The organism is Mesorhizobium sp. M1A.F.Ca.ET.072.01.1.1 (genome assembly GCF_004023325.1).
Lineage (GTDB): Bacteria > Pseudomonadota > Alphaproteobacteria > Rhizobiales > Rhizobiaceae > Mesorhizobium.
Map to the genome: position 1 here is coordinate 1 of NZ_RZSF01000015.1, position 47,595 is coordinate 47,595.

At 58.2% G+C, this 47,595-nt stretch carries 34 protein-coding genes and 5 pseudogenes; 4 read left to right on the plus strand and 35 right to left on the minus strand.

All coding sequences use genetic code 11. The features are described from left to right. Positions 1 to 132, plus strand: a pseudogene (locus EOA32_RS04105) (IS481 family transposase); the annotation flags it as partial. 175 nt (positions 133 to 307) lie between these two features. On the opposite strand, the gene EOA32_RS04110 reads toward EOA32_RS04105, so the two are convergent. From EOA32_RS04110 to EOA32_RS04170, 14 genes are all read right to left on the minus strand, one after another. Next, positions 308 to 1,045: a LuxR family transcriptional regulator gene (locus EOA32_RS04110; protein WP_082826574.1), complete on the minus strand. Its 738-nt coding sequence runs from the start codon at positions 1,043 to 1,045 to the stop codon at positions 308 to 310. 870 nt (positions 1,046 to 1,915) lie between these two features. Continuing rightward, complete coding sequence (locus tag EOA32_RS04115; protein ID WP_063169303.1) at positions 1,916 to 3,322, minus strand: aminotransferase; 1,407 nt, start codon at positions 3,320 to 3,322, stop codon at positions 1,916 to 1,918. 239 nt (positions 3,323 to 3,561) lie between these two features. Beyond that, positions 3,562 to 3,738 (minus strand): hypothetical protein, encoded by a 177-nt coding sequence (locus EOA32_RS38375; protein WP_164781893.1) that lies wholly within the window; start codon positions 3,736 to 3,738, stop codon positions 3,562 to 3,564. 676 nt (positions 3,739 to 4,414) lie between these two features. Then, positions 4,415 to 4,921: a TIR domain-containing protein gene (locus tag EOA32_RS04120; RefSeq protein WP_126080675.1), complete on the minus strand. Its 507-nt coding sequence runs from the start codon at positions 4,919 to 4,921 to the stop codon at positions 4,415 to 4,417. 9 nt (positions 4,922 to 4,930) lie between these two features. Further along, complete coding sequence (locus EOA32_RS04125) at positions 4,931 to 5,791, minus strand: DUF4231 domain-containing protein (protein WP_126087045.1); 861 nt, start codon at positions 5,789 to 5,791, stop codon at positions 4,931 to 4,933. 17 nt (positions 5,792 to 5,808) lie between these two features. Further along, positions 5,809 to 6,396, minus strand: coding sequence for a toll-Interleukin receptor (locus EOA32_RS04130; protein ID WP_167508689.1), 588 nt, complete (start codon positions 6,394 to 6,396; stop codon positions 5,809 to 5,811). Positions 6,397 to 7,204: 808 nt separating this feature from the next. Beyond that, positions 7,205 to 7,702 carry an Lrp/AsnC family transcriptional regulator gene (locus EOA32_RS04135; RefSeq protein ID WP_126080672.1) on the minus strand — a complete coding sequence of 166 codons (498 nt, stop codon included), beginning with the start codon at positions 7,700 to 7,702 and terminating at the stop codon, positions 7,205 to 7,207. A gap of 502 nt (positions 7,703 to 8,204) precedes the next feature. After that, positions 8,205 to 9,749 carry a fumarate hydratase gene (locus EOA32_RS04140; protein WP_126080671.1) on the minus strand — a complete coding sequence of 515 codons (1,545 nt, stop codon included), beginning with the start codon at positions 9,747 to 9,749 and terminating at the stop codon, positions 8,205 to 8,207. 6 nt (positions 9,750 to 9,755) lie between these two features. After that, positions 9,756 to 11,189: an NAD-dependent succinate-semialdehyde dehydrogenase gene (locus EOA32_RS04145; RefSeq protein WP_126087044.1), complete on the minus strand. Its 1,434-nt coding sequence runs from the start codon at positions 11,187 to 11,189 to the stop codon at positions 9,756 to 9,758. Positions 11,190 to 11,384: 195 nt separating this feature from the next. Next, positions 11,385 to 12,311 carry a LysR family transcriptional regulator gene (locus tag EOA32_RS04150; RefSeq protein ID WP_126080670.1) on the minus strand — a complete coding sequence of 309 codons (927 nt, stop codon included), beginning with the start codon at positions 12,309 to 12,311 and terminating at the stop codon, positions 11,385 to 11,387. A 133-nt stretch (positions 12,312 to 12,444) separates the two neighbouring features. Continuing rightward, complete coding sequence (locus tag EOA32_RS04155; RefSeq protein WP_128370966.1) at positions 12,445 to 13,356, minus strand: CoA ester lyase; 912 nt, start codon at positions 13,354 to 13,356, stop codon at positions 12,445 to 12,447. Between the two features lie 136 nt (positions 13,357 to 13,492). Beyond that, entirely contained in the window at positions 13,493 to 14,644 is a 1,152-nt protein-coding gene (locus EOA32_RS04160) for a CaiB/BaiF CoA-transferase family protein (protein WP_126080668.1), read from the minus strand. A gap of 15 nt (positions 14,645 to 14,659) precedes the next feature. Further along, positions 14,660 to 15,913 (minus strand): methylaspartate ammonia-lyase, encoded by a 1,254-nt coding sequence (locus tag EOA32_RS04165; RefSeq protein WP_126080667.1) that lies wholly within the window; start codon positions 15,911 to 15,913, stop codon positions 14,660 to 14,662. 223 nt (positions 15,914 to 16,136) lie between these two features. Continuing rightward, the gene (locus EOA32_RS04170) at positions 16,137 to 16,553 is read right to left on the minus strand and encodes a GNAT family N-acetyltransferase (protein ID WP_126080666.1); all 417 of its coding nucleotides are present in this window, start codon (positions 16,551 to 16,553) and stop codon (positions 16,137 to 16,139) included. A gap of 377 nt (positions 16,554 to 16,930) precedes the next feature. Here EOA32_RS04170 and alr point away from each other — a divergent pair, with 377 nt between their 5' ends. After that, complete coding sequence (gene alr / locus EOA32_RS04175; protein WP_126080665.1) at positions 16,931 to 18,100, plus strand: alanine racemase; 1,170 nt, start codon at positions 16,931 to 16,933, stop codon at positions 18,098 to 18,100. A 102-nt stretch (positions 18,101 to 18,202) separates the two neighbouring features. On the opposite strand, the pseudogene EOA32_RS04180 reads toward alr, so the two are convergent. The 8 genes and pseudogenes from EOA32_RS04180 to EOA32_RS04210 form a co-directional block, all read right to left on the minus strand. Further along, a pseudogene (locus tag EOA32_RS04180) lies at positions 18,203 to 18,939 on the minus strand (IS5 family transposase). A gap of 99 nt (positions 18,940 to 19,038) precedes the next feature. Then, complete coding sequence (locus EOA32_RS04185) at positions 19,039 to 21,135, minus strand: S9 family peptidase (RefSeq protein ID WP_126080664.1); 2,097 nt, start codon at positions 21,133 to 21,135, stop codon at positions 19,039 to 19,041. Positions 21,136 to 21,322: 187 nt separating this feature from the next. After that, complete coding sequence (locus EOA32_RS04190) at positions 21,323 to 22,384, minus strand: ABC transporter ATP-binding protein (RefSeq protein WP_126080663.1); 1,062 nt, start codon at positions 22,382 to 22,384, stop codon at positions 21,323 to 21,325. Continuing rightward, a complete protein-coding gene (locus EOA32_RS39625) occupies positions 22,377 to 22,535 on the minus strand; it encodes a hypothetical protein (protein WP_245499154.1) in 159 nt (52 codons plus the stop codon). The genes EOA32_RS04190 and EOA32_RS39625 overlap by 8 nt, the downstream gene beginning before the upstream one ends. Positions 22,536 to 22,567: 32 nt before the next feature. Further along, positions 22,568 to 23,383 carry an ABC transporter ATP-binding protein gene (locus EOA32_RS04195; protein ID WP_281013027.1) on the minus strand — a complete coding sequence of 272 codons (816 nt, stop codon included), beginning with the start codon at positions 23,381 to 23,383 and terminating at the stop codon, positions 22,568 to 22,570. Continuing rightward, entirely contained in the window at positions 23,380 to 24,312 is a 933-nt protein-coding gene (locus EOA32_RS04200) for an ABC transporter permease (RefSeq protein ID WP_126080661.1), read from the minus strand. Before EOA32_RS04200 ends, EOA32_RS04195 begins: the two co-directional genes overlap by 4 nt. Continuing rightward, the gene (locus EOA32_RS04205; protein ID WP_281013029.1) at positions 24,309 to 25,307 is read right to left on the minus strand and encodes an ABC transporter permease; all 999 of its coding nucleotides are present in this window, start codon (positions 25,305 to 25,307) and stop codon (positions 24,309 to 24,311) included. Before EOA32_RS04205 ends, EOA32_RS04200 begins: the two co-directional genes overlap by 4 nt. Before the next feature lies 1 nt (position 25,308). Then, the gene (locus EOA32_RS04210) at positions 25,309 to 26,973 is read right to left on the minus strand and encodes an ABC transporter substrate-binding protein (RefSeq protein ID WP_245467327.1); all 1,665 of its coding nucleotides are present in this window, start codon (positions 26,971 to 26,973) and stop codon (positions 25,309 to 25,311) included. 379 nt (positions 26,974 to 27,352) lie between these two features. Between EOA32_RS04210 and EOA32_RS39185 the strand changes: the two are divergent. Continuing rightward, positions 27,353 to 27,473 (plus strand): annotated as a pseudogene (locus tag EOA32_RS39185) (IS256 family transposase); the annotation flags it as partial. Between the two features lie 402 nt (positions 27,474 to 27,875). On the opposite strand, the gene EOA32_RS04215 reads toward EOA32_RS39185, so the two are convergent. Further along, positions 27,876 to 28,349, minus strand: coding sequence for a hypothetical protein (locus EOA32_RS04215; protein WP_126080660.1), 474 nt, complete (start codon positions 28,347 to 28,349; stop codon positions 27,876 to 27,878). A 252-nt stretch (positions 28,350 to 28,601) separates the two neighbouring features. Here EOA32_RS04215 and EOA32_RS04220 point away from each other — a divergent pair, with 252 nt between their 5' ends. Then, positions 28,602 to 29,609 (plus strand): hypothetical protein, encoded by a 1,008-nt coding sequence (locus EOA32_RS04220; RefSeq protein ID WP_126080659.1) that lies wholly within the window; start codon positions 28,602 to 28,604, stop codon positions 29,607 to 29,609. A 780-nt stretch (positions 29,610 to 30,389) separates the two neighbouring features. On the opposite strand, the gene EOA32_RS04225 is transcribed toward EOA32_RS04220, so the two are convergent. The 12 genes and pseudogenes from EOA32_RS04225 to EOA32_RS04285 form a co-directional block, all read right to left on the minus strand. After that, on the minus strand, positions 30,390 to 31,289 hold the full coding sequence (locus EOA32_RS04225; protein ID WP_245466449.1) for a hypothetical protein: 900 nt from the start codon (positions 31,287 to 31,289) through the stop codon (positions 30,390 to 30,392). Positions 31,290 to 31,854: 565 nt separating this feature from the next. Then, positions 31,855 to 33,296, minus strand: a pseudogene (locus tag EOA32_RS04230) (NAD-dependent succinate-semialdehyde dehydrogenase); the annotation flags it as partial. Positions 33,297 to 33,360: 64 nt separating this feature from the next. Then, the gene (locus EOA32_RS04235; RefSeq protein ID WP_126080658.1) at positions 33,361 to 34,146 is read right to left on the minus strand and encodes an SDR family NAD(P)-dependent oxidoreductase; all 786 of its coding nucleotides are present in this window, start codon (positions 34,144 to 34,146) and stop codon (positions 33,361 to 33,363) included. Positions 34,147 to 34,158: 12 nt separating this feature from the next. Further along, positions 34,159 to 35,175, minus strand: a complete 1,017-nt coding sequence (locus tag EOA32_RS04240) for a cyclase family protein (RefSeq protein WP_126080657.1) — start codon at positions 35,173 to 35,175, stop codon at positions 34,159 to 34,161. 15 nt (positions 35,176 to 35,190) lie between these two features. Continuing rightward, positions 35,191 to 36,897, minus strand: a complete 1,707-nt coding sequence (locus EOA32_RS04245) for an acetolactate synthase catalytic subunit (protein WP_126080656.1) — start codon at positions 36,895 to 36,897, stop codon at positions 35,191 to 35,193. Between the two features lie 122 nt (positions 36,898 to 37,019). Beyond that, the gene (locus tag EOA32_RS04250) at positions 37,020 to 38,792 is read right to left on the minus strand and encodes an ABC transporter permease subunit (protein ID WP_126080655.1); all 1,773 of its coding nucleotides are present in this window, start codon (positions 38,790 to 38,792) and stop codon (positions 37,020 to 37,022) included. A 17-nt stretch (positions 38,793 to 38,809) separates the two neighbouring features. Continuing rightward, on the minus strand, positions 38,810 to 39,907 hold the full coding sequence (locus tag EOA32_RS04255) for an ABC transporter ATP-binding protein (RefSeq protein WP_126080654.1): 1,098 nt from the start codon (positions 39,905 to 39,907) through the stop codon (positions 38,810 to 38,812). Positions 39,908 to 39,992: 85 nt separating this feature from the next. Beyond that, entirely contained in the window at positions 39,993 to 41,108 is a 1,116-nt protein-coding gene (locus tag EOA32_RS04260) for an ABC transporter substrate-binding protein (RefSeq protein WP_126080653.1), read from the minus strand. A 190-nt stretch (positions 41,109 to 41,298) separates the two neighbouring features. Then, complete coding sequence (locus EOA32_RS04265; protein ID WP_126080652.1) at positions 41,299 to 42,462, minus strand: M20 aminoacylase family protein; 1,164 nt, start codon at positions 42,460 to 42,462, stop codon at positions 41,299 to 41,301. 1,197 nt (positions 42,463 to 43,659) lie between these two features. Next, positions 43,660 to 44,029, minus strand: a pseudogene (locus EOA32_RS39630) (transposase); the annotation flags it as partial. Between the two features lie 513 nt (positions 44,030 to 44,542). Next, positions 44,543 to 45,712, minus strand: coding sequence for a Xaa-Pro peptidase family protein (locus EOA32_RS04280; RefSeq protein ID WP_126080651.1), 1,170 nt, complete (start codon positions 45,710 to 45,712; stop codon positions 44,543 to 44,545). Between the two features lie 493 nt (positions 45,713 to 46,205). Further along, positions 46,206 to 47,444 (minus strand): acetyl-CoA carboxylase biotin carboxylase subunit family protein, encoded by a 1,239-nt coding sequence (locus EOA32_RS04285; protein WP_126080650.1) that lies wholly within the window; start codon positions 47,442 to 47,444, stop codon positions 46,206 to 46,208. Positions 47,445 to 47,595: the final 151 nt, after the last annotated feature.

Below are 47,595 nucleotides of genomic sequence, written 5' to 3' on the forward strand. Positions count from 1 at the left end.
CACCGCGCCGCAGAGTTGCCGGTCTGGCTGCACAGATACAATTGGCACCGTCCCCACGGGAGCCTAAAGTCCAAAACACCTATCAGTCGCCTCGCTCTAACCGAGGACAACCTGTTGAGGCTCCACAACTAGCTCGTCAGCGACGACACACCCGCTCGAGCACCCATAGACTATGATCACCGGCGCGGACTGGAAGAATACGGCTGCATCGCCCGAGCCGGCGGAACAGAAGATCTCGGCATCCAGTCAACGCTCGATACAAAGCGCGCGATCGAATGGCCCGAGCACAAGGGGATCAAAAAGCTTCTCAGACAATTGAGGACCCTTCGGACCCCAAAAGGGCTATAGCCTGATTTTGGGTTCGCACGCCTAGCTTCTTCTTGGCATTGTCCAAATGAAAAGCGATCGTGCGTGGCTTGATACCCAAGATGCGGCCGGTCACCCAGGCTGAATTACCCCGCGCTGCCCACCTCAGGCACTCATATTCGCGGGATGTCAGCGAAACCCCATCCACTGTTCGATCGCTCGGCAATTTGCGGCGAACGCAACGATGAAAGCAGGCCGCCATCAGTTGAAGAGCTTGTTCGTACCGCTCAGCGACCCGAAGAAATACTGGACGAGGCTCATCGGCGGCAAAAGTAACCGCAGCGATGCGGCCGCGGAGATCGACAATTGGGATCGTCAAACCGCAGCAGATGCTGAATTGAGCCGCCTCATCGAATAGCTGCTGTTGAGCCGGCGACATTTTATCGCCTCCCAAATTCGATCCCCAGTGAAACGGGCAGCCGCCATTTCGAGCACGCAAGACCACAGGATCGAGTTTCTCATACTGATTTTCCAGATACTGTCTGGTCCAGCGGGGTGGATAGTTTGAAATTAACCTCGGTTTGCCGGAAGGCCGTGCTGGCAAGGAGAGGTAGGCAAAGAAGATTAGGTCAAGTCGTCCGGCCGCCTCAGCCATGGCATCCCGGAAATCTGCCTCATCGATACTCTGTGACAGTCTTTCAAGGAATGTCTCGAAAACAAGTGGCATGTGCCTCGTCATCGTCGCGCTCGATTCTTCCTCTTTCTGCACGCCTTCCGGCTGCGTCGTGTATGTCCCGACAAACGTGATTGAATTCGCGGGCGTCGCTGGGCTGACCGGGCTCCAGAATGCTGCCACACTTTCGATCTTCGTCGGTCATCCCAATCATGCTGGGCTCACCCGATGGGCGTCTGGCAGACGCCTCATGATCTCAACAGCTCAATCAGAGAATCTCCATGCATTAAATCATGACCGCCCCTGCACCGACCAAATCAGGAGAAATCATCCTGCGCTGACCAAAAGCCATCATTGACCCCAGCTTTTGCAGGAATTTGGGTCGGCATTAGCATAACAATTCGGATAGCCGCTCATCCCCCACCCGGGGCGCCGTGATCCGCAAAGAAGTGTTGCGATGCTTTCTTTTCTTTGATAGGCAAATCGTCTCAACAATATTAAAATGCCTTTCCTTGTGAACGGGGTGGCGTGTGAGTATCGTCCTTCTATATACCTGACGTGATAAAATTCACCGCAATGATTATGGCCCGCTGCAATGATGTAAAGGGCACGTCTAAGCTCAATCTGCATCGGAACGTGCAGATGACCTTTACCAGACCCTCGATCCCGCACGGGCCATAATGATACTGATTACGTGGGTCAAAAAGGGCGCCCTGCCGGCGGGGAGGTACACCCGCAGGGCGCGCCGCACAGAGGTCCTGGTCGTTGGGCAACAGGACAGCGGCGGCAGAACTGATTCGGTTACAAATCGTGACTGAAATAGCCCGGAGCATGCTCAAGATCAGATATCTGGAATTCAACAGTTTTGGGTCTGCTCGGCGCAGTAGCGCGCAGGGACATGCCTGCCTCCGGACTCGCTCCTTCGCGATCGCAAAATCATACGGCACCCTCGGCCTTCAGCGCGCGATAGGTGGTATCGACCGACTTTACCGTCGCGTCGACAATGATGTCGATCTCTTTTCGGGTAATGATCAGGGGGGGGGCATAACCGAGGATGTCGCCATGCGGCATGGCCCGTCCGATGACGCCATTCTCAAACAGAGCAGCTGCAGTGCGCACCCCGACCTGAAGGTCGGGTTCGAATGGTATCCTTTGTTTTGGGTCCCGCATCATCTCCACGGCCGACAGGATACCCACTCCGCGAACTTCACCAACGATGGGATGTCCCGCCAGCTCGGCCTTCATCCGGTCTTGCCAATACGGTCCAACATCGCGGACATGCTCCAGAATATTTTTTTCTTTAAGCAGTCGAATATTGGCGAGCGCGGCTGCGGCACAAAGCGTGTGCCCCGAATATGTCCAGCCGTGGCCGAGTGCGCCGTGCTTCTCAGTTCCTTGTTCCAAAACCGACCAGACACGGTCGCCAATGATTGACCCGGAGATGGGGAGGTAGGCGGAACTCAAACCCTTTGCGATGGTCACGAAATCCGGACGCATGTTATACAGGTGGGAACCGAACTTCTCGCCGGTTCGCGCGAAGCCACAGACCACTTCATCCGCGATTAGAAGGATATCGTATTTGTCGAGCACCGCTTGAATGGACGTCCAGTACCCTTTGGGGGGCGGCACAATACCTCCTGTCCCAAGTACCGGCTCTCCGATAAAAGCTGCAACCGTTTCCGGTCCTTCGGCCAGGATCAAGGCTTCAAGCTCATCGGCACAGCGCCGGGAGAACGCTTCCTCGCTCTCCTCGACACGCGCCTGGCGGTAATAGTGCGGCGTGGTTGTATGGCGCACCAAATCCAGAGGCAGGTCGAAGAAATTGTGAAAGAAGGGAAGGCCAGTTAGGCTACCCGTGACCAATCCAGACCCGTGATAGCCGCGATTTCGCGAGATGATCTTTTTCTTTTCGGGCCGGCCAAGAATGTTATTATAGTACCAGACCAGCTTGATGTTGGTTTCGTTGGCATCGGAACCGGAGAGGCCGAAATAGACCCTTCGCATGTTCTGACCGAAATACTCGACCACGGCCTCTGCCAACAGGGCGACCGGCTCCGTACCTTGGCTGGCATAGACGTGTGCGAACGGCAATTCGTGTGCTTGCCTGGCAATGGCCTCGGCGATCTCCGTGCATCCATATCCCATGTTGACGCAGTAGAGTCCTCCGAAACCGTCGAGGCTCCTTCGGCCTTCGGTGTCCCAGATATAGACGCCTTCCGCACCGGCCATAATCCTATTTGGCGTTTCGCCTCGGCTGTGCTTGGCCAAATGCGTAGAAGGATGGAAGACGAAGCTTCTATCCTTCTCCCGGAGTTGCTCGGTTCCCAGATTGCTCAAGCGCATGTCCCTCTCCTCGCGATAAATTGGCGGAGGGCACTCGGCCAGCCACCTGTTTAGCAAATAGCATACCGGAAACGTCCCTTGAGTTTCTCGGGAATGCAGGTTATTCGCCGTGAAATTCGCGGGATCGGCCCGAATTGCCGTGAAAACTAAGGCGTCACGTTCGCCTTAGCCGAGGGTCGGGGGCGCGTCATGCAAACACGAACAGCTTACGACGCGCATGCGCCCAGCATAGTGCCCGATTAGCGGGCGATATTGACGGATGAATAGCGCTCGGGACGCTGTTCCCGCCGGCCGCGCGAGGCACGATAGAGCGCCGGCGGCCATGTTCCGCCGAACTGCCGGTCATCCCTTACATTCTGACGGTCCGGATCGGTCTTGCCGTTCCCAAGGGTGGTAATGCAGGTGATCAGGGGCAAAGCACATTCGCCTCGATCAGCAGGCAGCGGGTTCCGTGCCGCGGCACAGGCTCCAACCTGGTTGGCCAGCGCTGAGAGGCTGAGGTCGTGCCCTCGCGCATATTGATCGCTTTGGCGGTGCGGCGGCTGGTGCTCGGCAGACTTCTCGAAGGAGCATAGCCAGAAGGTTCGGCCCGGCAAAGACGCGCGGCGAGAGCTCCTTGCCATTGACATCTTGATTCGCAGCCGACCAGCGCCGCCAAGTTCTATCGTGAGCGTGTTGCCTTTCTTGCGATCGCAAATTCGTGGTTGCTGCGCAGGGCGAGCCGAGCTGCGGCTCGCAGGAGGGGGCGAGCCGACAGAATTGCGCGGCCTGAAAAGCTGCCTCCATCAATGCTGGCCGCTCGTGCAGTCTCGAAACGCTGGATCAAGCCTCAAACATCGAACAGCCGCTCCTTTTCCTCGCGAAACCAGCGCCCTCGCGCGACATGATCTTGTCTGACGATCCGACGCTTCGAGCGGGGCTCCTCTAATAGGTTGCACATGACCTGCAGCTTTCAGCCAAACTCAGCAAATCGGACGTCTCTTCTTATCATCGCTCGGCAAGCTCGGAACACGCTGGGGGACGTTGCTAAGGCTAGTCGCCGCCAGCGGATGGCGAGGATGTTTTGGCGGCTAAGTGCTTTTAGGTGGGCGATTATAAGCCGAGATCGCGATAGGTGCTTTCGCCATAGCTCCTGGCGCCATCGCCACGCTGAGCGTTTGAAAGCCGATGAAATTCGCTGGGCCAATTGGCTAGCGCGTGCTTGATGGCCTTCATCTTGAACGGCACGTGCACAACACATTTGTCCCTGATGATAGGCGGACAGCTCGCATCTTGTTGCCGCGAGCCGTTAAGGTTTGCTGCGATTATCGGCAGACCTAGATCAAGGGCCAATTCCATTTCCCAGCGCACGAAGCGAAAAAGGTTTTTCGTTTTCTCACCGATCAGGACAAGTACCTGGCTCGATCCATTCATTCTGTTGCGAAGATTGCGTTTAACATAATCTTCGTCCTGTGCTCGGCTCGTCATATTGTCCAGATCGTGAGCGTTCGCGAATTCAAAACTCACATTCTCGCTGGCATTCCACCCTTTCATAAAGCGGTATGCCCAAGCGTCTTCATCGCCGTCAAATATTACATAGGTCGGATCGCTGTATGCCATTGTTGTCTCTTAGTTGTTTTGACGAGCAACCCACTGGGTGTGCTCCCGTGAGAAAGCCAGTTCGGCTTCGTTCACCGCGGCGGAGAATGCCTCATCCGAGTTGGCGTCCGTAATAAGGTCGGCAGTCAAGCCGATCTCGTGAGCTGTCAACGTGTAAGCCGATGCCAATTCGTTAAATTTCTTGATCTGGGTCCACCCGATAAGCGAGGCGGCGATGACAATTAGCGGCTCGGTCGGCCAGCCAGGCATCGCGGGGTCAGCGATGCGTACTACGATGAACGAGAATCCCAGAGCGTATGCAAAAATACCAAGGCCCATCCAGACTTTCGCGGACCTCTTGTTCGAGCGCGCCTTCTTCTCGTACCACTTCCGCTGGTCGCAGATTCGTCTCTGCAGATATATGTCTTTTCTTTCTTTTAGCGGGGAGTCCCTTATCGACATCATCTGGTCGGTTGTTTGGGGGGATGCTGAATCGGTGCCGCTCAACGCGCTACCAAGGTGACGATTGCTATCAAGGATACCTTCCATGAGCTTTCGAAAATCAGCTCTGGCGTCAGCGGCGCGCGCGTCATCGAACGGCTGTGCTCGCATCGCGAAGCGCCAAGTCAATGTCTTCACCGACTCTGCAAGAGCTCGAGCCTGATACCAGACCTGCTCGGGCTTTGTGACCGACCGGAAAATGAGGACTCCCATTGAGCAAAGAAATACCGCAGCATAGACACCGAAATAGGCTTTTGATGGCGACAAGTCCAAAGAGAGCACCGACGCTAAAAAAAGAAGAACGTACTCTGCCCGGATCAGGCGGAGAAACGTCGCCTGCTGCTCGTTGGATGCCACGTCGGCGCTATTATAGAGTCCAGGATATTTCATTTTTGAAGCACACCAGTCTATTTTGTGGCGGTAAATTCTTTAAGCCAGGATTTGGCAAACGTGAGGTTAGCAGTCGAGCTTACAGAGCCTATTCTTGAGCGAGGCGCGGTCCCTCTGTTCATAAACAGGAATGCAGGTCCTGTCCCATCAATGTAAGGGTATAGGCCCAAAAATTCTTGCCCGGAGAATGTTTCCGAAGAATTTTTTGCCACGGGCAGAACCGCTACCGCGGTCCGAAACCCATCGAAAAAGCCAAGCTCCCAAGGCATCCATCTGGATTCTGGAGAATTGTTTGAATGCACATAGATTAGCGTCTTTGACTGCCTCATACGGGTCCGCAGCAACTCGGCGGTGGCCGAGGAGACCTTTGTGCGGTCCAGTTGTGAATCTTCGACCCAATCTACGTAAGCAGTGAACCCAAGCTCCTCGAAAATTCGCTTCACACCGAGAATGATCTCTGCGTCCTTGAAAGAATGTGACAGAAAAACGTCGAATGAAGATCTGGCTGTAGCTGCGGCCGTCTCTTCCTTTAGAACGATCGATGCGGCTCTATGTCCTCGACTGGCATTCGCAACTCTTTTCAGCTCTGCCTCGGTCAGTAGCACTATTCAAATCCCCCATGATCTGTTCGCAATCTATGAACTTGACGCCCATTCGATTAAGCGACCCTTGTCTTGTGAAAACTGGCACCATGCTCTCCAGCCGGTAGCGCAACCTCCACCTTCTCAAAGACCACGTCGGCTGGCAGGAGTGACCGGCCTTGTCACCCACCTACGCGACCCCGGCACAGCCATGCTCCTCGCTTAGAAGGCTGCGAGACCAGCGATGTCAAACAGGACAGACGATCTCCTAATCTCGATCAGCAACGAACTTACGACGTAAAAACGCGATGGAGCGATCTCCGAATGTCCGCAGGCGTCGAGGGCCGGGTTGGTCGCCAGGGCCGAGCGGGCCAGCTTGCACTCCCGCTACCCGTCGGCTTGCCAAACCCTCGCTGTAGATTTCGCCCCCCCCACACGGATGCGCTGACCGCGACTAAGCTCAATCGCCACTGATCGCCAATCCAGGGCGAAAGTTCCCCCCTTGAAGTAGCGGTAGAGGCATTTTTTCGGCACTTCGCATCTTAGATATGGACGCCTCCTCAACCAGGCACGATCCGGTTTGGCTTCTCGCCGTAACCGTGCTGGCCAAGTGCGTCCGATGGCTGCTTCGATCCGTCTCCTGGAATGATCGGTTCCAGATTGCTCAAGCGCATCGTCCTTCCTCGCCATCAACTGGCGGATAGCGCTCGGCCACCTTTTTCCAGCAATTAGTATACCGCAAATGTCCCTTGAGTTTCGTCGGAATGGGCGCCTTTTGCCGACGAATCTACGGGATCCGTGCCAAACGCCGTTGAAACTTAAACTTTCGCTTTCACCGTTGCCTCAGGGCGGACAAAGGTATCGGTGAATTGGACTTCACTGGTTTCGTGACGACAAGGCTATAGTATTGATCAATCCCCAAGCCTGCCTGCAGCAGTCCCTCCATGAAATCCTGATAGGCGGCCATAGAACGAGATGCGACCCGCATCAAATAATCCACGCGCCCCCCAATTGCCCAGCAGTCCAGGATTTCCGGAATCTCTTGGATTGCAGTTTCGAAGACTCGTTGGTCCTCAAGACGATGGCGATCCAGCACGACTTCTACCATCACAAAGATCATGCCGCCGACGAGTGCAGGACTCAGTCGCGCATAAAATCCCTCAATAATTCCTGCGGCCTTGAGTGCTCGGAGCCGCTCCGAACAGGCCGACGCCGAAAGATGAACTCGTTTTGCAAGCTCACTTTTTGAAATCCGACCGTCTGCCTGAATCTCGGAGAGAATCCGGACGTCCCAACTGTCGAGTTGCACGGGATCGGGTTTCGACTTCATAACCTGTTGCTCTCAAGCAGCGATCGACAGCGCGCCGTGTGCCGATCAATTCTATTATCATTGAAACGACCGAATGTAGCAGTGGAAGGCATCCGTTCCAGGCCCGAGATGTGCTAGAATGGGTATGAAAATCAGCTAAGGAGAGCGATCCGCTGAGAAAAGCTGCAGAAGTAATTTGGCTATCGCCCCAGCGCCTAACGGGCAATGGTGCAGCTGGAGAGGAAGTCGGCGGCGGCAGAGACCTTCTGATAAATAAAATAGATAACCCATTTTCTTGAATCCCCGCTACCGTACTTGATAGACGCGCGACTGCATTCGAGCCTCGATCGCGTGGACGGCATACTCAATGCAGTATTCAGTGGCACATTCAGCTATTGGGGTGAATTGAAGGCCTTGCTCGTCCGGCTCGCCGAGGCGCAAGGCACCGCAAATGCCGCTCGTCGTACGGCGTGCCCAACAATTTGACGCTGGTGTCTGGCCGAAATCGCCTAACTGGGAAGATTCAAACGCCGATGTTGCGTGCGATGCTGTCGGCCGCCATACGCCTACGCCACTCGAGAGGCCCGGAATTGTGAATGGAGTTTCCCTCAACATCGACGGCCATGATAACAGGCATGTCCTGCACATCGAATTCATAGATGGCTTCCATGCCCAGGTCTTCAAAGGCAACGATCCGCGCCTTCTTAATCGATTTTGAAATCAGGTACGCAGCGCCACCCACTGCAGCAAGATAGGGCGTTTTGTGTCTTATAATCGACTCGATGGCCGCCGGTCCCCTTTCCGCTTTGCCGATCATCGCAAAAAGGCCGGTTTCGGCGAGCACCTTGTCCGTAAAATCGTCCAAGCGGCTGGAGGTTGTTGGACCGGCGGGTCCAACGACCTCATTCCTCACTGCCCGGACGGGACCGACATAGTAGATCACGCGTCCCGTCAGATCGACCGGAAGCGGCTTGCCGGCATCGATCAGCTCGACCATTCGTTTGTGGGCAGCGTCACGGCCCGTCAGCATCTTTCCAGACAGCAGGAGCGTTTCACCGCAGCGCCACGATGCCGTCTCTTCCTTCGTCAGCGTATCTAAATTGACCCGCCGGACGCCGGCTGGGTTCAATTCGTCGGCTCCGATGTCGGGCCATTCGCGCAAATCGGGCGGCTGGAGCCTGATGGGTCCAGAGCCGTCCAAAGTAAACTTCAGGTGCCGGTTGGCGGCGCATTGCGGGATGAGCGCCACAGGCTTGGACGCCGCATGAGTAGGATAGGTCGCAACCTTGACGTCAACGACTGTCGTCAGACCACCAAGCCCTTGGGCGCCGATGCCAAGCGCGTTGATCCGCTCATAAAGCTCAATCCGCAGTCCCTCTTCCGGGCTTGACGCCCCCCTTGCGATTAGTTCCGCCATATCGATGGGCTCGTTCATGGCTTCCTTGGCCAGCAGCATCGCCTTTTCAGCGCTACCACCGATACCAACAGAGATCAGCCCAGGCGGACACCATCCGCTGCCCAGGGTCGAAACGGTATTGACCACCCAGTCGGAAACGGAGGCGCTGGGATTAAGGGTGGTAAAACGTGCCTTGTTCTCGGACCCGCCGCCTTTTGCGGCGATAGTGATCTCAATCTGGTCACCTTGCACCAAGTTGACATGGACAACTGCCGGCGTGTTGTCGCGGGTGTTGACCCGTCTAGCGAGGGGATCCGCAACGATCGATGCCCGAAGGGGATTGTCCGGATCGAGATAGGCTTGACGTACGCCCTCATTCACAAGATCAGCGAAACTGGCTGTTGACTTAATGCGGGCATCCATGCCGACCTTTGCGAAGACAACCACAAGTCCGGTGTCCTGACAGATCGGGCGCCGCCCAAAGGCCGCCATGCGGGAGTTCAGCAGAATCTGACCTATGGCATTCTTCGCCGACGGGCTCTGTTCTCGCGTGTATGCGTGAGAAAGAGACCGGATATAATCTGGAGGATGATAGTACGAGATGTACTGAAGGGCGTCGGCGACGCTCCTTGTGATGTCGCGACCTGCGATGGTCCGTGTTCTGTTTCCCACCGGATTTTATCCAAACGAACCGAGGCCATTGACCATTTTCAAAATCTGGAAGCTTCGCACCCCCTGCTCGCCGCCTTCATATCCATAGCCGCTTTGCTTGACGCCCCCATAAGGCGCATCCGCGGAAACCCCTTTCAGGTAATTCACACTAACTGCGCCCGCAGAGAGACCATTGATAAGCTTCTGTTGCGTATCGGCCGCGCCAGTAAACAAGTAGGCGGCCAGACCGTACTCGGTGGCGTTGGCTTCCTCGATCGCCTCTTCGATCGTATCGAAAGGCGCCACGGTGAGAATCGGTCCGAACGGCTCTTCATGAAGCACTCTCGCTTGCTTCGGTACGCCCGTCAGGATGGTTGGCGGCCAGTAAAACCCCGGTCGGTCAAGGGGGATGCCACCGGTCTCGATGCGGGCGCCGCCTTCTACCGCATCCTTGGTCAGGCGCTGCATGGCCTCTATTCGCCGCGCGTTTGCCATTGGCCCCATTTGCGTTGCAGGGTCATCCGGTGGTCCGATCCTGATTCTTCGGACCGCCTCCGTCATCCGGAACAGGAGTTCCTCATAGCGGGACCGGGCGACAAGAATCCTGCTGGGCGCATTACAGCTCTGGCCCGCGCACTCGAATTTGTATTCCGAAATAGCCGGTATCGCCCTTGCCAGATCCGCATCTTCGCACACAATAACCGGGGAATGTCCACCGAGCTCAAGGATGCAACGCTGCAGATTATTCGCGGCCAGCGTGGCTAGCTGTTTTCCAACAGCCGTCGACCCCGTGAACGTCAAGACTTTCACAATTGGCGAACTGAGCAGATGCCGCGATATATGCACAGGAACACCGAACACCAGGTTGACCACGCCTTCTGGTATCCCTGCTTGACGCAAAGATTCCACGATATGGACAGCCACACTTGGCGTCTCCTCGGCCCCTTTGAGGATCACCGGGCAGCCTGCCGCCAGCGCGGGGGCGAGCTTGCGGGCGATAAGAACGGCCGGATAGTTCCATGGCGTAAATGCAGCGACGACACCGAGCGGCTCGGGGGCTATCATCCTGTTCGAGCCCAACGGAATCGGGGCCGACAACTCATCGGCATGCCGGCCATTCCATTCCAGCGTTTCGACTGCGCGCGCGTATTCTCCTGTCGCTTCGGCAATCGTCTTTCCCTGTTCGGACGACAGGTCCCTGGCTGCGGCGCCAGCTTTCTCTGCCAGAATGCTGGCGGCAGAGACGAGGATCTCGCCACGCTCTTTGGCGGGTCGTGAGGACCACGCCTTGCGGCTGCGTTCTGCCGAGGCAAGAGCTTCATCCAAGTCTGAAACCGTAGCCGAGGCCACTGAGGCAAATACCTTCTCCGTCGCCGGGTTGATCACCGGCAAAGTGGCTCGGCTACCACCGGCTCGCCATTTGCCATTAATGAAGAGCTCGTAGCTCTTGGCGTCGGACATCACGGGCTCCACTTGACTGAATTCTTGCATACGAGCGCAGTTTCGATATCGAAACTGCTGAACTCGCTTGAGCCAGTTTCATCGCGATGGTCGCGGCGGGTCAAATATCGAATATTGCCGAAATCCATCTGGAATCCAGATCGGGCTGGTCCTTATGGCCGCAAAAGATCATGCCCAGCTTTACAGGTTAGTTTGTCAGGTCGCCTCAGGCGCCACCGCCGCCCAGTCCCGGATTTCAATCAATTTTCTGGCGACCTTCGGAATGAGCTTGCAGACCGCAGAAACGGCCGCAGAACGCTCATCTTTGGGATTTACAGCGAGCACCACGGACCGAGTAATCACCGGATCGACGATCTTGACAGTCCGGACCAGCCCTTGGGAGGCTTCTTTCTGAACCGCAGACGGGGCGAGAATAGAATGCGCTTTTCCCTCTACGACCATGTTGATGATCGTTGAGAGGGAGTCCACTTCAAACCTGACGTCCAGCGCGCAACCGTGTTGTGCGACGACATCAGCCACCGAACGCCTGACATTGTTGTTGCGCATGGGAACCGCCAGGGGGAATTCATGCAGGTCGACCAGCGATATCGCATCTTCAAACGGTGGCTCGCCGGACGGAACCACCAGACAAAGGTCTTCGCGCGCTAGCACCGTCATTCGCCCCACACTGTCTGCTGTGCGGTACAGAACCGCCAGATTGAAGCGTCCAGCCGCCATCCATTCCTCTAGCGGTCCCGTCATACCCTCGACCATCTTGAGGGACACCTTGGGCAGTTCGTGTCTCACCGCCTCAAGCAGCGGACCGCTCAGGACGCGAGCAGCTCCAGACGGAATCCCAATAGTCACCTCCCCGGCAGGGGAAGCGGCTGTGTTGGTCAATTCCACCTCGGTAAGTCGAATTTCTTTGAGAATTGCCCGCGCCCGCTCGAGCAGTTTGGCTCCTGACGCCGTCACGCTCACGCCGGTTCTGTCGCGTATCAGCAGCTGAGTGCCGAAGCCTTCCTCCAATTGGCGTACATGCAGACTCAGCGCACTCTGGGCGACATTCAGAAAGCCAGCGGCCTTCGTGAAACTGCCTGCTTCGACCACGCCGACGAAGTATCTTAACTGCCTGATTTCCACGGGTACTCTTCCGAGGGCGGACTGCAATTGACGCAATCTATCTTAAAATGTGATGGCACGACAGCAATAATTGTGCCGAGCTGCTGACGCTTGCTGTCGTCGTCCCAGTCTTGTTGATCAACCCGCTGAGGACTCAAACGGCCAACTCGGCGCCCGGATCCGTCGCGATGATTTCTCGGGCCCTTCGAATAACCGGTGGATCGACCATCTTTCCGTCCAATGCGAACGCGCCTCTGCCTTGCGCCGTCGCATCTTTTTCCGCCGCGAGGACACGACGGGCCCACTCGAGTTCCTGTGGGCTTGGTGAGAAAGCCTCATTGAATATGACAACCTGATTTGGATGGATCGCCAAAGCCCCGGTAAAGCCAAGCCGCCGCGCATGGGCCGCGGCCTCACGAAGTCTATCATTGTCTGAGAACTCGCTGATACTTCCTATGAAACCAAGCGGTAGCAAGCCAGCGGCGCGAGCGGCAAACAGAACAGAAAGGTTCGGTGTCAAAAGAAGGTCGAGTTCCGGGGCACCGCCAACGGAGGCACTGAAGTCTTCAGGACCCAGCGCCATTGCAACCATCCTGGGATGGGCCGACGCAATGGCTGAGAGACTTTGTAATGCTGCCGGGGTCTCGATCAAGGCAAGGAACCGGATTCGACCCACCGCAAGATTTCTTTCTCGTTCAAGTTCCGATACCGCATTTGCGATCTCTATTACCCACGCTGCCGAATCCGTCTTCGGAAGGACAAGTGCATCAACACCCGCTACTACGGCTGCATCGAGATCGGCCGCCAAGGCACGCAAACCGCGATTCACGCGAACTAAAACATAAGCGCCCCTGCGGCCCACCTTTGCCACGGATGCAGAAAGCTGGCGCCGTGACTCACCTTTTTGATCCTGGGGAACGGAGTCCTCAAGGTCGAGTATGACGCCATCTGCCCCGCGCTCATGAGCCGCCTCCACAAAGCGCGGAACATGAGCGGGAACAAAGAGCAGAGATCTCCAGCGGGGAACAGACATCGGGCTTTCAACGGCCTGAACGGCGTCATTCATGAAGTCGCCTCTGCGGTCGATTCTAGCGTGGGCGCTGTCAGTGAGTTTGCTGGGCGGCCGTGGCACCCAGAGGGGCCAGGACTAGGCATGCACTCTGTGAATCGCGATCGCGCTTCCTTCCCGACAACAGGCACGCTCATGCTGACGCGGCTCTTGCGCGCAAACCTGCTCGAACCTCCTCGCGGACAGCCTCCGTATGCGCACCAAGGCCCGGAACTGGGCGCAGCGAGGGGCGCTCAGAGTTGAAGATCGCCGCCGGGGCGATCGTCTCTACTGTTCCTTCAGGTGTGCCAATCTCAACCCTGCGAACGTGTGGATGCTTTGAAATGTCCGCCACTTCGTTCAGTCGCCCATATGCCAAACCGGCCGCCTCAAGCTCCTGCATCGCTTCGTGGCAGGACAGCTCGGAAAACCGCAGCTCAATTATCTCATCAAGTTGAGGACGGTGGCCGAGGCGCTCCATGTTGTCGGCGAAACCAAGTGCACGCGTGAGCTCAGGCCGCTTCAGGAATTTCTCGCAGAAATTCACCCATTCCCGGTCATTCTGCACGGAAAAGATGACGTCCTTGCCATCGGCGCAGCGATAGGCGCCATAAGGCGCCAGCGAGGGGTGTTTCACGCCCGCGCGTACCGTGTGGTAGCTGCTGTAGTCGTGTTGCAGGACCGGCACGTTCATCCAATCGGCGACGGCATCGAACAGGGACACCTGAATGCTAGCCCCTTCGCCAGTGACCTCGCGATGATACAGCGCCTGAAGTATGGCGCTATGTGCCGTCATGCCTGCCGAGATGTCGCAAACCGACACACCCACACGGGCGGGTCCCTGTTGCGTCCCGGTGATCGCACACAGACCGGTTTCGGCTTGGACGATGAGATCATAGGCCTTGAGGTGAGAAAATGGCCCCCCCTCCCCAAATCCCGAAATGTCGCAGGTGATTAGCCGCGGAAAACGGCGACGCAGATCCGCAGATCCGAAGCCGAGTTTTTCGATGCTGCCTGGCTTCAGATTCTGGATAAAGACGTCAGCAGCAGCAACAAGCGTGTCCAGCACAGCACGGTCCGCCTCCAACCTCAAATCCAAGCATACTGACTCCTTACCCCGGTTGAGCCAAACGAAATAGGCGCTTTGCCCCCGCACCAACTTATCGTATTTCCGGGCAAAGTCTCCCTCAGGCCTCTCAACCTTGATCACCCGGGCGCCTGCATCGGCAAGACGAGACGATGCATACGGTGCAGCAACGGCCTGCTCCACAGCTACGACAGTGATCCCCTCAAGAGAGTTCTGCATGCAACACCGCGCTCTTCATCCAACATTTTCGTTTTGAGCCCGACGACGATTCAGCATCGCAAGCAACCGATTCTGTTCATTGCCCACGATCGAGAATGCCTCGTCGACTCCCATTCCAGGCTTCGCAAGCATCATGTCTGCCTGGGTCGCCATCGATATGTGGACGGAAGCCTGGGCAGAGAGATCTGTCTCGGTACAGCTTCCTCCAACGTACGCGCCTACCTTGTTCTCCTTACACAGGAGCACTGCACGTGCCGTGTCAGCCAATGAGCCGACATCAGGCGTCTTGATTTGAATGAGATGCGCGGCCTTCGCTTCGGCAAAGAGCCGAATATCCTCGAGCGTGTTGCACCTTTCGTCCACGACAATGCGAGCGGTGGAACCCCGGTTGTCCAAAATTGATACGATCTTGGCGTAGTTCTCAATTTGAGCTTGCGTCGAACCAAAATCCGCCGGGGACTCGACATTGAGGGTGAAACCCGGAACAGCGTCGGCGACCCTGCAGATAAAGTCGGCGATGAGTTGCGGCTCCAGGCTGATTTCCTGGCCGATCCAGCCATACACATCGAAATGCAGCACCGGATGATACCCCGGGCGGCCAATTTCGCGCGTCCGCGCCGCAACCCACTTCACGAACTCCATGAAGGCCTGGCCCTCGACGCCGAATTTCTGCCGTGAGTTGATCAGGCCGTGGGGAAGTATATCTACCGCTTTCAAGATCATTTTGTCGACGTTGATTTCGCGAGCATCGCCGCTTTGGCAGTAGATCGGAACCCTGCGAATTGGCAGCGGCAGGTTAAATTCACTGCAAACGACTTCCGCCATCGTGGTACTTTGAAGATGGGCCGAGGCGCGAAGGAGCGCCTGGCTAACGCCATACTCAATCGCGAGAGGTAACCGCTGGTGCTGGAGAGGCTCAAAAACCTTTGCACAGGCATCGAGATAACGAGATACGTCGACATTGAGAAGCCGGGGCACGACTATACGCGAGGTTAACTCCGAGATTTGAGCACTCTCAAACAAAGGATCTCGTCCTCCAGCACCAGAATATTGAACGCTCATCATGTCACCCCAAACCACGGCCCCGTCGGTGAGAGCAAGCCCGATGCTGAGCGAAGATGCCGGAACGCGGATGGACGTGAACCCAATCGCTGTCGCCTCGCCGCTATAGACGAAACCGTCCTGGGGCGCGCCGGCCCTGATGGCACCCTGATCGTCATAGAAAAAAGCGCCATTGCCAGGCGCAAGGAGGACGTCTTTGATCTGCATTTCACTTCGCTCGATTTTCGGACATCGTTGATGGCAGTTGGATTTGCTGCGCCGACTATGCACCACTTGATCTTGAGTTCGCCAACATAATGTCCCGGACGGTCCCATCGCGTTTTCAGATGGCCGGCGTCAGACACATGCACCCCGTATTCCGGCAAGCATTCGACGAACGTCGAATTATTGTATAGGTGGACATTGCAACGTCGTACTCACCTCATTTGGGTTAGCATTCGCGCATTAACCAGAATGCGTCTGAAATGCGCGTCAATCCAATCCCTTCATAGAAGCCGACAGAGTTGGGTGTAGAGATCAAAGCTATGGCCACAGCAGGCCCGAGTTGCCGGCGGGCTTCATACAGGAGGCCCTTGCCGATGCCGAGGCCTTGCGCCGACGCCGATACGGCAAGCTCGGAGACGTAGCAGATCCAGGAAAAGTCAGTAACGCATCGAAGTACTCCGACCAGCTTCCGCCCCGGCCGATGGAGCCGGGCCGTCAGCACCAAGTCGGCTTGGCGGAGCATCGCATGCAGCCGAAGCTCGCCATGGGTCGCCCCGAAGCCGGATTCGGCCAACACGCGGCAGAATTCGGCCGGGTCAAGGTTCGGCTCACTAACGTAAAGGATCTCAGATTGTTCGCTCATGCCAACCCCTTAACAAAAATTGATTGATCTAAGCTTACGCAATACCTTGTATTCGCAGCCGGTGCCGAGATTTTCGCCCTGACTGCGTGAAACCAGCAGTAGCTTGTGGCGGATTTTGGCACGAAGAGCTGCGCAGCAACTGCCCTATCCAGAACACAGCTTACTAGTCAGTTGAACGACTATGCTTTGTCATCTGCGTGCAAGTGCCCTGCCGAAGCGACTGCTTGCGTCTCAGTCCGCTTTAACCAGTGTCTAATCCGTGCTTCGACGGCGCCCCTTTTTAAACGGCAATCTCAGCTCGCGCGCCTACCTAGGATAGTAGGCTGCATCGCGGGGCGGCGAGGTTTATAAAAAACGGGACTGTTGGAGAGCAAAAGATGTTGCCGTTAGTTCGCCCCAGAAATGCTATATTTGAAATCAATCTTGGGGCTATTCAGGCGAACTTCCGGGCCATCACGGCCCTCGTTGGGTTAGGCGTAAGGGTCGCCGCTGTCGTCAAGAGCGACGCCTATGGACTTGGTGTTGTAGAGATTGCAAGGGCGCTTATTCATGTCGGCTGCGATCTGCTCTTCGTCGGCAATCTTGAGGAAGCGCTGCTTCTAAGATCGTCCCATGTAGACGAGGCAATCGCGGTTTTTTGCGATGATTTCGCGAAATTTGGTAGATTCTACCAATCCAATAACCTCATACCGGTTGTGAACAATTGCGCCGAATTGGAAGCCGTTATTGCAACAGGAACGAAGACATATTTTCTTAACGTGGAAACGGGATTTTCCCGCTTTGGGCTCGCCATTGCGGACGTGCGTCGCGCGTATTTTTCTGGTACGTTCGACATGTATCCCCCTTCGGTCGTACTCAGCCATCTAGCGTGCAGCGAAACCGTTGCGGACCCAACTAATGTGTTGCAACGGAACCGCTTCCGGGCGATCTACGATCTGATTAAGCCCACCTGCGGCAGTCTCGCAGCGTCCGCCGGTATCTGGCTAGGTAAATCCTATCATTTCGACATGGTACGGGTGGGCTCAGCCCTGTACGGGCTCAACGATGCTGGCATTCGACCAAATCCGCTGCAAGCGGTTGCAAGGCTCCGAGCGAAAATACTCGACGTGCGCAATGTCGCTAGGCGGGAGGCTGTTGGCTACGGTGCGACATTTCGTACGGGTCGAGCTACCCGCGTAGCGACCGTCGGGATCGGCTACACACATGGCCTTCCATGGGCCTGCGCGAACAAGATATCAGCTCGGTTCGCAGGTTATTCGGCCCCTCTAATCGGAACAATATGCATGGAGAACATGACAATTGATATAACAGATGTTCCAGAAGCGCTTTGTGGGCCAGGTAACTTTGTGGAATTACTGGGAAATGATTTTACCTTAGATGACCTTGCAGAAGCTGTGGGCCTCAGCCCACACGAAGTCTTAACCCGCCTAGGTGCTGGTTGCACAAGACGGTATCTGAATTCTTCCTTGTTACCTACGACCCCTAGGAATAAGGCGTTAGACTTTGATGGCAGCAGCGAGATGAATGATGGCAAGGCACGCCTTTGATTTCGTTATGGCGCTCCCATGGAGAACTTGGTCCATAGGGCATCCTTTGATTCGAAAGATAAGGATGCCCCATCAAAGCCCCGGATCAAACATGTAGCTAGGTCAGGACTCATTGATCCAGAAGATGAAGGCTGCAGCGAAGGCGATAGCCGACAGGAAGGTGTGAGCACATCGGTCGTATCTGGTGTGGATGCGTCGCCAGTCTTTGAGGCGTGCGAACATGTTCTCGATCCTGTGACGTTGCCGGTATCGGACAGGATCATAGCTGTGCTGAACACGATGCTTGGCATGGGGTGGGATGCATGGCCTGATACCGCGCTCGACGAGCGCCTGGCGGAAGGCCGCTGAACTGTAGGCCCGATCGGCCAGCAGGGCGTTGGCGGCGGGCAAATCCTCGATCACGGCCGCAGCAGTCTTGTGATCATTGGTCTGCCCTTCGCTCAGATGCAGCAGCCGCGGACGTCCCTTGGTGGTCAGTCCGCCTCGGCTGCGTCCGATACATCGGGATAGAGTTTTTTAAGGAGGCTGGCGGCAGTGCGGTGCGCTTTGAGATGGGTGGCATCGATCATCAGATTGTCCGTTTCGCCGCCCTGCGCGGCCAGTTCCGCTAGGATGCGGTTGAACACACCCAGCCGACTCCAGCGGATGAAGCGGTTGTAGATGGTCTTGTACGGACCGTAGTCGGAAGGGACATCTCGCCAGCGAAGGCCATTTCGGATCACGAACAGGATGCCGCTCAGCACCCGGCGGTCATCCACACGCGGAACACCATGCGACAAAGGAAAATAGGACTCGATCCGGCGCATCTGCTCCGGCGTCAACATCAGCAAATCACTCAAGGCAGCACCTCCTGCCACCCTGAATCACCAAACAGATATCAACTCAATAGATTATGGGTCCTGACCCTAGCTTTGATTCCGATTGTAACATAGAAATGCCTAATTGCCCGAGCATCGGACCTGGTCTAGAATCCAAGCCATACGAAGTGCTGCTTCTTCGGCTACACTAGGCCCATGTGAAGCGCCGCCGTGGCCACCGACCATACGCATGTGGAAAACAAGACCTGGGTCTCGACCGGCCGTAAAGGAACGTCGCTGGGCAACGTACCGAGCAGGCTGGTAGTAGAGCACCTGGCTGTCGTCGAGCGCGGCGTCGACGTAAGTTGGCGGGCGCGGGCGATCGGCACTGAGGTTGTAGTAAGGATCGTAGCTGCGCAGGTGCCGATATTCGTCGGCTATGTGGGGATCGCCGTACTCCGCTATTTCCGGCAGCGCGTACGGCATCGTGAAGTCCAGCTCGGTATCTATGATGTCGGCGAGCGGAACCTCGGCGAGTACGGCGCGGAACAAGTCGGGCCGCAAGTCGGCCGTGGCAAGCACGGTACCCCCGCCAGCGCTCGCTCCCTCAATGACGATGCCGTCGCCGGTGGCGACCCCCTGCCTAACAAGCGCCTCGACAGCGACGATCAGATCTGTGTGGGTGATACGTTTTCGATCGCGGGTAGCCGCCTCGTGCCACGGACGTCCAAGCTCCCCGCCTCCCCGTACGTGCACGATGCCGAAAGCAACTCCGCGATCGAGCAGGCTCAAACGTTTGGTCATGGATGAGGGCCAAGTGAAAAACGAGGGCCATCTCGGTTTTCCATAACAGCCGTAGACATTCAATAACACCGGCCCTGGGGTGGTTCGATCGCGCCGCGCGACGAGCGAAATTGGTATATCCACCCCGTCTTCCGCCTGCGCCATGACGACCGTCGCCACGTATTGAGCCGGGTCATATCCGGGAACGCGGGCCTGGTACAGGACTGCCGATCGGTCGTCGGCGAGATCATGCTCTACAAACGTGTCGGGCGTCACGAATGAGCTAACCGAGTAGACCAACTTCGAGCTTCGGAACGGATGCCGTGCGACCGAATAGCTACCCCCTGCAGACAAGCCGACCTTAAGAGTGCAGCTCGGCTCGTCGGGAACGATCGTGGCGGCGACCCCCCCGCTTCGGTTATGCGAGACGAGGCGAGGACGAAGGCCCTCTCGTTCCAGGACAACCAGGTGCTGGTCGAGCACGTGGACCTCCTCAAGCGTCACGCCCGCTCGATGCGGGATGACCTCCTCCCAGCACGATGGTGACGGGTCACCTATCGGCGCACACACGAGCCGCCAGTAGGGTCCAGCGTCGTTTACCCGAAACAAGAACCTGTCGCCCCAGTGCTCGGCAAAGACATGGTGGCCAAGATCACGCGCCACAATCCGGCGCCACCCAACGCCCGGCTGGTCGGCAGGAAGGCACCACACCTCCACCGCCCCGGCGTTGTCCATAACGTCCAAAAGCAGCCAGGCGCCGCTATCAGAGCGCCAAATCCGCAAGTTCAGTCGCTCGTCCGCCTCCTCGAACACTACCTCAGAGTGCGAATCGTTGACGTCCAGGCGTATAAGCTCATGGCGTTGCCGCCGCCGGTCCGCCCGCTCCCGCGTGAAAAAGAGCGTGTTGCCGTCCGCGGTCCAAGTAACCATCCCAGCCCGCCTCGAGCCCGTCCAGACGTCATGGCCGGTCTCTATGTCCCGCACCCTAAGCTCGAAGTTCTCGTCCCCGATGACATCGAAGCTGAACGCCACGTAACGCCCGTCGTCACTCGGCTCGAAGACACCGAGCGAATAGAAGATCTCGGCCCCCGGGATCGCGTTCGGGTCGAGAACAAGCTCGGCCGAGCCTCCGGTCACCGGCCGGCGCCACCACGCAGGATGAGACAGGCCCCGCCCGTGTCTTTCGAAGTACTCGAAAGGCCCAACCTGGAAGGTTGGTGGGGCGCCCTCGCAGGTGTGACGCCCTTCGATCTCGGCGATAAGTTCCGCCTTGAGCCCTTCCAGGTGGGCTGTCGCTTGCTGCGCGTAGCTGTTCTCGGCTTCAAGATACGCGCGGACGTCGGGATTCTCCCAGTCCCTGAGCCAGCCATACGAGTCTATCGTGACGTCGCCATGAAGGACCCGGATCCGTGCCTCGGAACGAGGAAGCGGTGGCTGCAGGTGCTTGTCTACCATCACAAGGCCCTCAGGAAAAAAGAGCAAGGAATTGGCGCGGCAGTCCGCGAGCAGACAGTTTGTGCATCAATGTTGCTCCTAGGCGATATAGTGTAAACCGTTTAACGAGCCACGGTGCGTTATTACCAACATCCGTTAATTCCGTTCTGGCAGAATAGCGCTTCGAGTGCCCTATTATTACTTACTGTCAGACGGAACCATGGTCGGCACTTTTCAGGTTGGGTGTCGACAATTCTGCTTTCGCACCTGACGTCGGCAGCCAGCATGCGGACATATGCTGCGGCCCGACTTCGATGGCCGGCGGCTCCTCCTCCTTGCACCGGTCGAAAGCAAGCGGGCAGCGAGGATGGAAACGACAGCCCTTCGGCACGCGTGCGGCGCTTGGAACCTCTCCTTGCAACGCCGGCAGCTCGAAGCGACTTGCGTCGCTGCGAATCTGCGGCGTGGCGTTGCGCAACGCGACCGTATAGGGATGCCGGGGGTTGAATGTGATGTCATCGGCGCTGCCGATCTCGACCAATCTCCCAAGATATAAGACTGCAATCCGGTCGGCGATCAGCCAGGCGAGCGGCAGGTCGTGGGTGATGAACAGTAGCGCCATGTTGTGCTTGGCGCGCAGGTCAACCAGGACCTGAAGAATTTGTGCGCGTATCGATACATCGAGCATCGACACGGGCTCGTCGGCAACGATGAGCTCCGGCTTCACGGCAAGCGCTCCGGCAATCACGACGCGCTGGCGCTGGCCGCCGGAGAGTTCGTGTGGGAAGCGGGCGAAGAAATCACCGGGAGGATTGAGCCCGGCCGCCGAAAGCGCTTCGCTGACCCTTTCTGTGAGTTGAGCATGGTTCTTGACCAGCCGCAGGGAGCGCAACGGCTCTGCCACACTGTCGAACACGGTGTGTCGCGGGTTGAGCGCCTGATAAGCATCCTGAAAGATCATTTGCACGCGTCGCCGGTAGGGACGCAGAGCCGAGAAGCCCTTTGCAGACGTCATATCGCGGCCCTCAAACAGCAACCTGCCTCCTGTGGGCTGGGCTAGCTTGGTGATGACGCGGCCCACTGTCGTCTTGCCGCTTCCGGATTCTCCAACCAGGGCGACGATTTCACCTCGTCCAATGTTGAGGTCGACTCCATCCGCCGCACGCACCGCCCCGGCAGATCGCCCCAGGACCCGGTCGAACAGTCCGCCCTGGATAGGAAAATGGACCTTCAGGCTCTCGAGACTCAGGATGTCGGAGGTGTCAGGCATGAACTGCAACCCTGCCTTCTTGCGAGGAACGGTGAAGGTGACAGGCGACGCGTCCCCACCCGAACTTTTCGAGGCTGGGAACTTCGGTCGTGCAGACCCCCGTTGCTGACGGGCAACGTGGATGGAAGGCGCAGCCTGACGGTCGATTCATTAAGTTGGGAGGATCACCGGGGATAGGGCGAATTATCCGTATGCCGCTCGCCGGGTTGGGATCGATTCGATCAGCAGGCGAGTGTAGGGATGTTTGGGCTTAGCGAAGATCTCCGCGACGGTTCCATCCTCGACTATCCGGCCGGCGTACATGATCATCACGCGATCACACGACTCAGCGACGACAGACAGGTCGTGGGTGATTAAAATGAGCGCTAGGTTAAGCTGCGATCGCAACTTCCCCAACAGCTTGAGGATCTGAGCCTGTGTGATGACGTCGAGCGCCGTGGTCGGCTCGTCACCGATGATGATCGAGGGGCGACATGCGAGCGCCATGGCAATCATCACTCTTTGACGCATACCGCCCGACAACTCGTGGGGATAGGCAGTGCCGCGATCCGTCGGAATGCCGACGAGTTCTAGAACCTCCCGTGCCCGCGCGGTCGCCTCGGCACGCGACATGCCGAGCTTCAGGATGCATGGCTCGGCGATTTGCTTGATAATGCGGTGAACGGGATTGAGCGCATTCATCGCGCCCTGGAAAACGACGGACGTCTCGGTCCAGCGATGTGGCCGCATCGCCGCATCATTGTCGATCGACAGCAGGTTACCACGATAGCGCACTTGGCCGCCGCTGACCCGTGCATTGGGCGATAGTAGACCAGCGATCGCCATGGCGGTGGTAGTCTTGCCACTGCCCGATTCACCGACGAGGCCAACGGCCTCTCCAGCCTGGAGCGCGAAGCTCACGCGGTCGATCGCTCGCAATGAAACGCCCTTGAGCCGATACTCAACAGAAAGCCCGTCGACTTCCAAAAGCGATGCCTTGTCTTGGGAGAGGTTTGTCATGGGATCACCCTCTGCCGTGGATTGAACGTGTCGTCGAGGGCATTGCCGACCAGGACGAAGCTAAGGGAAACCGCGAGGGCGCACAGCCCGGGGGCGCCGAGGTACCACCAAGCTCCGGTACTGGCCGCACCGGCGCGCTGAGCGAGCGAAAGCAAAGTGCCCCATGAAGGCTGCAATGGGTCGCCAAGCCCGAGGAACGAGAGCGACGTCTCGACATAGATTGCGCCAGCGACGACCAGCGCACCATTCGCTGCGATTTGCGGAACGAGATTGGGGAGGATATGCCGCACCATGATGCTCAAATTGCTGCTGCCCACAACTCGTGCGCGATCAATGAATGTTCGCTCCTTAAGCGATAGTGTCTGACTGCGAACGATACGGGCGACAAACGCCCAGCTTGTTATGCCGATGACGACAAGGATCACGAAGAGGGAAGGACGGAAGCCGAGGATTTCTCTGCCCCGCCCCATTACTTCGAGCACCACGGGTGTGATGACCAGCGCAAGGACGAAGGACGGCATGACGAAAAAGAAATCCGTCAGCCGCATCAGCCAGACGTCAACTCTGCCACCGTAGTAGCCAGCAATGATACCAACCGTAGTGCCGACGACGAGGCTGATGACGGTCGCCAGCAGCGCGATCGTGAGCGATATCCGGGCACCATGGACGACCAGATTGAGCACGTCACGCCCCACCTCATCGGTCCCCAGCAGATGCTGGCTTGATGGTGGAACGAGGAAATCACCAGTTGCGGTGGCTACGGTCTCAAGTGGACCTACGAGGATATTGGGCACAGCAGAGAGGACAAGGAAAAACACCAGACACAACAGGCCGAGCTGAGCCCCGGCGTGACCAAGAAGATTGGATAGAAAGCTCTTGATCGCTCTCGCCCGGCTACGCGAGGAATATCGCACGATACTTTCACTCATTGCCGGATTCGCGGATCAAGAATGCCGTAGGCAAGATCGGCTAGGAGGTTCGCGACAACGATCGATACACCAAGCAACAGGAATATCCCTTGAAGAACTGGGTAGTCCCGCGCGTTGAGCGCTTCGACCGTGAGACCACCAATTCCCGGCCAGGCGAAGACGGCTTCGACGGTGATCGCACCAGCGACCACGTAGCCAAGATTGAGAGTAATCAAGGTCACGAGCGGCAGCATTGCGTTACGAAATGCATGGCGCATCAGCATCTGACCGTTGGTAAGTCCCTTGGCGCGTGCGGTCACCATGTAGTCCTCAGTAACGACGTCACTCATCGCTGCACGCGCGACCACAACGTATTGCCCGATCAGCCCAAGGGCTACCGCGGCGACCGGAAGTGCGAGATGTCGCAAGTAGTCTAGGATCTTATCAGTTGAACCTATGCTAGCGCCGGGTGAATAGATGCCATAACCCGGAAACCACCCCAATGCCGTGCTAAAAATGACTACTAGTACCATAGCAAGCCAGAAAGACGGCGTAGAATAGAGCGCTAGAGATGCTCCCATGGCGATACGGTCGACAGCTCCTCCTCTGCGCCAACCCGCATAGAGCCCAAGCATGACACCGCATAGCATGGCGATTAATTGGGCCAAGCCAACCAGGGCGATGGTGGCCGGCAAGCGCTCCCAAATAAGGTCAGAGACAAGTCTACCCCTGAACTTGAAGCTGTAGCCGAGATCGCCATGTAGAGTTGCCGACAGGTAGTCAAGTATCTGGTCCGGGAAAAGCGGCCGGTCGAGTCCCCAGTTCTGGCGCTGCGCCTCGATCCGTTCAGCGGACACGCTCATCCGAGCACCGCCAAGCAGAAGCGCTGCAGGGTCACCGGGAATGACCCTGAACAGGACGAAGTTCAGTGTGGCCACCATCGAAAGAGTTATGGCCGCCCTGATCAGGACATTCCCAATGCGGCTTGTTCGCCCTTCCTGTGCGTTGCCAGCCACGTTAGATCGGCCTCAACCGATCGAACGGGAAATAGCTCCAATCCGATATCGCGTCCTCCGGTCCCCAGCCCTGGAAGCAGTCCTTACGATAGGCACCGAGCGTTAAGGGGTGACTCAGAATGATATACGGCGCCTCAGCATAGATGAGGCGCGCTGCCTGATCGACCAGCTCCTGGCTCCTCTTCAGGTCGACGGTACGGTCGACCTCAGTCAGGAGCGCGTCGAACTTCTCATTTGTCCAGTACGATCTGTTAGTGAGGCCGATGGACTTGCTACTGCCCAAGACGAGCAGGTCGTGAGGCGAGGAAGACAGCCAGTTGCTGGCGATTAGCAGATCCCAGCTTCCGCCGCCGTCCGTCGGCGCTGTCGTGCGGGCTGTGAGCGCACCGGAATCGAGCTGGGTCACCGACACGGGAATGCCAATTTGTCCCAGCCAGCCCGCAACAAGCTGCACGGCTGCAATCGGAATCTCGCTCACACCCGAAGCCTTTCCTGTGATTAGCTCAAGCTGTAAGCTCTTTCCCTCCTTGTCCTCCCGGACACCATCGCCGTTCGTGTCCCGATATCCGGCCGCGTCTAGCCGACGACCCGCCTCGGCTAGATCGAAGCGGCGCCTGATGTCGCTTAGGTCTGAGTAATAGTCGGCGGCTACCGGCATCACAATTCCGACACCAGGGTCTGCGTGCCCGCGGTAGGCGCGATCCACGATCGCTTTCTGATCGATCGCATAGCCGATCGCGTCGCGAAACGCTGGATCCTGCAGGGCCTTGGTGCTGCCCGCCCCCTTCCCGGAGGCCGTATTAAATGCCAGATAGTCCCGCTGCTCCACGCGAGATTCATAGACCCCGATATCGCTCTCCTTCGAGAAGGCAGCCCACTGTGCGGTTGTCACGCCCCCACAATCGAAGCTCCCACTCTTCAGACCCTGGGCAATTGGATCCTGCGTGGTGAAGAAGTGGATAATCATCCCGGCCGTCTTCGGCTGCTCAGTGCGAAAATACGCGTTTGGCGTAAGGCGCACAAATTGGCCTTGCTGAAACTCCGCAACGATCATAGGCCCAGTTCCCACCAGCGGCGGGTCGTTGCGAAAAGTGCTGCGCGCATCCGCGTAGCCGATGTCCTTCCAAACGTGCTCAGGGACCATTAGAACGAAGTTGTCAATTGGCCAGCGCGTAGGAGCCTTGGTCACGATCCGCAGAGTTTCGTCATCAATGGCCGTAACGGATGCGACTTGTTCCATGCCGTCTGTGCTGTTTTGGCCAATATTCAGCTCGTCTGGCTTGCCCACGGAGCCAAGCAGATAATTATAGGTGAACGCGGCGTCTCTGGCGGTGGCGGGTTGGCCGTCCGACCACTTCATGCCGGGCCATACCTTGATTGTCCAAGTGAGCCCGTCATCAGCAACGGCCCACGCCTTCGCAAACCCCCTCCGGTCAGGGTGTCGCTGGGCGTCAACGCCGACCAGCGAATCGTAGGACAAGACAAGCGGCCAGAACGAACTCCAGGTGGCGAATGGATTCATGGAATCGGGAGCACCCATCGAGCCGACACGCACAATATGGTCGCTACAAGACGAAGCGAACGCCCTTGAGTTAATGACCCACGGGGCAACCGATCCCACCAGCATTGCTTTGACGACCGCACGGCGATTCATAGACCACATCATTCTGGTCCTCCTTTAAGCCTCGCCACGCCGCATTCCCGCACCTCGTCGCGCCCATTTGGAACTGATGGCCAGCGCGTGCACAAGGTAATTGGTGTGGCGGTTCCCCTTTATAGTCTTAAGTTAGATTTCTTCGACAGCTGCTGAATTGGCAAATAGAGACTCGATATAATCGCCATCTAATAAGTAGATGGCTAACGACTCTCCCCGCCCAGATGGACGCTTTCTGTCGACGGTGCAGCTCTGAAAATCGCACCTGTTGATTCCCCGGTAATCGACCAGCGCTGCCGCCAAAGACATTCTGCTTCCAGCCCCGCAGGTCCGCACGAAGTGATCCGTGCGGATGCAGGAGGTGCTCGAGGCCGAGATGGACGAGGGCGGCCTCAACGAGGAAATCCGCCGGCGCACCTGTGTCGTGCTCATCTTTCCAAAACATAGAGATGCCGCCCCCGTCAGGACATTGGCTGTCGAAACCAACGAAAACGGATGGCGCCAACCGCTAGATCAACATGGACGATCTGCGTGAGCACAAGAAACATGCTCTGCGCCAAGCCGCGCGACCAGCACCATGGCTGTCCCATTTTACTGATGGGGTGGATGCCAGCCTTCTCCGACGGCATCGCAATGTGCCAAGTTGGTGGTGTTAGCGCCACGCAAAGGAGAGGCAGGCATCGATGGAAAAGTTACTATCATTGGGGTCGATCTGGGAAAGAACGGCATTCAGCTGCAGGGGGCGGCAGCTGATGGATCGGTTGTATTCCGCAAGAAGCTGTCGCGCCTGCAGTTTTGCAAGTTCATGGCGAGTCAACCGGCATGTGTCGTGGCAATGGAAGCGTGCGGCAGCTCCCACTACAGACCTGTCAGATGGCTCGGCTTGGCCATGAGCCAAGACTGATTGTCCCGGCCTATGTCCCAAACCGTCCGTCAAGCGGCAGAAGAACGACGTCGCCGAAGCGGAGGCGATCGTCGAAGCAGCGCAACGACCGACAACGCGCTTTGTCGAACCGAAGACCAAGGAGTAGCAGTCCCGGGCTATCGTGTTTCGCACCAGAGAGCAGTTCGTGAATCAGAGAACCGAATGGGTGAATGCGTTGCGCGCGCACCTCTAGGAGTTCGGTTATGTTGTTCCGCAAGGCATCGGCCACCTGCCACGTCTGGCAGAGATCGTCGAGGACGAGAGTGCAGACCTGCCGGATCTGGTCCGCGACATCTGCAGCGCTCTTGACCAAATCAAACAGTTGAGCAGCCGTTTCGCGGCATTGAAGAAGACGATCGACATGCTGTCCAAGCAAGCTGCAACATCTCGGCGCTTGCAAACCATGCCCGGTGTCGGCCCTATTGCTGCCCTTGGCATTTTCGCCACCGATGGAACCCTTCAAGTGCGGTCGCGATTTCGCCGCCTGGCTCGGGCTGGGTCCCTCGGCAGAAGTCAAGCGGCGGCATAGGCACAAGTGTCCCGCGCGGGCGCGCCGCGAGACACATAGCGCTTGCCCCTTTATTCGCACCGTCTCTTGGTGGCACGCGGATTGCATAGGACTCCGTGAAGGCGAGCGCGGATAAAGCGGGCTGTTCCCTCGAGAAAACAAATCCGAGCGAATGAAGTGCAGAACCGAACCATCAAGGAGTACGTCATGCGAGTAGCCGTCGTCCGGAATCGTGATTTTACAGGCGTGATCAACCGATTCGGTCAGCCTTATCCACAGCCCCCGCAGCCTTGGCCGCCCGGCGAGACAGTCGAAAGGGCGGTGGCGGCACTGCAAGATGGCGGCCATGAAACGCTTTTGTGTGAAGGCGACAAAGGACTGCTCAATACGCTCGAGCGCTTCATGCCACCCGATCCGCAAGCCCGCCCTTCAGGATTTGTTTTCAACCTGGCGGAGGGGATTCAAGGAGATTACCGTTTCACGCACGTTCCGGGCATGCTTGAGATGGCCGGCGTTCCATACACCGGATCGAGCCCACTCGGGCATGGACTGACGGACGACAAAGTTATCAGCAAGACGCTCATGCGCAGTTGCGGCGTGCCGACGCCGAACTTTCGCATCATGCGCTGCGGCACCGACAGCACCGGCGATTTGCGATTCCCACTTGTGGTGAAGCCGCGCCGTGAAGACAACAGCTTCGGTTTGCAACTCGTGCATGAGCCCTCTCAGCTGGCGCAAGCCGTCGAAATGATCATTGGGCAATATGGGCAGGATGCGCTAGTGGAAGAATACATCGATGGGCGGGAAATCCATGTCGCGCTGCTGGGAAACGGAAAACCCGAGGTGTTGCCCTTCGCAGAGATCGACTTCGGCGAACGCGAAATTGGCCTTTTGACTTGGGAAGCGAAGTACCTGCCTGCCGAGCAGGCGTCGACGATTTGCCCGGCGCGAGTCGGGAGCAGTCTTGCGACTTTGCTGCGGGATATTTCGATTGCAACCTTCCGTGCCTGCGAGTGCCGGGACTATGCACGCCTCGACGTCCGGATCGACCGCTCCGGCCAACCCTTTGTGCTGGAGATCAACACGATGCCTGGGCTCAGTATGCAATCCGAATATGTCCTAGCCGCAATCGCCGCTGGGCACAGCTATTCGAGCTTGATCAATCGCATCCTTGATGTGGCCCACAAGCGGTATTTCGGGATCGGCATCCCGTAGCCGGTCACGCGTCGAGTCGGCGCCCACTCGGTGCCCCATCAGCGTGGCAGCCGAGACGTCGCCAACCGATTTCGGTGCTGCGCCGAGTGCGAGGCGGCGGTGATGACGGCGGTCGACATGAGATGTTGGTCGCAATGCTCGACTGCAGAAACTGACCGCGATCTGGAGTGCGCTCTAGGGTTACACCGATCGGGCTGCGGTTTTGCTCGTCTGCCGGATGTGTTAATCCTCGATCGTTGCGGGCCGGGAGCCGCTGGACGCGGCCTGGCGGCGGCTTTCTGCGCTCGATTGCGGCGCAACGGCGACCGTCGGGGGGCATCGATCGCGCGGGCGATGGCGTAGCCGACGATCATGCGCGACCAGACGTCGAGAATGACGGCGACGTAGACGAAGCGGGCCGGTAGCGCGGCATAGGTGATATCGCCGACCTAGAGTTGGTTGGCAGGTCGGGACAATGTCCTTTTGCCAGATTGGAGTAGATCGGACTGCTATGAATGCTGTCGGTCGCGGCGACGAACCGGCGTCTGACCTTCGGTTGCAGGCCGTGATCGCCCTAGAAATTCCAGCTCCTGAGCCTGCTTGCCGATCAGCTGCGGCGATTCGCGCCTCATTTCCGTGATCAGAGCGGCCGAAGCCGTATGTTCATCGAACCACTCCACCTGCCTCTGCCAATCCAGACAAGGATCAGGGTGCGGGTGATGTCATGCCGTTCCCCCAAATGTGCAGCGTCTCGCCCGACAGATTTTCCTGCACGGCCAACGCTTAAAGGTGACGCTATAACTACGATGTCTTGCCATCGCTCATGGTCGACGTCGACTGACAGGCGTCGCTTGAGGGAGCTGGCGACCCGGCCGCTGGTGCCCATCGCGACGCCGTGAAGACTTTCACTCGCCTATCCAGATAAGCGCCTTCATCCCGGTCCTTCACTATTTCTGCGAGGGTCCGCTGATTGGTTTCGAATGATTCGGTCCACGCCGCGCTGGTGAATAACATTCGGCTCAGCATCACCGTGTCGAAAACAGGCAGCCCAGTCAACCGGCGTATGATCGGGGACACCAGAGGGAATGCGGTACATTCACACAGAAAAGCCGCGATGTGCGGATATCTCCTTCTCAGTCGCGTGACGCACGCCGTGACATCGTCCTCGATTTCAGACACTAGCGTGCGCCGCGGCGGGCGCTGCATTTCGTTATCCAGGAGCTTTCCACCTTCGATACCGCCGACCACTATCCGCGCACGCTCGGCCGGGTCGTCGATCCCGAATAGGCCTTCGCTGCAATGCGTGGAATCGGCAGTCAGTACCGCGAGCTTGGCGCCGGGTGGAAGCTGACGTAGCAGGGTCGGTATAAGCAGGAGACTTGACAGCGCCACGGGTACGTTCACCGACGCGGCCACCGCTGCCTGATGTCGGATGGCGAACCCACAGTTGGCGATCACGGCAACGGCGCCCCGTTCGACCAAGCGTTGCGCTGACGTGACGTAGGCCGGTTCAAGCGACGGATCGCCTCGGATGACGCGATCCGCCCAAGCACCCTCCACTGTCTCGATGATGATCGGAAAGTCGTAAGTATCTGGATTGAGCAGGGAACCGGGATACGTTTGCGGAGGTTTCTCGCCCGGCGCGAGCCCGCGCTCAAGCTCGAGAAAGCCTAAGGAGGCAGGAGGTCTATGTGATGTCACGCGGGGAACCTCGAGCAGTATTCTATATCATCATCATCGGAGGCAGCGCCGCCCTTGCGGGTGGTCACGTGCCCATGTGATCGCACTTGTGCCGGCCGGTCAAATATCGAATGCAGGCGGCACCATCGTGAGGCCAGATGGCTTTCCCGGCGACGTCGCGGCTGTCTCCCCGCAGCAAACCAGCCGCATATCTGCATAGCGACCGTTTCCCGGCATCTGCGGAGCGTCATGCGCGTTGGCGGCATCCGGCCGAAATAACGTCTGTATGTCCGGACGTGAGCTCTTACGGAATCGATTCTGTAATTCTGTGATTCAATCCGGACATGCAGATCGGCTACGCGCACGTTTCGACGGCCAGAACTTGGACCTGCAATGCTCTGATGCTCTGATGCGCGCCGGCTGCGAGTAGATCTTCGAGGAGACGCAATCCGGCCGGACCGGCAACAAGCGTCCCGCGCTCGAGGTCGACAGCTTGGGATCATCCAGACCGCTCATGACCTGCAGCAACGCGGTCCCTACCCGGCTTAGTGCAGGAGATAACTCTCTGCCCGGGATCCTGGAGGGACAGGCATAGATACTTCAACTCGGTGTAGTCCTCGAGGCCGTACTCGAACCTTCGCGGCCGATGCCGGACTGCTTGATGCCACCGAACGGCGCAACCTCGGTGGAGATGAGCCCCGTGTTGATGACGACCATGCCCTATTCCAGCGCCTCGGAGACACGGAAGATCCGGGATGCATCGCGGGTGTAGATGTAGGACGCGAGACCGAACTCGGTAGCGTTTGCGCGCTTGATGACCTCTTCTTCCGTATCAAATCGGAAGAGAGGCGCGACCGGCCCAAATGTCTCTTCGCGCGCGACCTTCATCTCCTGCGTTACATCGGTCAGGATCGTCGGCGTGAAGAACAGCCCACCTCTTTCGTGCGGTTCGCCGCCGGCGACGACTTGAGCACCCATTGCACATGCGTCGGCAATGTGCTCCTTCACTTGGCGGCGGCCTTCTCCTCGATGAGCGGTCCGATCGCCACGCCTTTCTCGAAGCCGTCGCCGACCTTGAGGCTCCTGACGCGCTTCGTCAACGCCGCCGCGGCGGCATCATTGATCCCGGACTGCACGTAGAGGCGGTTGGCGCACACACAGGTCTGCCCGGCATTGCGGAGTTTCGACAGGATCGCGCCTTCGACGGCAGCATCCAGGTCCGCGTCGTTGAAGACGATGAAAGGGGCGTTGCCGCCGAGTTCGAGGCCAAGGTTCTTGATCCGGCCGGAAGCCTGCCGCATCAGCGTGCGGCCAACCTGCATAGAGCCTGTGAACGTGATCTTGCGAACCTTGGTGTTCTCGCAGAACGCCTTGCCCACCATGACCGCGTCCTTCGAAGTGATCACCGAGAACAGTCCGCCCGGCAGTCCCGCGCGCTCGGCGAGCAGCGCCAGTGCCAGCGCCGAGAGCGGTGTCTGGGCGGCGGGCTTGGAGACGATGGCGCAGCCGCAGCAAGCGCTGGCGCCACCTTCCTCGCTAGCATCTCATCCGGGGAGTTCCACGGGGTGATCGCACCGACCACGCCGACCGGCTGGCGTATTACCATAATGCGCTTGTCGTCCTGATGTCCGGGAATGACGTCGCCGTAGGACGCTTGCTTCCTCGGCGAACCACTCGACGTAGGACGCGCCGTACAGGATCTCGCTGCGCGCTTCGGCGAACGGTTTGCCCATCTCGGCGGTGAGGACGGCCGCGAGATCGTTGGCATTCGCGACCATGAGGTCATGGAGGGCGCGCAGGACCCCAGCTCTCTCCTTGCCTGTGCGTCGGGTCCATTCCCGTTACGCGCGGTGCGCGGGGTCGATGGCCTGCTCCACCGTATCCCTTCCGACATCGGGGACCGACGAAACGACCGCGCCGGTCGAGGGGATTGGTCATGTCAAAGCGACGTCCGCCCGAAATCCATTCGCCGGCGACATAGGCGCGTTCGATCAGAAGAGAAGGAACGGCCAGTCCCTCCGGCATCATGGTAAGTACACCCATACCCAGAGCTCCACTTTCAAGTCTTGTAAGTATTCAGCCGCCAGGCGGATCAGATCATGAATGAGCCGCCGTTAACGTCGAGCGTGACACCCGTGAGGAAGGCAGCGTCTTCAGATGCCAGGTAGGCGACCGCAGCGGCGATGTCGTCACCGGTGCCCAGTCGGCCGACAGGAATGCTGGCGACGTAGGCCTGGTTAAGTTCGGCACCAGCCGCGGCAGCCATCGGAGTTTCGATGCGACCCGGCGCAATGGAATTCACCGTGATGTTCGCTGAGCCGACTTCAACCGCAAGGGTGCGGGCAAGGGCCATCATGCCGGCCTTTGACGCGGCATAGTGTGCTCCTGCAATCTCGGTTTTCGTTCGGCCGGCCACCGATGCGATGTTGATGATCCGGCCCCATTTCGCCGCCCGCATGTGGGGAAGACAAGCCCGGCAGCAGAGGAAGGCGCCTGTCAGATTTACTTCGAGAACCTGACGCCACTCCACGGCGAGCATCTCCTCAACCGTTGCCTTCCGTCCGCCGTGTTTCGGAGAGATTCCCGCGTTGTTGACCAGGATGTCGACCCGCCCGAATCGAGCCGATGTAGCCTGGACCATTCGCGTGACATCAGCGTCTGTGGACACATCAACGCGCACCGCCAAGGCCCGCCCAGTACAGTCCGAAGACAGGGTCGAAATGCTGGCGTTCAGGTCACTCTCGGAGAGGTCCGCCAGCACAACATTGGCGCCGGCGTTGAGAAACCGGGTGGCGATCGAAAGTCCGATGCCCCGCGCGGCGCCTGTCACCAGAGCCACCTTGCCGGCGAATGCGGTCGCGTGCGAAACCTGGTCCACGACCTACTTCTCCTACACTGTGGCGACGGGTGTCAGCGGCAAGCCGAACGAGCCGGGCAGGCGCAGAGGCGGAGCGGTAAGGAAAAACCGGCTAAGGTTATGATCTCTTAGCCACGCAGCCAAGTCCGATAGATACCAGAGCTCGTCAAGGCCAAGCTTGAATAGACAATGCTGGTGCAGCGGCAGGCCGGCGCAGTGGTCGCAGCCGTCCGGTACGCGATTCGGATACGCCTCCACCGCGAAGTTGTCGGCAACCAGCGCGGCGATACCGCAGTCGTCGATCCACCGGAGCAGCCTGTCGTCCCGCCCCTCTAGTACGGCGCAGGCATTGTGCAGAACACGCGGATCCGGGCTGCCGTCCATGTCGACAACAAGTTTGGCGAATCCGGTGTGAACGCACAGTATGTCGCCCGCCTCGACTTTAACGGACTGAGTCTGCATAGCACGCACTAGGGCATCGTAGCCGACCAGGGTTCGGTCCCGTCCATAGATCCTGCCTAGGTCAAGCAGCACGCCCCAACCTTGGACGCAGGTCTCGGCGAACTTGTCGATGCCTAATCGGCGCGCGCGAGCTCCGCCTTCGGCATCGGGTCCAAGAACATCCGTGCCGCCCCTGAAGCCATTATAATAGACGATCTCAGCGGTGCCGTCATCGTCGGTGTTGAAATGCTGCCCGATGTGGCTAAGGGCGTCCCACTGCGTCGAATATTGTGTGAATAGTGTCACGCTGTCATCGCAGGACGCGTCAATGTAATGAGTGTTCTCCAGATATAGGGGATAGTTCACCGCCGGCAGTCCCTGCTTGCGTATCGCCACATGACGACGCGGCGGCTTGCGGTTCGGATTGAGCGCAGTCCCGCCGGGGAGATCCAGTGGCAAGCTGAGGCAGAAAGCCCGGCCGGTCCTGATCTCGGCGGCCGCTTTCAGTCGGATGTCATCCGTGATCAGGTTGAGGCGCCCGACTTCGTCGTCGGCGCCGAACAGGCCCCGGTTTGCGCCTTCCGGCTTATTGTTCCATCGGTTGCCCACGTAACGCCATTCCGCTCAGTGATCCAGGGTCCCGGCAAACAGCGAAATCGGAGGATGCGCATCGGGATCCGTCATCACCTCGATGAGTGTCGGCCGCTCGGCGACGAGGGCTCGCTTGAGGACCTCCGGCAGAGCCGCAGCGTCCTCGACTCTTATCCCTTCGCAGCCACAGGCGCGCGCAATCGCCGCGTGATCAACCGCTGCAAAATGGCAGGCTGTGGTATAGGCCCCAAACTTCACGGTTTCTGCGTCCTTCTGGAAGCCGAGGATGCCGTTGTTCAGGACGACGACCGTCACCGGAATTCCCATGCGGACCATCGTCTCCAATTCGGCCCAGGAATGGGCAAAGCCGCCGTCCCCGACAAGCGCCACAACAGGTGCCGAAGGCCGCGCGACTTTTGCTCCAATGGCGAGCGGAAGGCCCCATCCGAGCCCGGCGAGCCCACGGGGTGTGAGGAAGCGCGTCCCTTCCCGTGGCGCTCGCAGATGACCGACGACCCACATCGATGAGTAGCTTGCATCAGCAGTGATGATCATCTCTGGCTGGAGCAGATTCTGCAGTTCCGCCATCACGCGTTCTGGCCTGATCCCTGCGGTTGCCTGCTTTAGAAGGGGTGCCCTGACCGTCTCGAACTGGCGCCAGGCATCGGCAATCCGCTCGGCCAGACCGGGGCGCGCCTGTGACCTTGCCTTGAGATCTTGGGTCTTGAGGGCCTGCGTGAGTGCTTTGAGGGTTTCTGCTGCATCCCCGACGAGGCGGACTGCCTCGTAGTTGCGCCCGATCTCCTGCGGGTCAAGGTCGATCTGGATGATCCTTGTACCCGGACGAATGAGGCGCCAGCTGTCGGTGCCGTTCTGGTTGTTTCGTGTTCCAACTTGCAGGATCAGGTCGGCATCCTCGACCAAGCTCCGCGTGAAGCGGCCAAGCGATGTTGGCCCTACGAGGGATCCGAGCACGCCGAATGAAAGGGGGTGGAATTCATTGACGGCACCCTTCCCCATGTTCGTCGTGAATACAGGGAGCGAGGCAAATTCCTGAAGGTTCGCCAGAGCCGATGGCGCGCCGGTGGAAAGGGCGCCCCCACCCGCCATGACCACCGGGCAATGGGCTTTCGCGATTAGGAAAGCCGCTTCGGCAATGCTGGCATCCGACGGCCGGGTCCGGTCGAGGGGCCAGGCGCTGAGGCATGCCTCGCGCTTGTGGGCGCTGGGCTGGGCTGTCTCGCGGAGCAGGTCAGCCGGCAGTAAAAGGACGGCAGGCCCCGGCCGGCCACTCGCCGCAGCCACGAACGCGGCGTCCACGTAGTCGTCAACCCGATCCGCGGTGCCAATACGGCGCGTCCACTTGGCGCAGGATGCGAAAAGCGCCAGGTGATCGAGTTCCTGAAAGGCATTCTTATCCACCTGCAGTCGCTCTACCTCCTGAATGAGAGCCACCACGGGGATGCTGGCCTTCAGGGCCTCGGCCAGCGGTGCAACGAGCAGTGCCGCTGCTGGACCGTTCTGGGCGGTGACCACCGCGACCTGTCCCGAGGCCCTCGCGAAACCATCGGCCATCGCACCACCCATATTCTCCTGGCGGTAGGCGATTTGACGGATTCCGATTTCCTCCGCAGCGAGGATCACGGCGGAAGGAAGGCTCTGACCGAATATGAACTTCACGCCGTGGCGCGACAACGCACGAGCGATTGTTACGGCAACGGTAGGTTCGATTTCTGTCATCGTGTTTCTTCCTATAGAGTTCTGAATGGTCAGGCGCAGAGTGACCGCGGCCCCAAGGCGCGTAACATGCCGTGCGGTTGACACGCTGGCACTGCCCGGGAGCCCTAACGAGTAGTGCGGATTCAGACCGCGGCGAGCATGCGGGCTGAGGCAGCTTGCATTCTGGATCTTGACCGCCACCAGATGAAGTACATGGCGACGAGCCAGAGCACGGGCAGAAGCATCAGCAGCGACGCCACCGCGGCGACGGTGGGGTCGATTTCATGCCGGATGTTTTCCCACATCTTTAAGGGAAGCGTGCGTATGGATAGACCGCTGACGAGCAAGGATATGACCACTTCGTCGAACGAATGGAGGAACGCAAAAACCGCCCCGCCGAGGATGCCTGGCCGGATCAAAGGCAGAGTCACCCTCATGAATGTCCGGAACGGCCCGGCCCGCATGCTCTTAGCGGCTTGCTCAAGACTAATGTCAAAGTTGGCCAGCGTTGCCGCGACGACAACTACGACATAGCTCATAGCGCCAATGCTGTGCGCCAAGACGATGCCTGTCTTCGATCCGACTAGGCCGAAGGATACCAGACCAAGGTAGGCTGCGATGCCGACCACGATCACCGGAAAGGTGATCGGTGCTAGGAGGACCAACGTGAGCACGTTGCGCAGCATTGGCGCGCTGCGACTGAGTCCATAGGCGGCCAGCGTGCCGAGTATGGTCGAGATTATGGTTACCGAGATTGCAATTTCGAAACTGCTCAGCGCGGCCCCGTTCCACGACGGATCGGCAAAAAACGAACGATACCATTGCACGGAAAAGCCGGATGGAGGGAATTCCAACTGCGTTCCGGCGCTAAAAGACACGATGATCACCACCACGCCCGGGAAGAGGAGAAAGAGTAGGGTGAATATGACTACCGTGATCCCTATGAACCTCCACACATGGGTGGCGTCGCCAGCGCGGTAAAGATGCATGTTCCAGCGACGCGCCCGCCGAAGCGTGCCGAGCTCAGTGAGATGTCGCACCAAGGCCCCCGCTGCGGGAAAACGGTTTCGCCGATCCGACGCAGCATTGCCTTTGGGGCCGGCCGGATTGAGTCTGAGGACGGCGAGCACCGTCATCGCGATCGCGAGGAGAATAAATGACGCTGCCCCTATCCGGCCGAGATTGAATGAGCTTTGCACCTCAGCCGCGATGAAAGTCGAGAGCATGGCATCGCGCAGGCCACCAAGGGCTGCGGGCGTGATGTAGAATCCGAGGCTCAGGATGAAGACGAGCAACGCACCACTGCGTAAGCCGGGCAGACTGAGCGGTAAGAACACGCGCCAGAAGGCCGAGAACGGACGCGCGCCCATGCTGCGCGCGGCTGCCACTTGCGACTTATCGATGCCGAGCATCACGCTCACTAGCGGCAGGATCATGATCGGCAACATGATGTGGACCATGCCGATATACATGGCCATACGGTTGTAAATCAGAGGCAGAGGACTGGTGATGACGCGCAGATCGAGCAGCAGGTTATTGATAAGGCCGCGGTCACCTAGGATCATGACCCAGGCGTAGGTTCGGGCCAGCGAACTCGTGAGATACGGGATCAGGACGAGGATGACCAAGACAGACCGGACCTGCTTCGAAGCAGCCGTGATCAGGTAGGCCGTCGGGTAGCCGATGATAGCGCAGATGACCGTGGCTACGATGCTTACCTCGATGGTCTGGATGAGGACGCGAACGTTCGCAGGATGCACGAAGAACGTCACGTAATTGACGAGGGAGAGCGCGGGGGCGTTGATGCTGTTTAAGAAGAGCTGGACGATCGGTATGGCAAAGACGAGTAGCAGGAGGCAGAGCGCCGGAAAGGTCAGCACAACAGAGGCCCGCGTAAGCTTTTGTAAAGTCAACATCTGCGAGTCCCCTGAGATCACGTCGTGACGAAGCGGATGTCCGATCTCAACCAGTCGAGCTGAATGGTGTCCCCGATCTGGAAGATCTGACGCCCCGCGGCGACGTGTTCGCGTATGACCACGTCGTTATCGCCGACAGCCACATGGTATCTTCGCAGCGGGCCGGCATAGATCATATCGGTCACGGTGCCGGCGACATGCTGGCGCTGATCGGCGTCGGCACTCTTCGTGGCGCCAGGGGCGGAGATCCGTATACGTTCCGGCCGGATCATCGCGACGGTGCCGTCCGGTTGCGGCGTATCCGACTCAACAGCGAATGACGGATCATCGAGGATGTTGGCGTCCCCAAGGAAATTCGCGACAAACCGGGAGACAGGACGGTCATATAGCGCCTCAGGCGTGTCAGTTTGCTCAATTCGTCCAGCGTTCATCACCACGATCCGATCGGAAAGCGTGAGCGCCTCCTCCTGGTCGTGTGTGACACACACCGTAGTGATTCCGAACTCTTTGTGAAGCCCCTTGATCTCACCCTGCATTTGCTCACGCAAGTTACGGTCTAGTGCTCCCAACGGCTCGTCTAGCAACAAGATTGGAGGGTCGGCTATGAGGGCCCGGGCGAGCGCCACGCGCTGCTGCTGCCCACCGCTGAGCTGTGATGGCATGCGGTCACCCAAGCCGTCCAAATGGACACGTGACAGGATGCGTTCGGCTCTCGCGGCCCGCTCAGCCGACCTGATGCCGCGCATCTCGAGCGGAAATTCAAGGTTGCGGCGAACGGTGAGGTGCGGGAAGAGCGCATAGCTTTGGAAGACGACGCCCTGATCGCGCCGATAGGAAGGTACCGAGGCGACGGACTTCCCAGCGATGCGGATATCACCTTCGGTAGGCGCCTCGAACCCCGCCAGCAGCATGAGTGTCGTCGTCTTGCCAGAACCGCTCGGACCAAGGATCGTGAGGAACTCGCCGCGCCCAACGGTCAACGACAGGCTCCTGACCGCAATGACCTGACCGTATAATTTGGTGACGTTCCGAAATTCGATTTGCTCGGAAAGAGCGAGTTTCTCCAATGGTCTATCCTTAGCTAGCGGATGCAGCGTTCTGACTGGTGCATTCATGTTCGTCACTCCAAGCCGAACGATGACGTGCTGGTTCGGTGCGGCACGTCATCGGTAAATGCCGTCGCAAAAGGCCGACAGGGGCTTAAAGCAGGATCCACTCGTTCCAGCGCTGGACCAGCTTTTCGGTGTTCGTGAGCCCGTCCGATCCCTTCTCGGCGTACCATTTCGAGTCGATTAGCACACTTGACCTCAGGTAGTCGGGGTGGCTGGCCAGCGAGCGCCCAATATCTTCCGGTAGAACCTTGAACGCGTTGAGGTTGCTCGGGCCGAACGGCATGAGTTGTGAAAATGCTGCCTGACGGTCGGCGCGCGCGGTAAATGCGACAAACTGTTGCGCAGCGTGCGCGTTAGGAGACCCCTTCACAATCTGCCAGTAGTCCCAAGTTATTTTCGCCTGGTTACGATTAATTTCAAGCGGTGCTCCCTGCTTGATCAACGTGCCGGCCCTACCATCATAGGCATTTACAAGATCTACTGCCTTGTCATGCATCATCTGCTGGATTTCGGACCCTGTTCCCCACCATTTGCGAATATCGGGCTTTATTCTGTCCAAACTTTTGAAAACACGATCTAGGTCCATAGGATATATATCCTTTGGATTTACGCCATCGGCGAGAAGGGCTTCCTCCCAAGGGCCTTCTGAACCATATTGGCCGCTGACAAGACTGCGGACACCCGGGAAACTGTTCACGTCCCAGAATTCCGCCCATGTGGTCGGCCGCAGCTTACCCGCTGGGAATTTTTCGGTATTGTAGACCATGACGAACGCATAAACTACGTTAGCTACGCCAAACGGCTGCTTTGCGAAGTCGGCGAGCCCGTCTAGGTCTTCATTCCTGTAAATAGAATAATCGATCGGCTCAAAAAGACCCTTTTGGGACAACTCGAACGAAGATCCCTGGTTAGCGGTGACAACATCGACGGTGACGTTATTCTGCGCAACCATCATCTCGATCGATGCCCGGTCGCCCTGATCGGTAATCGGGGTCATCTTAATGCCTGTTTCGGCTTCAAATGGTTTTACATAGGCCTCAATCATCGCCTTTCCGGTATCGCCACCGTAGACAAGGACGCGCAGTTCGCCAGGAGTCTGCGCCGATGCCTTGTTACTGGCAATGGAAGGAAGTGCGCCGGCAGCCAAGGCGGTTGATGCTGCCTGCAGGAAACGCCTGCGGTTAATGATAATAGAGAAGCTCATGGCCATTCCCCTTTTTTAATGTTGAGCATAATTGAATATGCAATTTTCGCCGACCCAGCGGACGGCCGCAATCGAGACTTCGCGAAGTGATCTACGTGGCGGTGCCGACGCGGTCCTGTCCTGCGCGTTTCACGGTCAACTGAAGCATCTCTCGCCGTTCAGCCCGGTTCACGAGCCGTAACCCGACAAGTCAGGCCGCCAGAATCTTCTCGACGAGGGTTACCCAATAGCCCACGCCATACGGGATCGCCTCGTCGTCGAAATCGTAAGCGGGATTGTGCAAGCCCGGCGTCGAGCCGTTCCCCAAGAGGATGATCGCGCCCGGCCGCGCTTCCAGCATGTAGGCAAAGTCTTCGGATCCCATCGAAGGCTTGACGTTGTCGTTTACGGCGTCATGGCCCACGAGGCCGCGGGCTGCGGTGATCGCGAAATGTGTTCCGGCCGTGTGATTGAATGTAAGGGGTTCGAGCCGCCGATGCCTGAACTCAATTTCCGCGCCCATCCCGTGGGCCACGCCCTCGGCGCATAACCTGATCTGCCGCTGCGCCAGATCGCGCACGGCGGAGGTCAGACTCCTGACAGTCCCACCCATTTCGACCTGGTCCGCGATGACGTTGTAGGCTTGGCTCGCCGTGAACTTCGTGACAGAAACGACGAGGGCGTCAGTGGGGTCGGTGTTGCGGGACACCACGGTCTGGAGGGCAACGATGATTTGTGCGGCGGTGACCACAGGGTCGACAGTCCTGTGGGGCGAAGCTGCATGCCCGCCCCTCCCCTTGACGATGATGTCAAACTCGTCAAGCGCCGCCATCATACCGCCCTCCCGGATGGCGAACTGGCCAATGTCAGTGCCGGGTGAGTTGTGCAGGCCGTAGACCTGGGAGATGTTGAAGCGCTCCATGATTCCTTCCTGGACCATCTTCAAAGCACCTCGTCCATCTTCCTCGGCGGGCTGGAAGATCAAAGCCGCTGAGCCTTTGAAGTTGCGCGTCGCGGCGAGGTGTTTTGCAGCCGCCAATAGCATCGCGGTGTGGCCGTCATGGCCGCACGCGTGCATCTTGCCGGGTATCCGCGAGGACCAGGCCTTGTTCGACGCTTCCAGGATCGGCAGGGCATCCATATCGGCGCGCAGTCCGATCGTCGGCCCCTCCCCGCCCTCACCCTGGATCAGGGCAACCACGCCGGTCTCGGCGATGCCCGTCTCGATGTGATTGATACCGAAGGAGGCCAGCTTCTCAGCAACGAACTTCGCCGTATTGTGCACCTCGTATCCCAGTTCCGGATTCTGGTGCAGGTAGCGGCGCCATTGCGTGGCTTCTTCCTGGAGATGTCGGAAAGTGTCGACGCTGTACATCTATTAGTTCCCAGCTTTTTCTGTCCTAGTGCCTTATTTAAGCGAGCATCATTCCGCAGCACGATTTCGTCAAATGCCTTTTGTGTATCATCGACATCTAGTAACGAGATGGACCCGAGGCTCGCTTTTCAGCACAGAGGTCGGTCCCGGCCAGCACATGCTAGGTCGCCGTGGGGCAAGTCGGTTACGGAACTGACCCTTGGATGTCTGCGTCCTCGCGCGTCGGCCCGGCCCACCGAATTAAGATCGTGAGGCCCTCTCTGACCAGATCATCCATGACAGCGTGGACCGCGGCCTCGGCGATGGCACTAGTCACGGGGCGGCGGAAGCTAGGATTTCCCTCCGACATCGAGCATAATCAGGCTGCGATCGAAAAAGGGTCCGGGAAGCAGCGTCATTGTCGCAAATCACAGCATCGATGATCGCCGTCAGGTGGCTAGGGCAATTGTTTGGTCGTGATCGATCTTGTTTCGTAGGCGACCGGGGTTGTCCCTCCGGAGATAATGAAGTCGGCCATGACCGGGTAATTTCAGCAGGGAGAAAGGGAGCGCGTTGAATGCATGTCCCCCTGCGGGCCTAGGCATGAAGAGGTCGTTGCCTTCGAGGCCGCCCAGTCCCGCTGACGCGTTGGCAAATTGGTCGTGGTTTAAGGCCGGGGCGAAGAACGTCGCCAATCGGCGAGGGACGCAAAAAGCCATTGTCGCGCTTGCCAGAAGACTGGCGGTGATCATGCCTCGCACGTGGCTGGACGCCACCGAACTTCGCTGGAAACGGCAAGACACCATGCTTGCGGCCACCTGACCCAATTGTATGGACCGGCTGCTGATCGCAAGTGAGGCGTGGAGGATAGCGGAAGTCGCTCATATGTATCCGGCCCTTTTGGTCGGCTCGCGTGTCATGGCCTTGATGGGGAATTCGCACGCACCGTTAATCTCATTAGCGGATAGGTTGCCAGGCAACCATTTGGGTCAAACAGATTCCGGGTGCGTTCATATTCGCTCCATGCTTCTCGCGCACTGGGGGGTGGCGGTTTAGATGGCCGTCACCTCGTTTCGGTGCTGCCGAATGTCCAGCCATTGCGCAGCACGGTATTGCCGTGCTGCCCGGCGCGAGAGCACTTCGCAACTCGCAGTTCGCAATCCTGGAGAACCGTGCCGACGAGATATCGCCGCGCATGAGCGATCCGATCGTTGGACTCTACGAGGACTGGCTGTGGCTCGACGAGCTCATCGAAACGGTCAGCCAGGAGATCGAGGAGATCAGCCAGAACGAGGCGAACTGCCGTCGCCTGATGAGCGTGCCGGCGTCGCGCCGATGATCTCCTGGTCGCGGCGATCGGCACAGCGAAGCCTTCGATCGCTGTCGGGACTTTGGCGCTTCAGCGATAGCCAGTGCCGTGGCGAGCTTGCTGCGATGAAGCCGCGGCGCGGCATTCTGCAGCCATGCGCCGAAGCTGGCCGCCTGGATTAACAGAATTCGCAGATAAGCGGCTTCCTGGTTTTGAGATGCGGCGGACAGTCGGCTTCCCTCCGGTACTGTATTGCCGTGGCACGAGGCCAAGCCATGCGCCTGTTCGATGAGGAAGGCACGGATCTGGAAATCGTCGCGGTGCGCCGCGAGACCAGCCGCGATCGCAGCCATCGGGCTCGTAGCTCCATCAAAGCCACGTCGCGCACGCGATGACCTGCCGGCCAACACGACCGGCCAGTCCCCCGCGGCACAGCCGAAGCCAAGTCAGGACGAGGAGATGGTCGCCAACCGATCGAACAATCGAATAGGACATGAAGCACTAACAAGCTTGACCGCAATCGCTCCAGAAGCCATCGCAACTAGTGTCACCTCAAATCCGCCAACTGGCGGACAGAAGTCCTTCGGAGGGAGTTCGCTACGGTCCACGTGCTGATCGCATCATTGAATCAGACGCCGAACAGATCTTTCCGCCATTCTTCTAATCCCAAGAGCCAATCCGGAGAGAAGCAAGACCCTCCGGAGGACATCAAAACGCCGGCGATTCGGACAACTTAGAAGCGCCTGACATCAACACGATCGAATAGATAGGCGACCGGACACGATTGCCCGTTCAGATTTCGAAGATCTTCCGCGGCGTGTTTGTGATTACCTCAGCGCCGGTGCCGGCGACCCGGAATGTCTCGCTGATCACGTAACCGAAGTCGTCCTCAATCCAGTTGCCCAGCATCAAATGAAAGGTCATGTTCGGCTTCAGCTCAGTCGTGTCGCCATCCCGGAGGCTTGCAGTCGGTTCGAGCCAGCCAATGCCGTGCGCGTAGCCGCAGCGCGTTTCCTTTTCGAAACCGTGTTTGCGGAGCGTCTTGTAGAACGCGTTGGCCACTTCGCTGCACGTTGATCCCGGCCGGACTGCGGCGAGTGCCGCCTCAAGGCCTTCGACCTGGGCCTCATGAATGCGGCGCAGGCGTTCGGACGGGGCGCCGATCGAGAAAGTACGCATGAGGCCCGCGGAATATCCATGGCGAGTGCCGCCGAGTTCGAGATTGATCTGGGACCCGTCGCGGAACACGTCCCCCGTCCACGGAATGTGACAGGTACCTATCCGAGGCGAGGCGCAGAGATAGAAGGCCTTCAGCGCCGTTCCCGGCTTTCCATTCGCTCCCCGGATTAACGCCGCCGCGATCTCTGCCGCCGCGTCGGCTTCCGCTACACCGGCACGTATGACTTCGCTGGCGCGCTTCATCGCGGCGTCGGAAATGGCGGCGGCTTCCCGCATGACTTCTATTTCGAGATCGGATTTGACTAGGCGGAGCCAGCTGACAAGCTTGGTGCAGTCTACAACGCGAGCCTCAGGCAGCCGTGACTTGAACTTTTCCGATGTCGCTGCAGGCAGGCTCGACATCTCGATACCCAGCCCCCGTTTCGCGAGACCAGCTTCATTCAGGAAGTCGATGACGGCATCGTATCCGTCGTTGGCTAGATTGCCAATGAGCGCTTCCGGGTAGCCGATGATCTTATCCTGTTCCATGAAACATTCGTACATGGCCGCCGGCGCATCGCAACGACGAAGGATGAATGTCGGCTCCTCAGCCACCCCGTCAATCACAAGCGCCTGAGGAACATATCCGGACGGCGTGGTATAGCCTGAAAGATAAGTGATATTGGAAGCGTCCAAAACGAGCAGTACGTCCACGTCGCGTCCCTCCATTTCAGCCTTCACGGCGGACAGCCGGCGCAGGTATTCAGTGCGTGGAAATGCCTGTACACCCTTTGGGATCGTCATGAGTCTACTCCATTGATTTTTGAGGTTTGCATTCGCGCAACAATGACACAGCCTCCGCTAAGACTGGCCAGCACAATCCGGTCGCTGAGGCTTGATCGTCCTGTGCTTGTTGTTCAACTCGCGGCTAGAGAAGTCAGACGATTGAACGCCCAGCGGCCATGGTCAAATGCAGTTTCCATATCGACGTCATCTGGCTGCAAGATGTCTCCGAGAGACTTGTTCAGCAGGTGGCGGCCGCCTGATCAAGCGAAGCCTAGCTCGCGCAAAGCCCCTTTGGAGCGCAGGTAATCAGTCGCCACTCACGATCGTGTCGCGGAAAGCAAAGCACGAGGCTTCTGTGAATCAGCAAAAATCAACCGATCGCGATTCGCCACGGATCGCAAAGTATAGCTATGGCTCCGCATCTCTTTCGTGCTCTCAATCGCACCAATGTTCGGCAACGATCACTCTTTGGCTGGGACATCTGCGCTGGTGCGGAGAGACGAGGAACCGATTATTGTTCCTGTTCAGTCGGAAATGGTGTGATCGACCAGTCGATTAGGTCGATGGCTTGCTGGAGTATCGACTTTGTCCGAGAACGGTTGGATGAAACGGCGATAATGTACCCCATGGAGTCTCGGTAATCGCCCTTCCTGATGATCGGCGTCTTGGGCTCAACATAAAATTTGACTTCGGCGACACCCGGTACAGCAGCAGCCTGACTGCCGCCATGGATCCAATCGAGGATGCCATCGCGATCAGGAAACAATGAGCGCCAGGCCGCGATATGTGAATGGCTTTTGCGCAGGTTACATTCGCGACCGATGACAAGCTTGATGTGTTCGGTGACGAGGTCGACTCCGTAAGCCAGATGAACCGGTTGAGGACCACCACCAAGCCGCGGGTTGACTTCAATAACGACTGGACCACGTGTCGTCCATCGGAATTGGATACTGGTTGGCCCCCAGCCAAGGCCGAGAGATCGCAAGCAACTCAGCGAAACATCGGCCATAAGTTTGTACTCGTCATCAATGAGCGGGGCTGGGAAGGTTCCTTCACTACAGACGAAATGCGGCTGGCCGCCATATACAGCAGCCTCTATCCCAACGATTTCATTTCCCATTGCGTAAGCGCCGTAGTCTGGACCATTCGCGTATTCTTCAACAAGTATCCTCGGTGAAGATCGCCAAATATGCTTCCCACCCAATAGGTAGGTGGTATGTTCGGCTAACTCATCGACGGTGCTGCATAATCGCACACCGATGCTGCCGCTGCCTATGACTGGCTTCAGAATCACCGGCAGGCCGATCTCGGCGGCAGAGATTTCAACCTCCGCTGCATTCGCTGCTAAGCGATAAGCAGGTATTGGAATGCCGGCCTCCGCGAGGAGCTGACGTTGAGTAAATTTGTCGCAGCATTGTTCAATCGATGCGGGGTTCGGTCCCGGTAGATCGAAATGCAGGCAGAGCTTGCCAACTGTCGCGTAGATCGACTCGTCGTCGCCCGCAAAGCCAGTAATGCCAGCAATGTCATACGTCGCACGTAGCCGCGAACATTCGTGAATCAGCGCATCGAGATTGTCTGTATCGACACGGATTGTCTCGACACTTTCCGCCGCAAGGTAGTCATACCGAGCAGGATCAGCCGACAGGGTAATTGGATGGTAACCAAGACTCTGGGCCGCTTGGACGTATCGCAGACCAATTCCCCTATGACCTTCAACTAGGATAAGCGCTCTCGTTGCTCTTGGCATCCATTTCTCCATTGCGAGCTGCGGCGGTCCGGGCGTAAACAGGGTATTAGCCTCTTTCAGCGCGCCTGACCTCAGATTTAAGATGAACCTATAACCTTCAGGGACTTGCGCTCGCAAAGATTCTATAAATTTATTTGAAGCATTTGTTGCA

Excerpts from the sequence above, each read along its gene's own strand:
- EOA32_RS04285 (WP_126080650.1), bottom strand. The coding sequence starts at position 47,444 with ATGCCAAGAGCAACGAGAGCGCTTATCCTAGTTGAAGGTCATAGGGGA.
- EOA32_RS04190 (WP_126080663.1), bottom strand. The coding sequence starts at position 22,384 with ATGCCTGACACCTCCGACATCCTGAGTCTCGAGAGCCTGAAGGTCCAT.
- EOA32_RS04110 (WP_082826574.1), bottom strand. The coding sequence starts at position 1,045 with ATGACGAGGCACATGCCACTTGTTTTCGAGACATTCCTTGAAAGACTG.
- EOA32_RS04185 (WP_126080664.1), bottom strand. The coding sequence starts at position 21,135 with ATGGTAGACAAGCACCTGCAGCCACCGCTTCCTCGTTCCGAGGCACGG.
- EOA32_RS04280 (WP_126080651.1), bottom strand. The coding sequence starts at position 45,712 with ATGACGATCCCAAAGGGTGTACAGGCATTTCCACGCACTGAATACCTG.
- EOA32_RS04120 (WP_126080675.1), bottom strand. The coding sequence starts at position 4,921 with ATGGCATACAGCGATCCGACCTATGTAATATTTGACGGCGATGAAGAC.
- alr (WP_126080665.1), top strand. The coding sequence starts at position 16,931 with ATGTTGCCGTTAGTTCGCCCCAGAAATGCTATATTTGAAATCAATCTT.
- EOA32_RS04135 (WP_126080672.1), bottom strand. The coding sequence starts at position 7,702 with ATGAAGTCGAAACCCGATCCCGTGCAACTCGACAGTTGGGACGTCCGG.
- EOA32_RS04250 (WP_126080655.1), bottom strand. The coding sequence starts at position 38,792 with ATGTTGACTTTACAAAAGCTTACGCGGGCCTCTGTTGTGCTGACCTTT.
- EOA32_RS04265 (WP_126080652.1), bottom strand. The coding sequence starts at position 42,462 with ATGTACAGCGTCGACACTTTCCGACATCTCCAGGAAGAAGCCACGCAA.
- EOA32_RS04195 (WP_281013027.1), bottom strand. The coding sequence starts at position 23,383 with ATGACAAACCTCTCCCAAGACAAGGCATCGCTTTTGGAAGTCGACGGG.
- EOA32_RS04170 (WP_126080666.1), bottom strand. The coding sequence starts at position 16,553 with ATGAGCGAACAATCTGAGATCCTTTACGTTAGTGAGCCGAACCTTGAC.
- EOA32_RS04115 (WP_063169303.1), bottom strand. The coding sequence starts at position 3,322 with ATGCGCTTGAGCAATCTGGGAACCGAGCAACTCCGGGAGAAGGATAGA.
- EOA32_RS04165 (WP_126080667.1), bottom strand. The coding sequence starts at position 15,913 with ATGCAGATCAAAGACGTCCTCCTTGCGCCTGGCAATGGCGCTTTTTTC.
- EOA32_RS04260 (WP_126080653.1), bottom strand. The coding sequence starts at position 41,108 with ATGAGCTTCTCTATTATCATTAACCGCAGGCGTTTCCTGCAGGCAGCA.
- EOA32_RS04125 (WP_126087045.1), bottom strand. The coding sequence starts at position 5,791 with ATGAAATATCCTGGACTCTATAATAGCGCCGACGTGGCATCCAACGAG.
- EOA32_RS04210 (WP_245467327.1), bottom strand. The coding sequence starts at position 26,973 with ATGATGTGGTCTATGAATCGCCGTGCGGTCGTCAAAGCAATGCTGGTG.
- EOA32_RS04255 (WP_126080654.1), bottom strand. The coding sequence starts at position 39,907 with ATGAATGCACCAGTCAGAACGCTGCATCCGCTAGCTAAGGATAGACCA.
- EOA32_RS04145 (WP_126087044.1), bottom strand. The coding sequence starts at position 11,189 with ATGTCCGACGCCAAGAGCTACGAGCTCTTCATTAATGGCAAATGGCGA.
- EOA32_RS39625 (WP_245499154.1), bottom strand. The coding sequence starts at position 22,535 with ATGAATCGACCGTCAGGCTGCGCCTTCCATCCACGTTGCCCGTCAGCA.
- EOA32_RS04220 (WP_126080659.1), top strand. The coding sequence starts at position 28,602 with ATGCGAGTAGCCGTCGTCCGGAATCGTGATTTTACAGGCGTGATCAAC.
- EOA32_RS04155 (WP_128370966.1), bottom strand. The coding sequence starts at position 13,356 with ATGAATGACGCCGTTCAGGCCGTTGAAAGCCCGATGTCTGTTCCCCGC.
- EOA32_RS04160 (WP_126080668.1), bottom strand. The coding sequence starts at position 14,644 with ATGCAGAACTCTCTTGAGGGGATCACTGTCGTAGCTGTGGAGCAGGCC.
- EOA32_RS04245 (WP_126080656.1), bottom strand. The coding sequence starts at position 36,897 with ATGACAGAAATCGAACCTACCGTTGCCGTAACAATCGCTCGTGCGTTG.
- EOA32_RS04200 (WP_126080661.1), bottom strand. The coding sequence starts at position 24,312 with ATGAGTGAAAGTATCGTGCGATATTCCTCGCGTAGCCGGGCGAGAGCG.